The sequence below is a fragment of the Dermacoccus sp. GAS27A genome, assembly GCF_044909235.1.
Classification (GTDB): Bacteria; Actinomycetota; Actinomycetes; order Actinomycetales; family Dermatophilaceae; genus Dermacoccus; species Dermacoccus nishinomiyaensis.
Genome location: NZ_JBIYDW010000006.1, coordinates 169,361 through 215,973 on the forward strand (window position 1 = coordinate 169,361; position 46,613 = coordinate 215,973).

Genomic DNA, 46,613 nt, shown 5'->3' on the forward strand with positions numbered 1-46,613 from the left:
CAGGCCACCGCCAGAACCCGCGTCGCTCGCGGCCGCCTCGGGCTTGTCTCCCGCAGCCGCGACGGTCGTGTCACCCGTCGCGGGTGCGCCCTGCGGCGCGACGAGCGGAGCGGCGCCGGAAGCGTCGGCATCCTGCGTCGAGACGAGGGGAGCGCCGTTCGTGTCGGACGGGCTCATCGAGGCAGGAGTAGGCGTCGTGCTGTCGTCGGAGGTCATGGTGCTCCTTTCCGCGGCGCCGGTGGGCGCGGCGTCGTCCTCGTCGGCGGGCGTCATCGTGGGCGCCTCGCCGTGGGTCGCGGACGAGTCGGTGGAGGTGGTGAGGATGCGGCCGACGGCGTCGGCGGGGATGCTCAGCCAGTCGGGGCGGTTGCGGGCCTCGTACGAGCACTCGTAGAGCGCTTTGTCGAGCACGAACAGGTCGAGCAGGTCGCGGTCGACGGCGCCGAGTTCGCTCTCGTAACCGGCGAGGAAGGCGTCCTGAGCGGCGCTGACCCACGCGCGGCGGTCGCCGCCGGCGCCGGCGATCTCGTTCTCGATCGTGCCACCGGCGTAGTCGAACGAACGCAGCATGCCCGCGACGTCGCGCACGGCGACGTCCGGTGCCGAGCGCTCCTCGAGCGGACGCAGTGGCTCGCCCTCGAAGTCGAGCAGGACCCACCCACGCCCGGGCACATCGAGCACCTGGCCGAGGTGGTAGTCGCCGTGGATGCGCTGGAAGCTCGGCCACTGCGCGCTGCGCCCGGCGTCGATGCGGTGGGCGATCTGCGTGGCGCGCTCCGCGAGCTGCGGCGCGTCGTTGAGGGCCGCTGCCGCTCGCTCGTGCATCTCGTCGACGAGGGCATCGACACGGTCGGTGTCGGCCTCGACGCTCGGCAGCACCTCGGCGAGGGTGCGGTGCACCTGCGCCGTCGTACGACCGAGTTCGCGGGCGCCGTCGGTGAAGTCACGGTTCTCGCGAGCCGCGTCGAGGGCCTCACGCCAGGCGTCCCGCACGTCGGGCATGAACTCCTGCGCGAACGCGAGGTCCGCGACGAGCTGCTCGCGAGAGTGACGCCCCTCCGTGTACGAACCACTGAGAGATGCCAGCAGCGCCGGCACGTGCGTGTTGCCCGCGCTCGTCAGGGCCCCCGTCACCTCGATGTCGGGGTTTGCGCCGACGTTGAGCACACGGAACAGCTTGGCGATGAGCTGCTCGCCGTCGTCGAGGGTGTAGATGATCGACGTGTTCGACTGCTCGCCACGCAGCACCGTGGCGCCGCGCATCGTGGCGAGATCGGCGCTCTGCGGACCGGGCCGGCCTGCGACGCTCATCTCGACGACACCGTCGCTGCGCTCGGCCTGCGTGCCGCCCGACGCCATCGTCGCGAGCAGGACGGCGGCGAACACCGGGTCGTGCGGGCCGTCGTAGACGTAGCGCGTGCCGAGCGCGGAGTGCTCGATCGTGCCGATGAAGGCGTGCTCCAGCTCCGGCGCGCGCTCACCACGGTAGGTGACGGGCACCTGGTAGGTGGTCTCGTGCTCGGCGTCGAGATCGCGCAGGAACAACACCTCGAGGCCGACCTCACCTGCCGGGTCCTCGAAGCGGAAGGCACTCACCTTGCGCAGGTGCGGCTCACGGCCCTTGGCCTGGAACCAGCGCTGCGTCGCCACCCACGGCGTGAGCAGTTCGAGCTTGCCGGGTGACAACGTGGCGCCGGAGTGGATCTCGGCGACCATCAGAGGTCCTTTCCCTCAGCGTCCGAGGTGGTGTCGTCCTTGAACTCGTCGAGCACCTCGGAGGCGTTGGCCTCCGGGGTACCGGTCGCGGCGGGCAGCGCGTCGTCGGCGCTGACGTCGGACTCGATCGCCAGCCAGTAGAAGCCGCGCGAACCGAGCATGACGGTGACCGTGCCGTCCTCACCGATCTGACCGAAGCCCTGACCGCCGAAGATGTCGGTGAGCTTCGCGCCGGCGAACTTGGCAGCGACCTGCACCCGGGCGCCCTGCGGGCGCGAGCTCAGGTTGTTGATGCACAGCAGGTGCTTCGTCGTCGTGTTCTCGGCCTTCGCGTCCTCGTCCGACATCGAGCGCGTGAACGCGAGGACGGCGTCGTTGTCGGCCGGGGCGACGACGAAGTCGCCCATGCCGAACGCGGGGTAGCGCGAACGCACCGAGAGCATGCCGCGCGTCCAGTGCAGCAACGACGCGCTCGAGGCCATCTGCGCCTCGACGTTGACGTTGTTGTGGTGGTACACGAGGCTCTGGATGACCGGCAGGTACAACTTGCCCGGGTCGGCCGTCGAAAAACCGGCGTTGCGATCCGGCGTCCACTGCATCGGCGTGCGCACAGCGTCACGGTCGTCGAGCCAGATGTTGTCGCCCATGCCGATCTCGTCGCCGTAGTACAGGCACGGCGAGCCGGGCAGCGACAGCAGCAGGGCGTTGATCAGCTCGATCTCGGCGCGACTGTTGTCGAGCAGCGGCGCGAGGCGACGACGGATACCGACGTTGGCGCGCATGCGCGGATCGGGGGAGTACCAGCCGTACATCGCGGCGCGCTCCTCCGGCGTCACCATCTCGAGCGTCAGCTCGTCGTGGTTGCGCAGGAAGGTGCCCCACTGGGTGCCCTTGGGGATCGGGGGCGTTTCGGCGAGGACGTCGATGATGGGCGTCGCCTTCTCCTCGCGCAGCGAGTAGTAGATGCGCGGCATGACGGGGAAGTGGAAGCACATGTGGCATTCCGGTTCTTCCTCGGTGCCGAAGTAGTCGACGACCTCGTGCGGCATCTGGTTGGCCTCGGCGAGCAGGACGCGGCCGGGGTACTCCTCGTCGACCATCCGGCGCAGTTCGACGAGGAACTCGTGCGTCTTCGGGTGGTTCTCGCCGTTGTGCCCCTCCTCCTCGAACAGGTACGGCACGGCGTCGAGGCGGAAGCCGTCGATGCCCATGTCCATCCAGTACCGAACGATGTCGAACATCTCCTCCTGCACGGCCGGGTTCTCGAAGTTGAGGTCCGGCTGGTGGGAGAAGAAGCGGTGCCAGAAGAACTGACGACGCACCGGGTCGAAGGTCCAGTTCGACTCCTCGGTGTCGACGAAGATGATGCGCGCGTCCTCGTACTTCTCGTCCGTGTCGGACCAGACGTAGTAGTCGCCGTACGGGCCTTCCGGGTCCTCTCGGCTCGCCTGGAACCACGCGTGCTGGTCGCTCGTGTGGTTCATGACGAAGTCGGTGATGACGCGGATGCCGCGCGCATGCGCCTGCGCGACGAGCTCCTGGAACTCGGGCAGCGTGCCGAAATCGGGCAGCACCTGCTTGTAGTCGGCGATGTCGTATCCACCGTCGCGCAGCGGCGAGGCGTAGAACGGCGGCAGCCACAGGCAGTCGACGCCAAGCCACTGCAGGTAGTCGAGTCGGGCCATGAGGCCCGAGAAGTCGCCGGATCCGTTGCCCGTCGAGTCGCTGAAACCGCGCACGAGGACTTCGTAGAACACGGCCTTACGGAACCACTGCGGGTCGTGCTTCAGACCCGGCTGGTGCAGACCAAGACCTTGCATGCTCAGAACTTCCTCACGTGGATGATGTGGACGTTTTCGGCGTCCGGCCCGAGCCGGACGAAGTTGTGCTCGCCCCAGTGCCAGGTGGCGTCGCTCAGCAGGTCGTGCGCGACGAACCCTTCGTCCCCGCGTAGTCCGAGCGCGCCCATGTCGAGGTGCACCCAGGTCTCGCGCGTCGCGTGCGGGTCTGTGTTGGCGATGACGATGACCGTGTCCTGGCCGCCGTTGGCGCCGTCACCGATGTCGCGGCTCTTGGAGAAGACGATGAAGTTCTCGTCGTCGACGCCGTGCCAGCGCAGGTTGCGCAGGTGCTCGAGCGCCGGGTGGGCGCGACGGATCTCGTTGAGCCGGCGCAGGTACCAGTCGATCGACTGGCCCTCCTTGGGCCCGCCGGGGGCGTAGTCGGCCCAGCGACGGTCCTTGAACTGGTACTTCTCGTTGTCGTTCTGCTCCTGGGCGCCGGGGCGCGCCACCGACTCCATGAGCTCGTACCCGGCGTAGATGCCGTAGGTCGGCACGAGCGTGGCAGCCAGCGCCGCGCGCAGCTTCCAGGCCGCCGGGCCGCCGTACTGCATGTACGGCGTGAGGATGTCGTGCGTCGTCGGCCAGAAGCTCGGACGCATGTAACTCGCCGTGTCGCCGATGAGTTCGTCGAGGTACTCGCGGATCTCCCACGGCTGGTGGCGCCAGGCGTAGTACGTGTAGCTCTGCTGGAAGCCGATGCGGCCGAGGTTGTGCATCATCGCGGGCTTCGTGAAGGCCTCCGCGAGCCAGATCACCTCGGGGTGGTCCTTCGCGACGTCGGCGATCAGCCACTGCCAGAACTCGACGGGCTTCGTGTGCGGGTTGTCGACGCGGAAGATCGTGATGCCGTGGTCGATCCACACCTGGATGACGCGACGCACCTCGGCGTAGATGCCGGCCGGGTCGTTGTCGAAGTTGAGCGGATAGATGTCCTGGTACTTCTTCGGGGGGTTCTCCGCGTAGGCGATCGTGCCGTCGCTGCGCGTGGTGAACCACTCCGGGTGCGAGGTGACCCAGGGGTGGTCGGGCGCGCACTGCAGCGCGATGTCGAGCGCCACCTCGAGGCCCAGTTCGTTCGCGCGGGCGACGAACGCGTCGAGGTCGTCGAAGTCACCGAGCGACGGCTCGATGGCGTCGTGACCGCCCTCCTTCGACCCGATGGCGTACGGCGAACCAGGATCCTCCGGGCCAGCCGTCAACGTGTTGTTCGGGCCCTTGCGGTTGACCTCGCCGATCGGGTGGATCGGGGTGAGGTAGACGACGTCGAAACCCATGTCGGCGACGGCGGGCAGACGCTCGGCGGCGGTGCGCAGCGTGCCCGAAACCCACTTCTGCGTCTCCTCGTCGAAGTGAGCACCCTCGGAGCGGGGGAAGAACTCGTACCACGCGCCCGTCAGCGCCAGCTTGCGCTCGACGAGCCAGGGGTAGTCGCGGCTGGGGGAGACGAAGTCGCGCAGCGGCAGCCGCTCGAGCACGTCCTTGACCTCGGCAGACGTGCCGGCCGCGAGACGCTCGTCGTCGCCGCGCGAGGTGTCGCGCAGGGTCGTGACGGCGTCGCGCAGGACGCGCTCGTCAGCATCGTCGTAGGTGTTGGTCGCACACGCGCGCTCGAGCACACGGGCGCCCTCTTCGAACATGACCTCGACGTCGACCCCCGCGGCGACCTTGATCGTCGCGTCGTGATCCCACGTCCCGTACGGGTCGCTCCAGCCCTCGACACGGAAGTGCCAGACGCCCTCGTGGTCGGCTTCGGCCTCGCCCGTCCACAGGTCGAGCCCCGGGTTCACGCACGTCATCGGGACGATCCGCTCGACGCCGTGCGGCGACGTCATGACGAGGGAGGCGTTGACGGCGTCGTGACCCTCGCGGAACACGGTGGCGCGCACCGTGAACGGCTCGTCGACGACCGACTTCGTCGGCAGGTTGCCGCAGTCGACGATCGGCATGACGTCGGTGACGGGGATGCGGCCGATGCCGCGCGGTGCGTCATCCGCGCGCGCGACGGTGGGTGCGTGCGCGTCCGGTTCGGGACGCTTCTCCTCGGTGTCGGGCGTGTAGCGGCCGGTCTCGGGCGAGGAACTCGCCGGGGTGGACGCGGCGGGTGCGCCCAGGTCGTCGTCACTGGCCGACGTGGCAGTGAGATCTGACGTCAGAGGCTCGGAGTCGGGGAACGGGGGCATCTCACCTGGCTGAGAAACTGTCACGTCCGTCACGCTACCCAATGCCACCGACAACCGCCTCCCGGCGGCGATTTCGTGGACAGTGACCCGCGCCGCGAGGTGACGGCGACTGCGTCGTAGGGCTGGTACTCATCGCCGGGACTACGATGTTCGGGTGTTTCTGCCGTTGACCGTCGCGCTGCTCGTGACGACGTGCGTCCTCGCCCTGCTGGCCCTCGTCGCCACCGTCCGCGGACGCCCGATCGACAACCCGATGTTCTACCTGACGATCGCCATCGAGGTTCTTCTCGTCATCCAGTTGATCGTCGGCATCGCGACGTCGGGTTCGGCGGATCCGCACATGAACGTCGGCGTCTTCATCGCCTATCTCGTCGGTCTGATCTTCGTGCTGCCCGTCGCCGGGTTCTGGGCCATCGCCGAACGCGAATCGCGCTGGGGTACAGCGGTGCTCCTCGTCGGCGCCGTCGGCCTCGCCGTCATGATCGGCCGTCTCATGCAACTGTGGAACGGACATGCCTGATGCCTGAACTCTCCTCGACGCCCACCGAATCGCGCGAGCAGGCCTCGCAGCCGGGGCGTTCCGACGCCTCGACGGTCGAAGGCGGCCAGGCCTCGCCGACCGGGCGCGTCAACACCGGGCCGGGGCGCATGCTCGTCGCCGTCTACGGGTTGTTCGCGCTCGCCGCGACGGGGCGCTCGATCATGCAGATCGCGCAGTCGTTCGACAAGGCGCCCGTGCCGTACCTGCTGTCGGCGCTCGCCGCCATAATCTACATCGTCGCGACGGTGGCGCTCGCGCGCGGCAACCACGCGTCCGTGCGCCTCGCACGGGCGACGATCACCTTCGAGCTCGCCGGAGTTCTCATCGTCGGACTGTGGAGTGTGCTGCAGCCCAGCGCCTTCCACGACAAGACGGTGTGGTCGCACTTCGGCCAGGGCTACGGCTTCGTCCCGCTCATCCTGCCGATCGTCGGCCTGTGGTGGCTGCGCCGCAACGCCACCCGCTGAACCTGCGCCATACCGGTCACGCTGCGTCCGCAGCCGCGTTCCGTGACGGACGAGCGCCCGCAGCCGAATCACTTGTTGCTCGTTGCGTCGTGCAGCGGCTGTGGCTGGCGTCGTCGTGACGACAGATAGGGGTTGTGGAGATTCGCGCTTCTGGGAGCGCGTTTCTCCTCGACCCTTTCCGGGAGCTCTGCCGCGACGGCGTGAGCACGAGCATCGACGGGCCGTCGACGGCGCACGTGTCACCGCTCGCGACGAACCGGCCCTCTGGCGGCGGCGACGGCTGCGCCGAATCCCACACGACGCTCCAGCCGCCCCCGTGCGGTGATGGTGGCAGCGTCACCGTCGCAGCGTCGAGCGCCCCGTGCAGGACGAGCAGCACCGACTCGTCGTCCGTGTCACCACCGTCGAACAACGCCTGCAGCGTGCGCGTCGAGGGGGACGTCCACTCGGCGTCACTCAGCCCGACCCCGGCCGCGGAGAACCAGCGCACGTCAGGCTCACCCACCGCGGCGCGGGAGCCGGGATAGAAATCGGGATGGCGCAGCACGCCGAAGCGGTGCCGCAGGGCGAGCAGGTGCCGCGTCGTCGCGAGCAGATCACGCTGGGCGGGGGAGTGATTCCAGTCAACCCAGCCGATCGGCGAATCCTGGCAATAGGCGTTGTTGTTGCCATGCTGCGTTCGAGCGAACTCGTCGCCTGCGGTCAGCATCGGCACGCCGGCCGACAGCAGCAACGTGCCGAGCATGTTGCGCATCGAGTGCAGTCGTCGGGCTGCAAGATCCGCTGCCACATCGCCCGCGCCACCCGAACCGCTCCCGGCAGCGGCGTCTGACGTCGGCTCACCACCCGACTCGTCGACCGCGTCACCCGGCCAACCCTCGACACCGTGATTCCACGACCGGTTGTCGCTCGTGCCGTCGCGGTTGTCTTCCCCGTTGGCCTCGTTGTGCTTCGTCTCATAGGCTGTCAGGTCGGCGAGCGTGAAACCGTCGTGCGCCGTGACGTAGTTGATCGACGCCTGCGGCCGGCGCAGCGGGCCGCCGAACAGATCCTGCGACCCGGTCAAACGCGTCGCGAGATCCGCCACCCCGCCGCCGGGGTGCTGCCCGCCGCCACCGTCGCCGCGTGATGCCGCCGCAAGGTCGGCGAGCCAGAAGTCACGCACCGTGTTGCGGAACCGGTCGTTCCACTCGGCGAAGCCGGCGGGAAACTGCCCTGTTCGCCACCCGTGGAGGCCGATGTCCCACGGCTCGGCGATCAGCGTCACCTGCGACAGCACCGGGTCTGCCTGCATCGCCATGAGCAGCGCCGCCCGCGGGTCGAAGTCATCACCGGGCGCCCGCCCGAGCGCGACGGCGAGGTCGAAGCGAAAACCGTCGACGTGATACTCGCTCACCCAGTGCCGCAGGGAATCGAGCACGAGGCGCATGACGGCGGGTTCGCGCACGTCGAGGGTGTTGCCGCAGCCGGTGATGTCGATGTCCTCGCCGTGCTCGCCGAGACGGTAGGCGGTCGCATTGTCGAGTCCGCGCAGCGACAACGTCGGGCCCTCGTGGCCGCCCTGCTCGCACGTGTGGTTGTAGACGACGTCGAGGATGACCTCGAGCCCCGCCGCGTGCAGCGACCTCACCATCGACTTGACCTCGTCGACGACCCCCTGCGCGTCGCTCGCATGGGCATACGCCGCGTGCGGCGCGAAGAAGCCGAGCGTGTTGTAACCCCAGTAGTTGTTCAGCCCGAGCTGGACGAGGTGCGGTTCGTCGACGAACGCATGCACCGGCAGCAGTTCGACGCTCGTCACGCCGAGATCGCGCAGGTACGTCGTCATCGACGCGTGCGCGAGCCCCGCGTAGGTGCCGCGCAGTTCTTCGGGGATGTCGGGATGCTGCGCCGTCAGACCCTTGACGTGCGCCTCGTAGAGAACGCGGTCGGCGTCACGCACCTGGGGGCGGGCGTCGCCGCCCCAGTCGAAATCGTGGCTGACGACGACGCCGCGCGGCACGAACGGCGCGGAATCGCGGTCATCCCGCACTCGGGCGTCGCCCGCGAACGCGTCGTCGACGACGTGCCCAAACACTTCGGGCCGCCACGTCATCTCGGCGCTGACGAAGCCCGCATAGGGGTCGAGCAGCAGCTTCGCGGGGTTGTGACGCAGGCCCGCCGCGGGCGCCCACGCTCCGTGCGCGCGGTACCCGTACGTCGTCCCGGGGCCGGCCGCCGGAACGATCGCCGCCCAATGGCCGCCGTCGAGGCGCATCATCGAAACGCGCGACTCGCCCGCCGGGGCATCCTGCGTGCCGAACAGGCACAGTTCGACTGCGCTCGCGTGGGCCGCGACGACGCAGAAGATCGCGCCGTCCCGCTCGAGCGTGACGCCCGGACGAGGGGTGCGGACGAAGACTCGTTGCGGGTCGGCCATGCGAACCAGGATAAGAGTCGGTAGGTTGGCCACATGACTGATCCCACAGCTCTGCCCAACTTCGGCCAGCCCGCTCCGGCGCCCGGCACGGGCGCCGGCGACACCTCCGGCGCGGCCTCCCTCACGGACAAGATCGTCGGCATCCTCGGCGGTTTCGGTTTCAACCCGCAGATCGACTCCGACGGCGACATCATGTACTCCGTCGAGGACCAGAACCTCTTCGTGCGCGTCATGGAGGGTGAGATCGCTCTGATTCGGCTGTTCGGTCAGTGGCAGATCACGGACGACATAACGTCCGACCTGACCAAGCGCCTCAACGCGGCCAACGACGTCACCCTCAGCCTCAACATCGTCAAGGTCGGCATCGCGCGCGACATGGTCGTCGTCTCCGGCGAACACCTCGTGACGCCGGATCTCGACCTCGAGATGGTGCTGCCGTCGACGACGCAGATGATCCTGCAGGCGACGCAGTTGTGGCACCAGAGCGCCAGCTCCGACGGCCCGCACGCGGCCGAGGGCGGCGTCCCCGCGTTCGCGCAGCCCGGCGAGGGTGACGCGCCCGCCGGCGGGCAGGCCTGAGCCATGGCTGAGCAGGTCGCCTACGGCCAGTGGGTCAAGCTGGATGTGACGGACGGTGTCGCCACCATCCGCATCGATCGACCCAAGATGAACCCGCTCGACGCGGAGATCCAGGATTCGCTCGCGCGTGTCGCGGCCGACCTGCTCGACGACGCCGACGTGCGCGCCGCCATCATCACCGGTGGAGACAAGGTGTTCGCGGCTGGCGCCGACATCAAGGAGATGCAGCAGCTCGACTACGTCGACATGGTCGAACGTGGCACGAAGCTGCAGAACGCGTTCCGCGCGCTCGCCGAGCTGCCGTTCCCGACGGTCGCCGCCATCGAGGGGTACGCCCTCGGCGGCGGCTGCGAACTCGCCATGACGGCGGACTTCCGCATCGCCGCGAACGACGCGACGCTCGGCCAGCCCGAGATTCTGCTCGGCGTCATCCCGGGTGCGGGCGGCACGCAGCGGCTCGCTCGTCTCGTCGGGCCGTCGAAGGCGAAGGACATCGTCTTCTCCGGTCGCTTCGTCAAGGCTGACGAGGCGCTGGAGATCGGTCTCGTCGACGAACTCGTCGAGCCCGGCACGACGTACGAGGCGGCGCTCGCGAAGGTCAAGCCGTTCGTCAACGGCCCGCCTGTCGCCCTGCGCGCCGCGAAGGAGGCCATCAACCGTGGCCTCGACGGCGACCTCGCGACGGGGCTCGCCATCGAGTCGCAGCTGTTCACCGGCCTGTTCGCCACGAAGGACCGCGAGATCGGCATGCGTTCGTTCGTCGAGCAGGGGCCGGGCAAGGCGCAGTTCGAAGGCCGCTGAGCATGATCAAGCAGTGGAAGGTCGAACCCGATTGGCAGGAGCCGTTCCTCGCGGCTCTCGCCGATCGGGGCGCGACCCCCGCGCAGCGTGACGACGCCCTCGGCGACGTCGACGACGCCTGCATCCGCCAGAACAAGACGGCACGCGAGATCTTCGGAGATCCCGTCGCCTACGGAAAGGACTACCCCGTGTCATCGCCCTTGACCGCCCGCGAGGCGGGCCAGGCGCGCACGCGCGCCATCGTGCTGGCCCTGGCCGGGCTCGTCGGCATGTTCTTCGCCCTGCTGGGCTGGACCGGCATGGTGCGCGACGTCGACAAGGTGTGGGGCGCGAACCCCACGATCTGGTTCGTCGTCGGCCTCGTCATCGCGATCGCGGCCGCGATCGTCGACACGCTCCTCGGCCGCAAGGCCGACTTCACACAGGGGGAGACGGGTGCCGCCTCGACTCTCGTCAACCGTCTGCTGCCCTGGATCATCGTCGCGCTGACGTTGATCGGTCTGCTCGTCGTCAAGCTGACGCACGGCTGATTCACTTCCTCACATCCACGATCCGTGCGAGGGCTCGACGCCGACGTTACCGACGGGTAACGTAATCTCGGACGGACAAGCTCCTACGAAAAGGACGGTAGACGCATGAACATCGTCGTCTGTGTCAAGCACGTGCCCGACGCCCAGGGCGAGCGCGGCTTCTCCGAGGACAACACCACCGACCGCGAGAACGTCGACGGCCTCCTGTCGGAGCTCGACGAGTACGCGGTCGAAGAAGCACTCAAGATCGTCGAGTCCGAAGGCGGCGAGGTGACGGCGCTGACCGTCGGCCCCGCCGACGCAGCCGAAGCAGTCAAGAAGGCGCTGCAGATGGGCGCCGACAAGGGCATCCACATCAGCGACGACGCCATCGCCGGCTCCGACGCCCTCGCGACGTCGCTCGTCATCGCCGAGGCCGTCAAGAAGGTCGGCCAGCCCGACATCGTGATGTTCGGTCTCGCCTCGACCGACGGCGGCATGAGTGTCATCCCGGCCATGGTCGCCGAGCGCCTCGGCCTGCCGCAGCTCACGCAGGTCTCGACCCTCGAGGTCTCCGGCGCTCAGGCGACGGGTCGTCGTGACTCCGACGTCGCGTCCGAGACGGTCGTCGCGTCGCTGCCGGCCGTCGTGTCGGTGACCGACCAGATCAACGAGCCGCGCTACCCGTCCTTCAAGGGCATCATGGCGGCCAAGAAGAAGCCGGTCGAGGAGATGAGCCTCGCCGACCTCGGTGTCGACGCCGGCCAGGTCGGTCTCGACGCCGCGGCCACCAAGGTGCTCGACACGACGAAGCGCCCCCCGCGCGAGCAGGGCCAGATCGTCACCGACGAGGGCGACGGCGGCACGAAGCTCGTCGAGTTCCTCTCCGGCGCCAAGCTCATCTGATCGCCACCGACACTTTCTGACTGAGGAGAAACACACCATGGCTGAAGTTCTCGTCCTGGTCGACCACGTCGATGGCCAGGTCCGCAAGGTCACCGCTGAGTTGCTGACGCTCGCGCGCAGCCTCGGCACGCCGTCCGCCGTCTTCGTCGGTTCGAACGTCGACGCCGCACGCCCGCGTCTCGCGCAGTTCGGCGCCGAGAAGGTCTACGTCATCGACTCCGCCGAGGTCGACGGTCACCCGGCCCCGCTCGCCGAGGCGCTCGCCGCCGTCGTCGAGCAGGCCTCGCCGGCCGCCGTTCTGCTGCCCTCGTCGGGCACGAACAACGAGGCCGCGGCGCGCCTCGCCGTCAAGACCAACTCGGGTCTGACGACGGACGCCGTCAACGTCGAGGCCGGCGACGGTGGTGCGCCGGTGACGACGCAGTCCGTGTTCGCCGGTTCCTGGACGCTCAAGGCACAGGCCACGACGCCGATGTCGATCATCACGGTGAAGCCGAACTCGGCGACGCCGCAGGCGTCGCAGTCGCAGGCTGCTCCGGTCGCCGTCACCGTGTCTGTCTCGGACGCGGCGAAGAGCGCCCAGATCACCGACCGCAAGGAGAAGCAGAAGTCGGGTCGTCCCGAGCTCAGCGAGGCGCGCATCGTCGTCTCCGGTGGTCGCGGCACGAACGGTGACTTCTCGCCCGTCGAGGCGTTCGCCGACTCGCTCGGTGCGGCTGTCGGTGCCTCGCGCGCCGCCGTCGACGCTGGCTGGTACCCGCACACCAACCAGGTCGGCCAGACGGGCAAGCAGGTCTCGCCGCAGCTGTACGTCGCCGCCGGCATCTCCGGTGCCATCCAGCACCGCGCCGGTATGCAGACGTCCAAGACGATCGTCGCCGTCAACAAGGACGAGGAGGCGCCGATCTTCGAGCTCGTCGACTTCGGCGTCGTCGGCGACCTGTTTAACGTGCTGCCGCAGGCCACCGAGGCCGTCGCGAAGGCCAAGAACTGACCTGACGCACCTCTCACGCCTCGAAGGCGCCCGGCTTCCCATCAGGGAGGCCGGGCGCCTTCGTCATACCAACCGTTGCCCGCGAGCCGTTTGGTCCGTCCTGGGCCGCCGGTGCGGCATCATCCGGTGGGTTGCTGATCGCTGTTGGGACATGATCCACCTTCGTCGCCGAAGGAGTACTCGCTGGTCGTCGCTGCATCTTCCAGAACGCGAGGCGCCTGATCGTCGACACGTGCGACCACGGGGGGTGTCCCTATGGTCTTCGTCAAGCGGCGATCGGTGTGACGGGGCGGCCTGGTTGGTAGGTCGTGCCGTCGCGCAGCATGGCGTACAAGACGTCGCAGCGGCGACGCGCGAGGCAGATCAGGGCGGCGTTGTGGCGTTTACCTTCAGCTCGTTTGCGGTCGTAGTACGCGCGTGAGGCGGGGTCTTTGAGCGCTGCGAACGCGGCGAGGAAGAACGCTCGTTTGAGGTTCTTGTTGACCGACCTACTGGGATGCTCACCGCGGATCGAGGTGCCCGAGCGGCGCGTGACGGGCGCAAGCCCGGCGTAGGCCGCCAAGTGCCCTGGTGTGGCGAAAGAGGAGGCGTCGCCGACTTCGAGCAGGATGCGCGCACCGGTCCTGACACCCACGCCGGGCATGGACGTCAGGACCTGGGCAAGAGGGTGCGCATCGAGCATTTCCTCCACCTGCGTCGCTGCCTCCGCGCGCTGCGCGAGCAGGCGGGCGAGTTGATCGGCGAGTTTCGGTAGGACGAGGTCAGCAGCCCGCGTGCCCGGCACCGTGACTGTTTGCTCGTCCAAGGCAGTCATGATCGCGTCGACGAACGCTTCGTGCTTGCGGGGCGCGCGGGGCTTCGCGACCGCGAGCAGGCGTCGGCGTCCGGCGGTGCGCAAGCCACTGGGCCCACCGAAGCGGGACAGCAACTCAAGGACCGCCGGGTGGTGCAGGCTCCCGCCGATCGCGCGTTCCAGGGCGGGGTGGATCTGGGTCAGCAGGCCGTGGACGCGGTTGGTGACGCGAGTGGTTTCGGCAGCGAGGTCGTCGTCGAACCCGACGATCACTTCGAGGTCGGCCAGCGCGTCGTCACCGACGTCGACACGGCGTAGCGCGTGGGGCAGGGTGCGTGCGGCATCAGCGATGACGTACGCGTCGCGGGCGTCAGTTTTCGCGTTGCCGGGGTGTAGGTCGGCGATTCGGCGCATCGCAAGGCCGGGCAGGTAGGCGACCTGAATATTCATCGAACGGGCGACGGCCACGGGGCGCGCACCGATCGAGGCGGGCTGGTCGACGACGACGAGGACGTCACCGTGCACACTGAGGTCAGTGAGTAGGTCACGGATGCGTTGCTCGTCTTGCGGCAGCGTCTTGTCGTGCAGTCGTTTTCCTGCTGGATCGAGGGCGCAGGCGTGGTGGTGTTCTTTGCCGACGTCGAGGCCGAGGTAGACCGCGTAGGTGCGCTCGGGTAGCCCGTCCATCAGGGCCCTCCTTCGAGGAGGTGCACGGTGTTCAACCCGTGCTGGCCGCGTGGCGGGCGAGGGGTGCCGGCAGCCACGTTACGAAGAGACCTTCATGCTTGAGGCCGTGTCCCTATGACCGGTCATCCGACGCCACCAGCGCCCTGCCGGCTTCACCCCCCCCGGATCATGCGTGCGACAGGGGCAGTCAGTCATACCGGGCCTAGCGGCCAGCATCCCCATCATCGGGGACACGAAGAAGGTAACGGGGCGTCGAGCGTTGCCTCATCCTTGCCGGGGTCTGCCTCGCGCGGCGGGGGTCCGACGACCAGCGATCCGTGCTTGGCTGCCGGCCGCGAGAACTGGCTAACTCATAGAGCCAACTCTGTAGAGTTGTACGTGTAGGCTCAAGGATGTCAACTCGCCAGAGTTGACATCCTTGTAAACCCTGGGAGAGCATCATGCAACTCATTGAAATGCAGTCCATCGAGTCCGCGTCGACCGTCGAGGCGCTAAAGGGCCCCCCGAGCAAGACCTGTTTCTCGCTGATCAGTTCGTTTCTGATCGAGACCGAGTCGGATCACTGATTCGTAGCGCCCCGCCGCTCAGGCATCGGCTGCCGGAGCGGCGGGGCTCGCGTCGCGGGGTGGGGTATCATGTGGAACTACTGGGGCAGTTCCGAGGGGCTGCCGGCTTCGGGTTGGAAGATACATGTTTCGTTGCAACCGCAGGAGCTGATGAATGGGCTCGAAGCGGTCAAGATGGTTGCGCGAAACCATGGGACGCCGTGTAAGACTCTGAAATCCGTCGCTCACTTCTACGGGCAGAACGGTCAGCATGCTCCACGTCTTGGGGGGGGGGAAGTGTGCCGCGGTCTACCCGCGTGACCTTGAAACCTTCGATGCTATCGTCGATAACCTTCAAAGGGCGCTTTCCCCCTATGCGTCGGGCGCGCGAATTTTGACGGATTTCCGTCTTGGAAATTCCCCGATCCACTGTCGCTATGGAGCTTTTAGGTCCTTATTTCGAGTGGATCCCGGAACGTGGCGACTCGAGCCGTACATGACACGTCCGGATGGCGCTGAGATTCGTGATGTCCGAACCTTCGGTGGCGGTTTCGTCCCCAGCGGAGACCGGCCATCGTGGGTGCCCGGTCTGGAACCGTCGTACGACCTCCCCTACGCGGTAGAGGGGGCTATTCAGCATTCTCTCGCTGGGGGTGTTTATGTTGTGCGTTCCACGGACGGACAGCGCCTTGTTTTGAAGGAGGGGCGCCGCTGGGCTGGCTTTGATGATCTGGGGCGCGACGGCTACGAGCGCTTGCGTGCGGAAAGAGACGCGCTCAATGTGGTGGAGGGGTTAGGTATTTTTCCTCGCGTGGTCTCCTACCACGACTACCTGGATCATGCCTTCCTGGCCATGGAGTATGTTGAAGGTGAACTTCTCAACGACCTCATAGGGTGGGGGCTTGACGACTTCTGGAACGGAGCGGGGGCAACGTACGCCGACTGGGCAGATCAGGTGTGTGGCCAGGTCGCAAATTCCTTGAAGTTACTTGACTCTAGGGGTTTCTCCTATCTGGATGTCCATCCGAGAAACATCATCATCAGCCCCTCGGGCCTACGCTTCGTTGATGCGGGGTCTCTCTGTCCGATGAGTGCAGAGCCAAGCCTAACGCTGGGGATAGGCCTGGCTTCCGACTTTAGATCTTCTGAAGGGTGTCATCCGTCTACCTGGAGGGTTGTCTCGGTCGATCGCTTGCGCAGATTTTTGCTGGCGCCGGCGACCGCTCGATTCCCTCTGGGCCCTAACGTGGACGCCTACCTCAGGGAGTTATCGTGTACGCCCGAGGTGTCCTCCCGGCTCGATCGTTTCAAGATTGGATCGCCAGATAGTTCGGTAGAAGCTGACAAGCAGGGTCGGTCGGGTGGTTTGCTGATGATTGAGTCAGAGTTAAAGCGTGACCTTTCGGGCGTCGATTCGTTATCGCATGTCGGGTTGCGCTTGATTCACTCATGGTTGGCGTGCGATCCCTGGGAGCCGGTTGCTGGCACAGACTGTCACAGTCACGAGGCGGGCCCAGGTCTGGATGGAGGTTGGTCCTCTTTCCTGCTTGAGGCGCTGCTTGCCCGAAACGTGTGCAGCGTCAATCTGGCATTGCGCTCAATAGAGGAGTTTCTATCGCCGAATCGTCGCTTGGTGACCAATTTCGCGGAAGGCGTGACGGGAATTATCTTCTCCCTTAACTTGGTGCGCGATAGTATATCTGACGAAATTTCCCTTCGGACGGTTGATCGCTTGTTGTCGCGGTGTGCTTTTCTGCTAAGCGACAACTGGGTCGATCTGATCGAGGCTCAGGGTGAAGAGAAGATTGTCTGCTCTCTACTTCCGGCAATCCCACCGATCGTTGGCCGGCTCGAGGATGATGTTTTGGACGCCTGTACGCGCCACGTCTCGCGTCGCTTGACTATGTTGAATGTGAGTCAAGACTCACTCCCATCTATCGCTCAGGCAGATGCGCGCAGTCCTCATCTCGTCGAGGGAGCTGCTGGCCTCCTTCTTGCCGCCAAAGCTCTTGAGGTGGGCGGGCGCCGCGTGAGTCACGGTCTGGATATGTTCCGAAATCGTCTTTCTCGACCCGTTTACAGTCACAGTCTCGGGTGGCACGCCGGCTTGGCGGGTTTGCTGAGAACTCTCGATGCGTCGAGCGCGCAGGCGTGGCTCGCCGCCAACCGCGCGCAGCTGGGCCGCCGCTTGGATTTGGGAACGTCCTCCCCTGCGCATACGGCTCGCGGAGTATGGGGGGCTGAGCATGGGCTTGGCGCCCTCGACCTGTCGCTGAGAAGACTGTCGATCGATGTCTGCAAAAGTGTCCTCGGGGAAGCTGTTCTATGACGATTACCAAAGGTCGGTCTGCTTTTTCCCTGTGGTTCGCGGGCGAGACCGTGTCGCAGCTGGGCACGTCTTTGGCGATGCTTGGCTGGACGCTCCTCGCCTACTCCGTGACGCACGACGTCAGGGCCGCGGCGCTGGTGGGTGCATTGCGCACCGCCACTCAGATCGTCACCGTGCTACCGGGCGGGCTGATCTCGGATCGCCTTGACCGTCGCAGCCTGCTCCTCCTCGACGCCGGGGTAGAGGTGCTCCTCTACGGCGTGCTCGCTGCCTTCATCGTCACCGACGTGCTGAGTCTCGGGCTGCTCGCAGCGCTGGCCGTCATCCAAGGCGCGTGCAGTGGGGCACTGGGCTCGGTGCGCCACACCGTTCTGCCTGACCTCGTCGAGGAGGATGAATTAGGAGAGGCCGTCGCGCGCATGCAGACGAGGGACGCGGTGATCGCCACCCTCGGCCCGCCCCTCGGTGGTGTGCTCTACGGCATCGCGCCGGTAGTGCCGTTCATGTCCAACGTGGTGCTCTCGGCAATGGAGTGGGCATTCACGACGCGCTTGCCGCGCCGCCTCGGCACACTCGACCGCGAGCGGCCCACCGAGCCTCTGCATGCCGCGCTGTTCGCAGGGTTCGGGTGGCTGCGTCGTTCGCGCGCGGCCCAGACGCTCCTGCTACTCGGGCTCATCGGGAACTGCGCGGTCATCTCACTCGCCATCGGGCTCAACCTGCACCTGCAGGCAACGGGGCAGGGCGCCTGGCGTGTGGGTGTGGTGGACGGCGTCGCAGGAATTGGCCTCGTGCTCGGCGGAATGCTCGCCCAGCGGGTCATCGGCCGGTGGTCGGCTCGTGCGCTCATCACGGCCGCGATGCTCACGATGGCGGTGCTCGTCGCCGTCCTCGCCGTCGCGCACAGCTTTGCGTGGATGGTGGGCCTCACCCTCCTGCTCTTCGTGCCCGTACCCACCGTCGCGGTGGCGGGGCAGCCCTACCTGCTCGGTCTCATCCCCGACGAACTGCGTGGACGCGTGCTGACGGCGGCAGGCCTCGCCTCCCTCGTGTTCAGCGCGGGCGCACAGGCCTTGGCCGGTCTCGTGCTCGGCTCGGCCGGTTTCGCGGCGCTCGCCTGGGGCGTGGCCGTCCTGCTACTGCTCGCGGCCGCCGTGGGGGCGTTCTCGGCGGAGGTGCGCGCCATCCCGGGACCCGGTGCCGAGAGCGCGGAGTGATGACGGCGCGGCGTCACCACCCGGGCCAGCCTGCGGGCGTGACCCACAGGTGAGCGCCGACGATCTCCCGACCGACGCCGAGGGCATTGCGCAGCGAGGGTTGGTTGTCGGGGTGGATCGTGCCCCACAAGACGTCGCCGTCGGCGGCCGGCAGCATCTCGAAGAGGTGCTGCATCGCAGCGGGGGCGAGCTTTTGGCCGCGGTGCGGCGCGTCGATGACGTTCTCGGCGACGGTGAATCCCGTCATGCCATGGGCGTTCCAGCGAAAGGCGGCGATGATCCCGACGAGTCGGCCGGCGAGGTGGATGCCGAAGAGCGTTCCCGCCGCGGCGTGTTCGTCGAATTCCTCCGGGGTCTGGGGCGTGGACCACAGACGCGTCTCGGGGTTCTGTTCCGCCAGATCGTCGTGGACCCGCTCCGCGAGCCGCGACGCCGCCGATGCCGAGATGGGCGCGAGGGTCACGTCGTCGAACCTCGTGCTCCGAGGACGCTCTCGCAACTCGCGAATGAGACCGGCCACGAGGTAGGTGTCCACCTCTGTCTGAAACCCGAAGGCTTCAAGGGAAACGCGCGCCGAGTCCGGCGACGACGTGAAGACCTGGAGCCTCCCGGGCGCGAACGGGGCGTAGGCCCGCGCGATCTCGTCGGCCATGGCGTGCCAGTGATCGCCCGACGACGCGTCGCCGGCGTCGTGCGCCGCGATCTCCACGAACGGCTTGGTGAGGTCGCGACCTCGAAACCGGATCCCGGTGACGGCCCAGCCACCGCAGGGCAGGGTGAGGAGGCGATTGGCCCAGTCGACGGCACCGGGCACGTCGATGTCGGCGACGCCGTCGCGGTAGGCGGCACCGAACTCCTCGTCGCCGACCCACTCGGCACCTTCGGCGAGGTGGGACCGCATGTTCGTGGCCAGCGTCGGTTCGTCGTACCAGTCGCGCAATCGGGGGTGGACGTCGCGCAGGGCAGCGGTCGTGATGGCGTCGTGGAGGCCGACTGAGGATTCAGGTGAGGTGGTCATCGCCGTCAGTGTGACCCGTGAGGTCCGCCGCATGCATCCGAATTTCCAGGGACCACACCGGGCCTGCGCGCCAGGCGTTCACCAGGCTCATCGGGCGCGACATGGCGCTGTCGGCGGGCGGGACTAAGCTTGGCGGGTGCCGAATCGCGTGTATCTCGACCATGCTGCCACCTCGCCGATCCACCCCGAGGTGATCGACGCGATGGCGAAACAGATGGCAATCGTGGGCAATGCGTCCAGCCTGCACACCAGTGGCCGCAATGCGCGCGGCGTCGTCGAGGAGTCGCGCGAGCGGATCGCAGCGGCTCTGGGGGCGCGTCCGTCGGAGGTCATCTTCACCTCCGGCGGCACCGAGAGCGACAACATGGCCATCAAGGGCACCTACCGCGCGACGCGCCGCATCGATGACGCGCGGCGCCGGCTCGTCGTCAGTGGCATCGAGCACCACGCCGTCCTCGACGCCGTCGAGGCGCTCGTCGCGCACGAGGGTGCGGCCGTCACCTGGGTCGAACCCACGAGCGACGGTGTCATCACGGCAGCAGCCGTCCGTGCCGCGATCGAGGCTGACGGTGGGCCGCGGACCGTCGCGCTCGTCAGCGTCATGTGGGCGAACAACGAGGTCGGCACCGTGCAGCCCATCGCCGAGATCGGTGCCGTCTGCGCGGAGTTCGCGATCCCGTTCCACACCGACGCGGTGCAGGCGATCGGCCACGTCGACGTCGACTTCGCCGCATCGAACACGACGATGCTCGCGCTCACCGGCCACAAGCTCGGCGGGCCGCAAGGCGTCGGAGCGCTGCTGCTCGCCCGCGACGCGAAGCTCGACCCGCTGACCCACGGCGGCGGCCAGGAGCGTCAGGTGCGCAGCGGAACGCTCGACGTCGCCGGCATCCGGGGCTTGGCCGTCGCCGTCGAACTCGCCTGTGCCGCACGCGAAGATGAGGCCGTGCGTCTCGTCGGCCTGCGTGACGCCCTCATCGACGGCGCCCTCGCGCTCGACCTCGGTATCGAGATCAGCGGCGCCTGGACGCGCGGCGACAGCACGTCACGGCTCCCCGGCAACGCCCACCTGCGTGTTCCCGGTTGTGACGGCGACTCGATGCTCTACCTGCTCGACGCCGCGGGCGTCGAGTGCTCGACGGGCTCGGCGTGCCAGGCCGGCGTGCCGCGTCCCAGCCACGTCCTGCTCGCCATGGGCATCCCCGAGGAACGAGCGCGCGGCGCATTGCGCCTCACCCTCGGGCATACCTCGACGCAGGCCGACGTTGACGCCTTCCTGGAGGCGCTGCCGGCCGTCGCCGAACGCGCCCGCAGAGCCCAGGAAGCTACCAGGAAGGTGTCGTGATGCGCGTCGTCGCCGCGATGAGCGGTGGAGTCGATTCCGCCGTGGCCGCCTCGCGCATGCTCGAGGCGGGCCACGACGTCGTCGGGGTCCACCTCGCGTTGTCCCAGTCCGCTGCCACGCTGCGCGAGAGCGCTCGCGGCTGCTGCACGATCGAGGACGCCGGTGACGCGCGCCGCGTCGCTGATCGCCTCGGCATCCCGTTCTACGTGTGGGACATGGCCGAGCGGTTCAAGGCCGATGTCGTCGAGGATTTCGTCGCCGAGTACGAAGCCGGACGTACCCCCAACCCGTGTCTGCGCTGCAACGAGAAGATCAAGTTCGCGGCGCTGCTCGACAAGGCGCTCGCGCTCGGTTTCGACGCCGTCGCGACCGGTCACTATGCGCAGATCGTCGAGGGCCCGAACGGCAAGGAGCTGCATCGGGCCGTCGACATGGCGAAGGACCAGTCGTACGTCCTCGGGGTGCTCGACGCCGAGCAGCTCGCGCACTCGTTCTTCCCGCTCGGCGACACGACGAAGCCGCAGATTCGTGAGGAGGCCGCGGCCAAGGGCTTCTACGTGGCGAACAAGCCCGACAGCCACGACATCTGCTTCATCGCCGACGGCGACACCAAGGCGTGGCTGACGAAGCGGCTCGGTGAGAAGCCCGGCGACATCGTCGACACCGACGGTGAGGTCGTCGGCCGGCACGAGGGCGCGTACGCGTACACCGTCGGTCAGCGTCGCGGGCTCGGACTCAAGGTGCCGCGCGACGACCACGCGAAGCGGTACGTCGTCGACGTCCAGCCGAAGACGAACACCGTCGTCGTCGGAACGGCCGATCTGCTCGGCGTCGACGTCATCGAAGGCTCGCACGCCCGCTGGCCCGGCCCGCCGCCCGTCGGTGAGGTGCGGCTCGGCGCGCAGCTTCGGGCGCACGGCGAGGAGTTTCCTGCGACCGTGACCGCTGACGATGACCGCGTCGTCGTGCGGCTCGACGCGCGCACACGCGGCGTGGCGCCGGGGCAGTCGGTCGTGCTGTACGAGGGCACGCGCGTCGTCGGGTCGGCGACGATCACCGCTACGTCACGTGCGCCGCGTCAGTCGAGTTCTGTTGTTACGGTGGGAGATTCGACGACAAGCTCTGACGGTTCCCCGAGCGTCGGGGGCGAGTGAGTAGGCCGTGGCAGATCTTCTCGGGCCTCGCACGAGCGGCGTCGGTTCGCTGCCCGACGTCGGGTCGCGCGACGCCGTGCGGCAGGTGCGCGACCTGCTCGTCGGGGATGTTCCCGACGGCTTCGGCATCCCGTACGTTCCCGAGCAACCGGCGCGTGGGCCGGGCGCCGACATGATCGGCCGAGCTGCCGACCTGCTCGTCGAGATGCCGGTCGACCTGCAGCCTAGTGGCTGGCGCCTCACGCCCCCGGGCTCGGCTCGCGGGCGCGACCTGCGCCGCGCTCAAGGGTTCTTGCAACAGGATCTCGACGAGGTCGCCGAGGCCTACGACGGCTATGTCGGACCGCTCAAGACGCAGGTGTGCGGTCCGTGGACGCTGGCCGCGTCGCTGTGGTTGCCCCGCGGGGAACGCGTCGTCAGCGACGCCGGGGCGTCGCGAGATCTGGCACAGTCGCTGGCCGCGGGCGCCGTCGGCCACGTCGAGCACCTGCGACGTCTCGTGCCCGGCGCCGACGTCGTCGTCCAGCTCGACGAACCGAGCCTGCCCGCCGTGCTCGCCGGCTCGATTCGCTCGCTGTCCGGCATGCGCCGGCTGCATCCCGTCGACGAGGGGCGGGCCGGTGAGGTTCTGCGCGACGTCGTCGACGCGGTCAGGGCGAGCGGGGCGAGCGTGACGGCGCACTGCTGCGCGCCCGACGCGCCGATCGCGCTCCTGCGTCGCGCGGGCCTCGACGGTGTCGCGCTCGACACGTCGCTCGTCGCCGAGCCCCAGTTCGACGCCCTGGGTGAGGCGATCGACGGCGGGATGACGCTGTGGGCCGGGCTCGTGCCAACCACGTCGACCGAGCGTCACCCGCGCGCCCACGTCGAACGGTTCCTCGCGATGTGGAACCGCATCGGATTCGGGGCTGCGGAGTTCGACCGCCTCGTCGTCACCCCCGCGTGTGGTCTGGCGACGCTGCCGCCCAAGGACGCCCTTCGCATTCAGCGCCTCGCGATCGAAGCGGCCACGATGCTGCGAGAAAGCGTCGGCTGACGTCGTCGACGCATCTGGTGCCATAGCTCGTCCTGCCGACGAGAGCGTCGAACCTGACGCAAGCAGCACACCGGCCTCGCGTGGCCTCAGCCGCGGAATTCCGGGGTTGTCGTGCCGGTGGTGCAGGATGGAGCACGTGAGCGAGACGACGCCCAGGAAGGGCCGCCAGGCGAAGGCGGACACGCTGCGCACCGACGTACCCGACGCGGTGCGCCACCGCGCTGCGGAACTGACCGAGCAGATCGACGGCCACCAGTTCGCGTACTACGTGAAGGATGCGCCCACGATCAGCGATGGCGAGTACGACGAGTTGTTGCGCGAACTGCAGGGCGTCGAGGAGAGCTACCCCGAGCTGCGTTCGCCGGAGTCGCCGACGCAGCGAGTGGGGGGCACGTACTCGACGGAGTTCACGGCCGTCGACCACGTCGAGCGCATGCTGAGCCTCGACAACGCGTTCAGCCCGGAGGAACTCGCGGAATGGGGCGACCGCGTCGTGCGCGAGGCCAACACGAGCTTCCACTACCTGTGCGAGCTGAAGATCGACGGGCTCGCCATCAACCTGCTCTACGAGAACGGCAAGCTCGTGCGCGGCGTGACGCGCGGCGACGGGCGCACGGGCGAGGACGTCACGCTCAACGTCCGCACGATCCAGGGCATCCCGCTCGAACTGCACGGCGACGACCTACCTCAGCTCGTCGAGATCCGCGGTGAGGTGTTCTTCCCGGTCAAGGAGTTCGAGGCGCTCAACGCCTCACTCGTCGAAGAAGGCAAGTCGCCGTTCGCCAACCCGCGCAACGCGGCGGCGGGCTCGCTGCGACAGAAGGACCCGGCGAAGACGGCCAAGCGGCCGCTGCGGATGCTGGTCCACGGCATCGGTGCGCGCACCGGGTTCGACATCACCCGCCAGAGCGAGGCCTATGAACTGCTCGCCGACTGGGGGCTGCCGACGTCGCCCTACGCCAAGGTCCTCGACACGATGGACGAGGTGCAGAAGTTCGTCGCCCACTACGGGGAGCACCGGCACTCCGTCACGCACGAGATCGACGGTGTCGTCGTCAAGGTCGACGAGATCGCGGTGCAGCGCGCCCTCGGCGCGACGTCACGCGCGCCCCGCTGGGCCATCGCCTACAAGTACCCGCCCGAAGAGGTCAACACGAAGCTGCTCGACATCGAGGTCAACGTCGGACGCACCGGCCGCGTCACCCCGTTCGGCATGATGCAGCCCGTCAAGGTCGCCGGCTCGACGGTGTCGATGGCGACGCTGCACAACGCGTTCGAGGTCAAGCGCAAGGGCGTGCTGATCGGCGACACCGTGGTGCTGCGCAAGGCGGGCGACGTCATCCCAGAGATCGTCGGGCCCGTCGTCGAGGCGCGCACGGGCGACGAGCGGGAGTTCGTCATGCCGACGCACTGCCCGGCCTGCGGCACTGAGCTCGCCTACGAACGTGAGGGCAACAAGGACATCCGCTGCCCGAACGGCCGCACCTGTCCCTCCCAGTTGCGTGAACGCCTGTTCTCCCTCGCGAGCCGTGGCGCCTTCGACATCGAGGCCCTCGGCTGGGAGGGCGCCATCTCGCTGCTCGAATCGGGGGTGCTGACGGACGAATCCACCCTGTTCGACCTCACCTACGACGACCTCGCCCGGGTGCCCCTCTACACGCGCGTCGCGAAGAAGAGCGACCCGGAGGCCAAGGTGCGCGACGGACGTATCGTCTCGGCGACGGGGGAGAAACTGCTCGCCAACCTCGAAGTCGCCAAGACGCAACCGTTGTGGCGCGTCATCGTCGCCCTGTCGATCCGACACGTCGGCCCGACGGCGGCGCGCGCGCTCGCGACCCAGTTCGGTTCGATCGACGCAATCCGTGACGCCGACGAGGCGACGCTCGCCGCGACCGACGGCGTCGGCGCCGTCATCGCCCACTCGATCAAGGAGTGGTTCGCCGTCGACTGGCACGAGAACATCGTCGCCGGGTGGGCCGCGAGCGGCGTGCGCATGGAGGACGAACGAGACGAGTCGATCGAGCAGACCCTCGCCGGTCTGACGATCGTCGCGACCGGTTCGCTCGAGAACTTCACGCGTGACGGCGTCAAGGAGGCGATCATCGCGCGCGGCGGCAAGGCATCCGGCAGCGTGAGCAAGAAGACCGACTACGTCGTGCTCGGCGAGAACGCGGGGTCGAAGGCGACGAAGGCGGAGGAGCTGGGTCTGCGCATCCTCGACGAGGCCCAGTTCACGCGCCTGCTCGAGGGCGGCGCGGCCGCTCTCGGTGACGGAGTGGGCGACGACGAAGGCGCAGCGGGTGACGAAGTGTCCGAGCTTGCCGTCGACGACGCGCTCGCAGAAGCTCACGCTCCGGTCGATCCGGAGCCCGCCGCCACGGACGATGAAACCACGGACGGTGACACCGCACCGGCCGACACCACGACGAAGGAACCTGACGATGAGTGATGTGACGATCTACTGGCGGCCGGGTTGCCCGTTCTGCACCCGCCTCGAGCGCGCGCTGGGCGCCGACGGCACGCGCGCGACGTGGCGCAACATCTGGGAGGACGAGGAGGCTCGCGAGTTCGTCGCGATGGTCAACGACGGCAACGAGGTCGTGCCCACCGTCGTCATCGACGGCCGTCCCCACACCAACCCCGACCCGGCCCTGGTCAAGAAGGCGCTCGTGGGCTGAGTGCCCACCCGAGCACGCCGATCCACACACCACATAGGATGACGCCCATGTCTTCTCTCTCCCGCGATGAGGTGGCGCACGTCGCCGGCCTGGCCCGCATCCAGCTCTCGGACGATGAACTGGAGACGTTCGCCGGCCAGCTCGACTCGATCGTCGGCTTCGTGGCCAGCGTCAGCGAGGTTGCGGCCGATGACATCCCGCCGATGTCGCACCCGCTGCCCCTGACGAACGTGACGCGTGCTGACGAGGTGCGAGCGTCGTTGAGCGCCGAGGAGGCGCTCGCGATGGCCCCGGCGAGCGAGCAGCAGCGCTTCGCGGTGCCGCGCATCCTCAGCGAGGACTGATCCATGAGTGCTGACACGACCGACGAGACGAGCAAGGGTTCGACCGTGACCGACATCATCCGCCTCAGCGCCGCCGAGATGGCGAGCAAGCTCGCCGACGGCAGCCTCACCTCCGTCGAGCTGACGCAGGCCCACCTCGACCGCATCGCGGCGGTCGACGGTGACGTCCACGCCTTCCTCCACGTCAACGCCGAGGAGGCGCTCGCCACGGCCGCGCAGGTCGACGCCGACCGCGCCGTCGGCAAGACGCTGCACCCCCTCGCCGGCGTCCCCGTCGCCGTCAAGGACGTCGTGACGACGAAGGGCCAGCCGACGACGGCCGGTTCGAAGATGCTGGAGGGCTGGATCCCGCCGTACGACGCGACGATCGTCACGAAGCTGCGCGCTGCCGGCATGCCGATCCTCGGCAAGACGAACATGGACGAGTTCGCGATGGGTTCCTCGACCGAGCACAGCGCCTACGGTCCGACGCACAACCCGTGGGATCTCGAGCGCATCCCGGGCGGCTCCGGTGGCGGTTCGGCCGCCGCCGTCGCGGCTTTCGAGGCGCCCCTTGCGGTCGGCACCGACACGGGCGGCTCGATCCGTCAGCCCGCGTCCGTCACCGGCACCGTCGGCACGAAGCCGACGTACGGCGGCATCAGCCGTTACGGCCTCATCGCCATGGCGAGCTCGCTCGACCAGGCGGGCCCGTGCACCCGTTCCGTCCTCGACGCCGCGCTGCTGCATGACGTCATGGGCGGGCACGACGGGATGGACTCGACGTCGATCGACGCCCCCGTCCCGCCCGTCGTCGAGGCGGCGAAGCGGGGTGACGTCTCCGGCATGAAGATCGGCATCATCGAGCAGCTCGACGGCGAGGGCTACCAGAGCGGCGTCAAGGCGCGCTTCGACGAGGCAGTCGCGGCCCTCGTCGACGCCGGCGCCGAGGTCGTGACCGTCTCGTGCCCGAGCTTCGAGCAGGCGCTCGCCGCCTACTACCTCGTCATGCCGTCGGAGGTCAGCTCCAACCTCGCCAAGTTCGACGCCATGCGCTACGGCCTGCGCGTCTCGCCCGAGGGCGTCGAGGCTCCGTCGGCCGAGCAGGTCATGGCCGCCAGCCGTGACGCGGGCTTCGGCAGCGAGGTGAAACGACGCATCATCCTCGGTACCTATGCCCTCTCGAGCGGTTACTACGACGCCTACTACGGCCAGGCGCAGAAGGTGCGCACGCTCATCGCACGCGACTTCGCCAAGGCGTTCGAGACGGCCGACGTCCTCGTCAGTCCGACGTGCCCGACGACGGCGTTCAAGCTCGGCGAGAAGCTCGAGGACCCGATGGCGATGTACCTCAACGACGTCGCGACGATCCCCGCCAACCTCGCCGGTCTGCCCGGCATGTCGCTGCCCGCCGGTCTGTCGGACGACGGGCTTCCCGTCGGCTTCCAGATCCTCGCACCCGCGACGAAGGACGAGCGCATGTACGAGGTCGGGGCCGCGCTGGAGAAGGCACTCGAGAAGACCTGGGGCGGGCCGCTGCTCGCGAAGGCTCCGGCACTGAAGGAGAACAACTGATGGACGCCGTCCTCGACTACGACGAGGCCCTCGCGACGTACGACCCCGTCATGGGGTTCGAGGTGCACGTCGAGCTGAACACGAACACGAAGATGTTCTGCGGCTGCGCCACCGAGTTCGGCGCCGAGCCCAACACGCAGACGTGCCCCGTCTGCCTCGGTCTGCCGGGCGCGCTGCCTGTCGTGAACGCCAAGGGCGTCGAGTCGGCCATCCGCATCGGTCTCGCGCTCAACTGCGAGATCGCCGAGTGGTGCCGCTTCGCCCGGAAGAACTACTTCTACCCGGACATGCCGAAGAACTTCCAGACGTCGCAGTACGACGAGCCGATCGCGTTCGACGGCTACCTCGACGTGGAGCTCGAGGACGGCACCCCGTGGCGCGTCGAGATCGAGCGCGCGCACATGGAGGAGGACACGGGCAAGTCGCTGCACGTCGGTGGTGCGACCGGTCGCATCCAGGGCGCCGACCACTCGCTGCTCGACTACAACCGCGCGGGCATCCCGCTCATCGAGATCGTGACGAAGCCGCTCGTCGGAGCGGGGGAGCGCGCGCCCGAGATCGCGAAGGCGTACGTCGCCGCGATCCGTGAGCTGATGCGCGCCCTCGATGTCTCGGACGCCCGCATGGAGCAGGGATCGATGCGGTGCGACGCCAATGTCTCGCTCATGCGCAAGGGCGCCGACGCGTTCGGCACCCGCACGGAGACGAAGAACGTCAACTCGTTGCGTTCCGTCGAGCGCGCGGTGCGCTACGAGATCACGCGCCAGGCCGCCATCCTCGACGACGGTGGCTCCATCCTGCAGGAGACGCGCCACTGGCACGAGGACACGGGCGTCACGACCTCCGGGCGCCCGAAGTCGGACGCCGACGACTACCGCTACTTCCCCGAGCCCGACCTCGTCCCCGTCGCGCCGAGCCGCGAATGGGTCGAGGAGCTGCGCGCGACGCTGCCCGAACCGCCCGCGGAGCGCCGCAAGCGTCTGCAGGGCGAGTGGGGTTTCTCGGACCTCGAGATGCGCGACGTCTACAACGCCGGCGCCGTCGAGACGATCGAGGAGACGATCGCTGCCGGCGCGACGCCGGCCGGTGCCCGCAAGTGGTGGACGGGCGAGATCGCCCGCCTGGCGAACAAGGCCGGCCAGCCGTTCGTCGAGTTCGCCGCTGAGCGCAACGTGACGCCGGCGACGATCGCCGAGCTCGACGGACTCGTGACGTCGGGGCGCCTGAACGACTCGATGGCCCGTCAGACGCTCGAAGGCGTGCTCGTCGGCGAGGGCCAGCCGACCCAGGTGGCCGATGCCCGCGGCCTCGAACTCGTGCAGGACGATGGCGCGCTCGAGGCCGCGGTCGCCAAGGTCATCGACGCCAACCCAGACGTCGCGCAGAAGGTGCGTGACGGCAAGGTGCAGGCCGCCGGCGCGCTCATCGGCCAGGTGATGAAGGAGATGAAGGGCCAGGCCGACGCGGCCAAGGCCCGTACGATCATCCTGACCCAGCTCGGACAGGCCTGAGCGCGAGCGGGCATGTGACGGACGAAGGGACGCCCATGGATCGTCGAGGATTTCTGACGGTAGCCGGCGCCGCGCTGTTCGGCGCCACGGCGTGCTCATCGGGTGGCTCGGGCGGCTCGTCGTCGGACCACACCGCTTCAGTGCCCACGACGTCCGTGGCGCCGACCGCGAAGGCGTCGAAGGGCGGCGGCAGCGTGCCGGTGAAGCTGACGATCCCGTCGATTGATTTCGACCGCAAGCTCACGGGCATGGGTCTCACGGACGACGGCGAGATCTCGCCGCCCCCCGGCGTGACGCAGTGGTACAACGCCACCGTCAGCCCGGGCCAGAACGGCATCTCGGTCATCGCCGGGCACGTCACCTATGACGGCCCCGACGTGTTCGCCAACCTCGAGAAGGTTTTGGTCGGCGATCAGCTCAGCGTCGGGTTCGCCGATGGTTCGTCGAAGAAGTTCGTCGTGGTGCGGGAGAAGTCGGTCGACAAGCAGGCCCTACGCACCGATCAGAGCGTGTGGGGCTCCTCGAGCACACCCAGCCTCGTGCTCATCACGTGCGACGCCGAATCCAAGCTCGTCGGCCAGCACCACCTCAACAACTTCGTCGTGTGGACGAAACCCGTTTCCGGATGATTCACCTACATTACTGCGCAGTACCACTGACAATCCTCCCAGCCTGTGCTTAGCTGAATCACAGGCGGGGAGGGGTCAGCGTTCACCGCGATCCCTGCGGGGGCCGCGCAGAGCATGACGCACCGCCGAGTCCAACGGAAATCTCGAAAGGTGCCATCATGAAGAAGTTTGCTGGTCTCGCAGCGGTCGGCGTCGGCGCGCTCGCCTTCACAGGTGCAGGCGCATCGCAGGCGGCTGAGACGCACATCAGCGGTAACCTGCAGTACACGTCGATGACCTACTGGTGCGACAAGGGCAAGCCGAACTTCGCATTCGGCTACCGCACGCTGAACAAGACGGAGTCGCAGGTCACGTTCACGGCTTCGGGCTTCAAGCCGCTCGTGACGAAGAACGTCTCGCCCTACACGGCGAGCCGTACCGTCTACGCCGTCGGGGGTTACGCAGGCAAGCCGATCACGGTGACGGCACACGCTGCCTCGACCGGTTCCTCCTTCAGCGTCTCGGGTCGCGTTCCGTCGAGCTGTGCCGGCCTGCCCACTGTCCTTCCGTTCACGGACTGGTCCGCCGCAGGCAAGCCCACCGCGCAGCCGGTGCCGACGAAGCCGGCCCCGACGAAGCCGGCCCCGACGAAGCCGGCTCCGACCAAGCCCGCGCCGACGAAGCCGGCTCCGACCAAGCCCGCGCCGACGAAGCCGGCTCCCACCACGTCGGCCCCGACCACCACGGGTCAGGGCCCGAAGGTCGAGACGGACCGCGTCGTCACCAACCAGAACGGTACGACCGCTGCGGCTGCTGGCCTGGGCGCTCTCGCCCTCGCGGGTGGCGGGCTCGTCGTGGCGCGTCGCGCACGCCGCTGACGAGCGTCTCGCGATGCACGGTGACGCCGGGGTCCTCCACGGATCCCGGCGTCACCGCGTCCAGGGCGACCTAGACTGACGTCATGAAGATCACCTTGGGGAAGTGTGTCGGCGCGGTCTCGGTCGCGCTCTGTCTGAGTGCGTGTGGTAGCGGTGGGGGAAGCTCAGACAAGTCCGTCTCCGTCTCAGCATCGTCGACATCGCCGTCGCCCGTCTCGGTCACGTCTTCCAGCTCCGCGCCCTCGGGCACGGCAGCGTCGAGCACGTCGGCCGCGTCGTCGTCGGCTGCCCCGGCCCCTCAGACCAGCGGCCCATCGTCAGCCCGGCGCCCCAGCGGCTCGGCCACGCCGCGTGCAAGCGCATCGAGCGGCGTCTCCAAACCCGGCGGAGGAAGCGGTGGGGCGAGCGTCGCGGTTCCGAAGTCCGCCGCGGTCAACATCTCGATCCCGAGCATCGGGCTCGATCACAGCATCGTGCCCGGCGGGCTCAACGGGGGCGTGCTGAACCCGCCGAGCGGCGTCATCCAGCAGTTCACCGGATACGGGCGCGTGACCCCGGGCAAGCCGGGCATCAGTGTGCTCGCGGGCCACGTCACCTACAACGGGCCCGACGTGTTCTACAAGCTGTCGAGCGCCCCGGTCGGTGGCCGGGTCACGATCTCCTACGCCGACGGCACGCACAAGGACTTCGTCATCACCTCGAAGGCCAGCGTCGACAAGAACGCGCTGCAGAACGACTCGCGCGTGTGGGGCGCGAGCGCCGCCCCGGTCCTCGCACTCGTCACCTGCGACTCCTCGAGCGGCTGGGCCAACGCGCAGCACCACACCAACAACTTCGTCGTCTGGGCGAGCCCCGCCTGAGATCGGTCCGGCACGGACCTCCGACCGAAGGCCGAACGGCCGACGCCGATGCGATCGTCGATGGCCACGCCGAGCGACGATGGCGGCCAGAGCGTCGAGGCCTCATGCGGGCCGCGTGGCCGCGTTTGGCGTGAGGCATACGCGACGACGAAGATGAGCAGGTGAGTGAAACCACCCGACGTCTCGTACTCCTTCGTCACGCCACCGCCGAACCGGCCGGCCCTGACGGTGACGAAGCGCGCCACCTCAGTGACGATGGCGTGAGCGAGGCCCGCGCCGTCGGCCGGTGGCTCAAGAACGAGGGGCTGCTCGGCGATGTCGTCGTGTGCTCGCCGGCGCTACGCACCCGCGAGACGTGGGCCGCCATCCAGGACGAGACGGGCCATGGCGTCATCATCACGATGGAGCCCGCCGTCTACGAAGCCGACACGCAGGCGCTGCTGGCCGTCGTCCACGAACTCGACGCGACGGCGCCCGAGGCGACGAGCGCGATCGTCGTCGGCCACGCGCCGGGTTTGCCGCAGCTTGCCCATGACCTGTGTGCCGGTGAGGGCGCGGACATCGATGTCGTCACGCGCGGATTCGTGCCGGCCTCGGCTGCCGTGCTCGAGACCACCGGAGCGTGGACCTCGTTCCTGCCCGGCGGCGCGAGCCTCACCACCGCTCGCCCTGGGACGGCGGGCTGACGCCGCCATCGAACGCCACCCTCCGCTGACCGCATCGTGAGATGCGCGTCTCACGATGTTGACCCATGAGTAACCCCGCGACAAAACTATGTGACATGGCACAGGTTCTCGTACTCACGCAGCGTGCGTTCTGATCGGTTCGACCGACACGACGCACGCTGATCCCTCATCGCCGCACAGGCTGGGGGATTTTTTGATGCCAGACCCTCGTGCACGACCTCCAGGTGAAAGTGGTGAGTACTGATGAGCGATACGGCGACGACCGATCGCACACCCACCCCGGGTGACGTCGCGGCGAAGCGCGCAGGCGAGCAGGTGAGCGTCACCGGCGCGCAGAGCCTCGTCCTCGCGCTCGAGGCGCAGGGCGTCGAGACCGTCTTCGGCCTGCCCGGCGGTGCGATCCTGCCGGCCTACGACCCGCTGCTCGACTCGGTCTCCGTCCGCCACATCCTCGTCCGCCACGAGCAGGGCGCCGGTCACGCGGCGCAGGGTTATGCCGCCGCCACCGGCAAGGTCGGCGTCTGCATGGCGACCTCCGGCCCCGGCGCGACGAACCTCGTCACGCCCCTGGCCGACGCGTACATGGACTCCGTGCCGATCGTCGCCATCACCGGCCAGGTCAGCTCCAAGACCATCGGTACGGACGCGTTCCAGGAAGCGGACATCCGCGGCATCACGATGCCGATCACGAAGCACAACTACCTCGTGACGGACCCGGCCGACATCCCGCGCGCCATCGCCGAGGCGTTCCACGTGGCGCGCAGCGGCCGCCCGGGCCCGGTCCTCGTCGACATCACGAAGGACGCGCTCGTGTCGAAGACGACATTCTCGTGGCCGCCCCGCTTCGAACTGCCCGGTTACCGCCCCGTCACGACGCCGCACGCAAAGCAGATCAAGGCGGCCGCCGAGATGATCCGCGCAGCGGAGCGCCCGGTGCTCTACATCGGCGGCGGCGTCATCCGCGCCGAGGCGAGCGAGGAGCTGAAGGCGCTCGCCGAGCAGACGCAGATCCCCGTCGTGACGACGCTCATGGCGCGCGGCGCCTTCCCCGACAGCCACGAGCTGCATCTCGGCATGCCGGGCATGCACGGCAGCGTCCCCGCCGTGACGGCGCTGCAGCGCGCCGACCTGCTCATCACGATCGGCGCCCGCTTCGACGACCGCGTCACCGGTGCGCTCGACAGCTTCGCGCCCGAGGCCAAGGTCATCCACGCCGACATCGACCCGGCCGAGATCAGCAAGAACCGCTACGCCGACGTCCCGATCGTGGGCGACGCGCGCGAGGTGCTGCTCGAGCTGGCGCGTGCGCTCGACGACGTCGACACCTCGCGCTACGCGACGTGGCGTGAGACGACGGCGTCGTGGAAGGAGCAGTTCCCGCTCGGCTACGCGACGCCGGAGGACGACAAGCTCGCGCCGCAGTACGTCATCGAACGCATCTCGGCGCTCACCGGGCCCGAGGGCACGTACGTCGCCGGCGTCGGCCAGCACCAGATGTGGGCGGCCCAGTTCGTCACGTACGACCGTCCGAACGCGTGGATCAACTCCGGCGGCCTCGGCACGATGGGTTACTCGGTGCCCGCCGCGATGGGTGCGAAGGCCGCCGAGCCGGAGCGCACCGTCTGGGCGATCGACGGCGACGGCTGCTTCCAGATGACGAACCAGGAACTCGCGACCTGCGTCATCAACGACATCCCGATCAAGGTCGCCGTCATCAACAACTCGAGCCTCGGCATGGTGCGCCAGTGGCAGACGCTGTTCTACAACGAGCGCTACTCGAACACCGACCTGCACACCTCGCACGGCGGCAGTCGCATCCCCGACTTCGTCAAGCTCGCCGACGCCTACGGCTGCGTCGGCCTGCGCTGCGAGCGGCCGGAGGACGTCGACGCGACGATCAAGCAGGCGCTCGAGATCAACGACCGTCCCGTCGTCATCGACTTCGTCGTCGAGCGCGACGCGATGGTGTGGCCGATGGTGCCCGCCGGCGTGAGCAACGACCTCATCACGATGGCGCGCGACATCACGCCCGTCTGGGATCGCGACGAGGACGACGCCGACGACGTCAACATCCCGGACGAGGACGAGGCGGTCGAAGCGGCCCGCGAGGATGGCGCTGCCACAGCCGACGCCGCGCAGACGAAGGAGCAGCAGCGATGACGACGAACCGCCACATCCTGTCCGTGCTCGTCGAGAACAAGTCGGGTGTGCTCGCGCGCATCTCCGGGCTGATCTCGCGACGCGGGTTCAACATCCACTCCCTCGCCGTGGGGGAGACGGAGGATCCGCACGTCTCGCGCATGACGGTCACGGTCGACGCCGACGACGTCGCGCTCGAGCAGGTCGTCAAGCAGCTCAACAAGCTCGTCGAGGTGCTCAAGGTCGTCGAACTCGACCACGCGAGCGCCATCGAACGTCAGCTCGTGCTGTTCAAGGTGAAGGCTGACGCCGCGACGCGCTCGCAGATCATCGATCTCGTGACGATGTTCCGCGCCAACATCATCGACGTGACCAACGAGTCGGTCGTCATCGAGGCGACGGGCACGCTCGCGAAGCTCGAGGCGCTGCTCACGACGCTCGAGCCGTTCGGGATCCGCGAGCTCGTGCAGTCCGGCGTCGTCGGTCTGGGTCGCGGCTCCAAGGCCATCTCGGCGCGCGACAAGAAGAAGAACTGAACTTTCCGCCCGAGTGAGTGCTCGGGCAGAATCGAACCGAACAGGCCGCCGCTTCGATGCGGCGGACGTGATGAAGAGGAGTTTCTCCCGTGGCTGACATGTTCTACGACGACGACGCCGACCTGTCGATCATCCAGGGCAAGAAGGTTGCCGTCATCGGCTATGGCTCGCAGGGCCACGCCCACGCGCTCAACCTGCGCGACTCGGGCGTCGACGTGCGCATCGGCCTCGCCGAGGGCAGCAAGTCGAAGCAGAAGGCCGAGAACGAGGGCCTCACGGTTCTCTCGGTCGCCGACGCGGTGAAGGAAGCCGACGTGGTCGTCATCCTCACGCCCGACCAGGTGCAGCGCACGGTCTACGCGAACGACATCAAGCCCAACCTCAAGCCCGGCACGACGCTGCTGTTCGGCCACGGCTTCAACATCCGCTTCGGCTACATCACGCCCGAGTCGGACGCCGACGTCGTCATGGTCGCGCCGAAGGGCCCCGGCCATCTCGTGCGTCGTGAGTACGTCGACGGTCGCGGCGTGCCCGTCATCGTCGCCGTCGAGCAGGACGCCTCGGGTTCGGCCTGGGATCTCGCGAAGGCGTACGCGAAGGCCATCGGCGGCCTGCGTGCCGGCGGCATCAAGACGACGTTCACCGAGGAGACCGAGACGGACCTGTTCGGTGAGCAGGCCGTCCTGTGCGGTGGCGCGAGCCAGCTCGTCATGTACGGCTTCGAGACGCTGACGGAGGCCGGCTACCAGCCGGAGGTCGCGTACTTCGAGTGCCTGCACGAACTGAAGCTCATCGTCGACCTCATGGTCGAAGGTGGCCTCGCGAAGCAGCGTTGGTCGATCTCCGACACGGCCGAGTTCGGCGACTACGTCTCGGGCCCGCGTGTCATCGACGAGCGCGTCAAGGAGAACATGAAGGCCGTTCTCACCGACATCCAGAACGGCAACTTCGCCAAGCGCTTCATCGACGACCAGGACGCCGGCGCGCCGGAGTTCAAGAAGCTGCGCGAGAAGGGCGCCTCGCACCCGATCGAGAAGACGGGCAAGGAACTGCGTGGCCTCATGTCGTGGCTGAAGGACTCGGACACGGATTCGGACTATGTCGAGGGTTCGGCTGGCCGCTGAGGATCGAGCGAGCGGCGGTAGGACCGGAACGTAGTGAGGATCCTGCCGGAGCGAGCGTTGACGAAGCGGCCGAAAGAAGATGGCCGTTGATCCTGAAGCCTTAGCCGCTGCTGAGCCGGGCCCGGACACCCTTCGAGGTGGCCGGGTTCGGTCATTCTCTGAACGCCTCTCGCACCGCTTGCTCGAAATTGGGAGACTGAACGCATGCCTGAACTTCGCTCACGCACGACGACTCACGGACGCAACATGGCGGGTGCGCGTGCCCTGTGGCGCGCGACCGGCATGGGGGAGGGCGACTTCGGTAAACCGATCGTCGCGATCGCGAACAGCTTCACGCAGTTCGTGCCGGGTCACGTCCACCTCAAGGACATGGGTCAGCTCGTCGCTGGCGCCATCGAGGAGGCCGGCGGCGTCGGGCGTGAGTTCAACACGATCGCCGTCGACGACGGCATCGCGATGGGTCACTCGGGCATGCTGTACTCGCTGCCGAGCCGCGAGGTGATCGCCGACTCCGTCGAGTACATGGTCAACGCGCATCAGGCCGACGCGCTCGTCTGCATCAGCAACTGCGACAAGATCACGCCGGGCATGCTGCTTGCCGCGCTGCGTCTCAACATCCCGACGGTGTTCGTCTCCGGCGGGCCGATGGAGGCCGGCAAGGCCGTCATCGGGGAGGACGGCACGGCTGAGACGCGTCTCGACCTCATCGACGCGATGATCAAGTCGGTCGACGACACGGTCTCCGACGAGGAGATCACGAAGATCGAGCAGAGCGCATGCCCGACGTGCGGCTCGTGCTCGGGCATGTTCACGGCGAACTCGATGAACTGCCTGACGGAGGCGCTCGGTCTGTCGCTGCCGGGCAACGGATCGACGCTGGCGACGGCCGCCGCGCGCAAGGAACTCTTCCTCGACGCGGGCCGACTCGTCGTCGACCTGTGCCGCACCTACTACGACGGCGACGACGACTCGGTGCTTCCGCGCGCGATCGCCGCGAAGCCGGCGTTCGAGAACGCCATGCGTCTCGACATCGCGATGGGTGGTTCGACGAACACGATCCTGCACCTGCTGGCCGCGGCGCAGGAGGCGGGTGTCGACTTCGACCAGGAGGACATCGACGAGCTCTCGCGCGTCACGCCGTGCCTCGTCAAGGTCGCGCCGAACAGCAACCAGTTCTACATGGAGGACGTGCATCGCGCCGGTGGCATCCCCGCCATCCTCGGTGAGCTGGATCGTGGTGGCATGCTCAACCGCGACGTCCGTTCGGTGCACAGCCCATCGCTCGAGCAGTGGCTCGCGGACTGGGACATCCGCTCGGGTTCAGCCACCGAGAAGGCCACCGAACTGTTCCACGCCGCGCCGGGCGGGGTGCGCACGACGGAGGCGTTCAGCTCGACGAACCGCTGGAAGAGCCTCGACACCGACCCGGAGAACGGCTGCATCCACTCCGTCGAGCACGCCTACACGAGCGAGGGTGGGCTCGCGGTGCTCAGCGGCAACCTCGCCCCCGACGGGTGCATCGTCAAGACGGCCGGCGTGCCCGAGCACCAGTGGAACTTCTCCGGCCCGGCCAAGGTGGCCGAGAGCCAGGAGCAGGCCGTCGAGATGATCCTCAAGGGCGAGATCGACGCCGGCGACGTCGTCGTCGTGCGCTACGAGGGCCCCAAGGGCGGCCCCGGCATGCAGGAGATGCTGTACCCGACGAGCTACCTCAAGGGCGTCGGGCTCGGCCCGAAGTGCGCCCTCATCACCGACGGTCGTTTCTCCGGGGGCTCCTCGGGTCTGTCCGTCGGGCACGTGTCGCCGGAGGCTGCGGCCGGTGGCGCCATCGGTCTCGTGAAGAACGGTGACGTCATCGAGTTCGACATCCCCAACCGTCGCGTCAACCTGCTCGTCGACGACGCCGAACTCGTGCGCCGTCGCGCCGAGCAGGACGAGCGCGGCTGGGAGCCCGTCGACCGTCACCGCCCCGTCTCGGCGGCACTCAAGATCTTCGCGCGCTTCGCGCAGAGCGCCGACAAGGGCGCCGCGCGCAAGGTGGACTGACCACTTCCCTCCCCGGCGACGCCCGCCGCGCCGAACCGATCGGTTCGCCCCGGCGGGCGCCTTCGTCGGCTCCTCGCATGTCCGCTCCGGCGCGGACCTGCGTGATGGCAAGGACTTCATGAGCGCTACGAGCCTCGCTCTCGTGCTGACCGCAGCACTCCTGCACGCCGTGTGGAACATCGCCGCGCCACCACGGGAGAGCAGCATCGTCGTCGGTGCGCTGCTCGGGGCGTGGATGTTCAAGGAGCGCGGGGTGGCGCGCAAGCCCGTCGGCGGGCTTGTCGTGCTCGCAGGGATCGCCTTGGTGGCGAGCGCCTGACGGCTGCGCCCTGCCGCGCGGTTCGTATCGCGAGACCAGCGTTTCGCATGGCAAGACGAGCAGCTAATCTGCGGGGCATGAGCAACATCGATCTCGCAGTCATCGCAGGCGACGGAATCGGCCCCGAGGTCGTCACCGAAGGCCTCAAGGTTCTCGACGCCGTGACCGACGGCGGGGTGAGCACGACGCAGTACGACCTCGGCGCCAAGCGTTGGCAAGCGACGGGGGAGACGCTGCCCGACTCAGTGCTCGAGGAGATCCGCGGCCACGAGGCGATCCTGCTCGGGGCGATCGGTGACCCCAGCGCGCCGAGCGGCCTGCTGGAGCGCGAGCTGCTGCTGCGCATCCGGTTCGAGCTCGACCACTACATCAACCTGCGCCCCAGCAAGCTGATGCCGGGTGTCTCGACGCCGCTTCGTGAGGACATTGCGCGCGGTGGCATCGACTTCGTCGTCGTCCGTGAAGGCACCGAGGGCCCGTACACCGGCAACGGTGGTGCGCTGCGCGTCGGCACGCCGCACGAGATGGCGACCGAGGTGAGCGTCAACAGCCGCTTCGGCATCGAGCGCACCGTCCGCGACGCGTTCGAGCGCGCGAACACGCGTGAGCGCAAGAAGCTGACGCTGCTGCACAAGCACAACGTGCTCTCGTACGCGGGCCACCTGTGGCGCCGCACCGTCGAGGAGGTCGGTGCCGAGTACCCCGACGTCACGCGCGACTACGCGCACATCGACGCGGCCATGATCTACCTCGTCTCCGATCCCTCGCGCTTCGACGTCATCGTCACCGACAACCTGTTCGGCGACGTCGTCACCGACCTTGCCGCGGCCGTGACCGGCGGCATCGGGCTCGCCGCATCAGGCAACATCAACCCCGAAGGAAATGCGCCGAGCATGTTCGAGCCCGTGCACGGCTCGGCCCCCGACATCGCCGGCCAGGGCAAGGCCGACCCGACCGCGACGATCCTGTCGACGGCGCTGCTGCTCGAACACCTCGGGCGCGGCGACGAGGCACGCCGTGTCGAACAGGCCGTCGCCGAGGATCTCGCGTCGCGCGGTGACGCCACCCGCTCGACGTCGCAGATCGGTGACGCGGTCGCCGCCCGCCTCTGACATCTTCCCGATGCTGGCCGGGTTTCGCGGCGAGGGCGCCGCGAAACCCGGGCAACATCGTCGACGCTCCGCGCTCGCCCCGGACCCGATGACGCCCGCCGTGCTGCTTCGGCGTTAACCTGGGGCCACACAGTGACGCATCCCACTTTTTGCCAACTTGGAGAAGACCATGGCCCTGACGTTCCCGATGACGCCGAACCCCGCCCCGCGCGCTGACGCGGAGCGCGCCGAGATCCTGAGCAACCCCGGTTTCGGGCAGAAGTTCAGCGACCACATGGTCGTCTCGATCTGGCGCGAGGGCTCCGGGTGGGGTGACGGCGAGGTCAAGGCGTACGGCCCGTTCCAGCTCGACCCGGCGGCGGCCGTCCTGCACTACGCGCAGGAGATCTTCGAGGGCATGAAGGCCTACCGTCACGAGGACGGCTCGGTCTGGACGTTCCGCCCCGAGAAGAACGCGGCGCGCTTCAACCGTTCGGCGAACCGTCTCGCGCTGCCGGAGATCGACGAGAACGACTTCGTCGAGTCGCTGAAGGCGCTCGTCAAGGCTGACGAGTCGTGGGTGCCCGCGTTCGACGCCGGCGAGGCGAGCCTCTACCTGCGCCCGTTCATGTTCGCGTCCGAGGCGTTCCTCGGGGTGCGTCCGAGCCGCGAGGTGACCTACTGCGTCATCGCCTCGCCCGCGGGTGCGTACTTCAAGGGCGGCGTGAAGCCGGTGTCGCTGTGGCTGTCGCGCGACTACTCGCGTGCCGGCGTCGGTGGCACGGGCGCCGCCAAGTGCGGCGGCAACTACGCGAGCTCGCTCGCCGCACAGATCGAGGCGAACGAGCGCGGCTGCGACCAGAGCGTCTTCCTCGACTCGGTCGAGGGCAAGTACGTCGAGGAGCTCGGCGGCATGAACGTCTTCTTCGTGACCAAGGACGGCGAGCTCGTCACGCCGCAGCTCACCGGCACGATCCTCGAGGGCGTCACGCGCGACTCGATCCTCGAACTCGCGAAGGACCTTGGCCTCACGCCCGTCGAACGTCGCGTGACGATCGAGGAGTGGATCGAGGGCTGCAACGACGGCACGATCAGCGAGATCTTCGCGTGTGGCACGGCCGCCGTCGTCACGCCCGTGGGGCGTCTCGTGTGGACGGACGGTGAGGTGACGTCCGGACCCGAGGGCGAGGCCGGCCCGTACGCGACGAAGATCCGCGAGGCACTCCTCGCGATCCAGAAGGGCACCGCGGAGGACACGCGCGGCTGGATGACGCGCCTCGTCTGACGACGGGCCGCGCCCCATGACGACTGCTCGGCGTGACGGCCCGGCATCCCGCGCGACGGGTGCCGGGCCGATCCCGCGTCTCGTCGCGAGTGACCTCGACGGCACCCTGCTCGACACCGACGGGCGCGTCAGCGATCACACCCGCACGGTGTGGTCGGGGCTCGGTGCGCGCGGCATCGAGACGATCGTCGTCACCGCGCGTCCACCGCGCTGGCTCGATCACCTCGCGGAACTCGTGGGTGCTGCCGGATCGCCGGAGTCGACAGCCGACGATGTCGGCGCCCACACCCTGGCGATCTGCGCGAACGGGGCGTTCGTCTACGACCTCGCGACACGGCGCGTCATCGAGGCCGATGGATTCACCGCGGATGAGGCACTCGCCGTCGTCGAGCACCTGCGGCGACGCTTCCCGGATGCGGGAGCGGCCGTCGAGACCGAGCGTGGCATGTTCCGAAGCGCCGCCTACCCGGACGCCCACGCCGGCATGCCGGCGCACGACGCCGCCGTCCGTGACTGTGAGCTGACCGCGCTGCCGCCCGACGTCGTCGTCGGCAAGATTCTGCTACGCGACGAGGCATGGCGCGGCGATGCGTTCGTCGAGGCGTTGACGGAGTGCCTCGGTGGGCGTGGAGTGCTGGCCTACTCAGGAGCGGCAGGGCTTGCGGAGATCAGCGCCCCGGGCGTGACGAAAGCGGCCCGCCTCGAGGCCTGGTGCGCGGAGCGGGGCGTCGACGCGAACCACGTGTGGGCCTTCGGCGACATGCCCAACGACATCCCGATGCTGACATGGGCCGGGCGCGGCGTCGCCGTCGAGAACGCCCACGACGAGGTGCTCGCGATCGCCGACGACACCTGTGGCCCCCACGATGCCGACGGCGTCGCCCGCTACCTCGAACGCCACCTCACCCTCGATTGCCACCCCTGATCCTCAGCGGCTGATCCTGTTCACGTCGGCGAATCTCGTCCCCCTCTGCGACGTTCGTCCATATCCGCGATTCATCGACCAGGTTGAGAACGGTTCCAGAAGTGGACGTCAGTCGCAGATGTGTCAGGGCGCGGGGCGGCACGGTCCAGCACGTCGAGCAGGCGTCGTCGCAGGTCCTGCGACCGCTCGGCGAACTCTCGCTGACGACGGACGTAGTCAGCGCGCCCGCGCGGCGTCTCGACGGGGACGACGCCGTAGCCGAGACCGCGCACGTCGTAGGGGCTGGCCTCCATGTCGAGGGTGCGGATCTCCTTGGCGAGTTCGAACGCGTCGAGCACGAGGTCACCCGGGACGAGAGGCGCGAGTTTGTGCGCCCACTTGTAGACATCCATCCCTGCGTGCAGGCACGCAGGCTGTTCGAACTCGACCTGACGCTCGCGCGTCGGGCGCTCGCGATTCAGTTCGACGGCGTCGGGCGTGAAGAAGCGGTAGGCGTCGAAATGCGTGCAGCGGATGTCGGCGGCCTCGACGACGTCGTCCGTCGCGGCCTGGCTCAGGCGCAGCGGCAACTGCTCGTGGCGCTGCTCGCCCGGCGCGAGCTTGTAGACCATCGCCCACTCGTGCATCCCGAAGCACCCCAGGTTCGGGGCGCGATCGAGCGTCGCGGTGAGCAGCGACCTGACGAACGCGATGGTGCGGTCGCGTGCGTCGACGAACTCGTCGACGTCAAGGACATCGGCATCCCCTTCGGCCGTCGTGATGCGGCGGGTGAACCGGTCGTCGGTGATGGGCGTGCGACCGCGCTCGTCGACGAGCAACGCGACGCCTGCGCCCGGGTGCCAGCGCCGCAGCTTGCCGGGGGAGTAGGAGTAGTAGACGAAGAGGAAATCCTCGACGGGATGCTTGCGGTGCTCCTTGCGACGACCGAGATGCGGTTCGACGTGCGGGGCCACGCGTGCCTCGTGGGCGGCGACCCCCTCGCGCCACTGCGCCGGCGTCATCACCGCGACCTGCTCCATCACCCGTCGATCCTAGAACTCGACCCACGGCGCTGCGATCCACAGCCTGCTGCCGCACCGCCCCGTCAGCGGGCCGGCGACGACGAAATAGGATGGGCACATGCGTATCGCGAGGTTCACGACGGGTGATGACCCGATGTTCGGTCTGGTCGACGGGGCGGGCGAGAAGATCGCCGAGATCACGGGCGACCCGCTCTACACGAAGATCGAGCTGACGGGTGCCGTCCACCAGGTCGACGACGTGCGTCTGCTCGCGCCCGTCATCCCGCGCTCCAAGATCGTCGCCATCGGCAAGAACTACGCCGAACACGCGCGCGAGATGGGCGGCGAGGCGCCGAAGGAACCGCTCATGTTCCTCATCCCGAACACCGCCGTCGTCGGCCCGAACGACCCCGTCGTCATGCCGTCGATCAGCGAACGCGTCGACTTCGAGGGCGAACTCGCCGTCGTCATCGGGCGCATGTGCAAGAAGGTGAGCGTCGAGGAGGCGATGAAGGTCGTCTTCGGCTACACGATCGCGAACGACGTCACCGCCCGCGACCTTCAGAAGAGTGACGGCCAGTGGTCGCGCGCCAAGGGCTTCGACACGTTCTGCCCGCTCGGGCCGTGGATCGAGACCGAGCTCGACCCGTCCGCCACACGCGTGACGACACGCGTCGACGGCGAGGTGAAGCAGGACGGGCCGACGTCCGACATGATCCACGACGTCGCGCAGCTCATCTCGCACGCGTCGCAGGCGTTCACGCTGCTGCCGGGTGACGTCATCCTCACCGGCACCCCCGAGGGCGTCGGCCAGGTGCGGGCCGGGCAGCGCGTCGAGGTCGAGATCCCCGAGATCGGCGTGCTCGCCAACACCTACGTCGCTGACGAGGACGACGCCTGACGGCGCCCATTCCGGGCGGCCGAAGCGATGCGATATGGGCAGCCTCACACCTCGTCAGGTCGCAACCGGTGAGTAGCACTACACGTCACGACTTACCCTGAAAAGCGTGACTGACGCACCGATCGGCATCTTCGACTCCGGCTACGGCGGTTTGACCGTGGCGCGCGCCGTGCTCGACCAGCTGCCGCACGAGAAGATCATCTACCTCGGCGACACCGCCCGCGCGCCCTACGGCCCGCGACCCATCGCCGAGGTGCGGCAGTACGCCATCGAATGCCTGGATTCGCTCGTCGAGCAGGGGGTCAAGGCCCTCGTCATCGCGTGCAACTCGGCGTCCGCAGCCGTCCTGCACGATGCGCGCGAGCGCTACGACGTGCCCGTCGTCGAGGTCATCCGCCCGGCGACGCGCCGCGCCGCCGCGGCGACGCGCAACAACCGCGTCGGCGTCATCTCGACGGAGGCGACGCACCAGAGTGGTGCCTACACCGACAGCTTCGCCGCCGCGCCGCAGGTCAAGATCTCGAGCGTCCCGTGCCCGCGGTTCGTGGAGTTCGTCGAGGCCGGCATCACCTCCGGCCCGGAGCTGCTGACGGTCGCGCACAAGTACCTCGACGGCCTCGTCGACGAAGGCGTCGACACGCTCATCCTCGGCTGCACGCACTACCCGCTGCTGACCGGCGTCATCAGCTACGTCGTGGGCTCGACGGTGACACTCGTGTCGTCGGCGGAGGAGACGGCGAAGGACGTCTACCGCGTGCTCGCCGACATCGGTCAGCTGCGCGATCCCGAGCTCGGCGCGACGCAGCACCAGTGGATGACGACGGGCGACCCGGCCGCGTTCGAGACCCTCGCGCGGCGCTTCCTCGGCCCCGAGGTGACCGCGGTGACGCGTGAGGCGGCGCTGTGAAACTGACCATCATCGGTTGCTCAGGCTCCTACCCGGGCCCTGAATCGCCCGCCTCCTGCTACCTCGTCGAGGCGGAGGCCGACGGCAGGCGCACCTCGGTGCTGCTCGACTTCGGCAACGGCTCGCTCGGCGCGCTGCAGCGCTACCGCGAGGTCGACGAGATCGACGCCGTCGTCATCAGCCACCTGCATCCGGACCACTGCCTCGATCTGTGCAGCTATTACGTCGTGCGCAACTACGACCCGCTCGGTCGTTTCGACGCCAAGTTGCCGGTGCACGCACCCGCGGGCGCACGCGAGCGCCTGACGCGCGCCTACGCAGTCGACAGGCCCGAAGACCTGGGCACAGCCTTTGACTTCGTCGACCTCGTCGACCGTCAGACGTTCGAGATCGGCCCGCTGCGCATCACGCCGCACCTCGTCAACCACCCCGTCGAGGCGTACGGGCTCCGCGTCGAGGCCGATGGCGCCGTGCTCGCGTACACGGGTGACACGGACGCCTGCCCGGGACTCGTCGAGCTCGAGCGGGACGCCGACCTCGTCCTCACCGACTCGGCCTTCGTCGACGGTCGCGACGACGAGATGCGCGGCGTCCACCTAAGCGGCTCGCGCGCCGCGCAGACGGCCAAGGACGCGGGGGCGAAGCGGCTCATGCTCACCCACATCCCGACGTGGACGCCCGTCGAGGACTGCCTGCGGGATGCTCGCGCCGTGTGGGAGGGCGACGTCGAGGTCGCCGTCGCGGGGGAGACCTACGAGCTCTGACGGGCGTCGCGCGCCGTCGACGGACGGCGTGCCGTCGCGCCAGGATGGCGGATGACTCACAGGTAGGGGTTTGCTGCATGCCTACCTGTGAGTTACGCGCCATCCTCGGGTGGCGCAGTGTCGCGCCGGCAGAACGACACCGGCTGACGGGGGCGCGCACCGGGGGCGGAGCAAATTCGCGTGCGCTTGCTCACGGTCGAATGCCAGGATGACGGCATGTCGACCGAGATTCGCTACCCCCGCCCGCTGCGTCCCGGTGACACGGTTGCGGTGACTGCCCCGTCGGCGCCGGTTCGACCCGAACACGAGGCACGGCTGACTTTCGTCACTGACTGGCTGCGTGGCCGCGGTTTCGAGGTGGTCCTCGGCGAGTGCCTGATCGGTGACGGCATCACGAGCGGCTCCGCGCGTGCACGGGCCGATGAGTTCAACGCGTTCGTCCGCGACCAGGCGGTGCGCGCCGTCGTCCCCCCGTGGGGCGGGGAGCTGGCCATCGACCTCGTCGACCTGCTCGACCATGACGCGCTGCGCGCGGACCCTACCTGGGTCGTCGGGTGGAGCGACATCTCGACGCTGCTGCTCCCGCTGACGCTGCGCTCCGGCGTCGCGACGATGCATGGCCAGAACCTCATGGACGCGCCGTACGGGCTGCCGCAGGGCACCGCGCACTGGCTCGACGCCGCCACGGTGCCGGCCAGGGCGTCCTTCGTCCAGGAGGACCCGCGCGTGCGTCGGCGCGGTGGGTTCGACGACTGGGAGCGTCACCCCTGCGCCGACCGCATGGATCTGAGCGAGCCGGCGTCGTGGCGTGTGCTCGCGGGGGAGCCGCGCGTCGACGTCTCCGGACGGCTCATCGGCGGGTGCCTCGACGTCGTGTGCCATCTCGCGGGCACCCCGTACGGCGACGTGCGCCACTTCGCTCGCGACCACGAGGATGACGGCGTCATCGTCTACCTCGAGAACTGCGAGGCACCCTCGCTCGATGCTGCGCGCATGCTCCACGGGCTGCGCCTCGCCGGGTGGTTCGAGGGGGCATCAGCGGTGCTCATCGGCCGGACCGGTGCGCCGGAACGAGCAGGTCTGACGCAGGACGACGCGATTCTCGATGCGCTGTGGAGCCTCCACGTGCCGATCGTCGCCGACGTCGACTTCGGTCACGTGCCACCCGGCAACGTCCTCGTCAACGGATCCCTCGCGCACGTCGTCGTCGACGGGGCACGCCACGAGATTCGTCAGACCTTCGTGTGATGCCCGGCGAGCCCGGTGCAGGCACTCACTAGCTGTGATGACCAGCCAGGTTGTCCAACCGGGTGATGGGCGCGACTCTGCCGATGGCTGAGTGGGGCCGGTGGTGGTTGTACTGGTGGATCCATGGT

41 protein-coding genes and 1 pseudogene (1 of these 42 cut by a window edge) are annotated in these 46,613 nt (G+C 68.3%); 33 read left to right on the plus strand and 9 right to left on the minus strand.

Annotated features, from left to right (window positions below):
* The 3 genes in view from glgB to ABH936_RS08320 are tightly spaced (at most 2 nt apart) and all read right to left on the minus strand, a layout consistent with a single transcriptional unit that may run on beyond the window.
* On the minus strand, positions 1–1,716 hold the beginning of the coding sequence (glgB, locus tag ABH936_RS08310) for a 1,4-alpha-glucan branching protein GlgB (RefSeq protein ID WP_404603002.1). The gene continues 2,793 nt to the left of window position 1, outside the view; the window shows 1,716 of its 4,509 coding nt (coding positions 1–1,716); the start codon lies at positions 1,714–1,716; its stop codon lies off the left edge, out of view.
* Positions 1,716–3,536 carry a maltose alpha-D-glucosyltransferase gene (gene treS / locus ABH936_RS08315; protein ID WP_006945942.1) on the minus strand — a complete coding sequence of 607 codons (1,821 nt, stop codon included), beginning with the start codon at positions 3,534–3,536 and terminating at the stop codon, positions 1,716–1,718. Before treS ends, glgB begins: the two co-directional genes overlap by 1 nt.
* Positions 3,537–3,538: 2 nt before the next feature.
* The gene (locus ABH936_RS08320; RefSeq protein ID WP_404603021.1) at positions 3,539–5,740 is read right to left on the minus strand and encodes an alpha-1,4-glucan--maltose-1-phosphate maltosyltransferase; all 2,202 of its coding nucleotides are present in this window, start codon (positions 5,738–5,740) and stop codon (positions 3,539–3,541) included.
* Positions 5,741–5,894: 154 nt separating this feature from the next.
* Here ABH936_RS08320 and ABH936_RS08325 point away from each other — a divergent pair, with 154 nt between their 5' ends.
* Complete coding sequence (locus ABH936_RS08325; RefSeq protein ID WP_051805733.1) at positions 5,895–6,260, plus strand: hypothetical protein; 366 nt, start codon at positions 5,895–5,897, stop codon at positions 6,258–6,260.
* Positions 6,260–6,748, plus strand: a complete 489-nt coding sequence (locus ABH936_RS08330; RefSeq protein ID WP_038567424.1) for a hypothetical protein — start codon at positions 6,260–6,262, stop codon at positions 6,746–6,748. Before ABH936_RS08325 ends, ABH936_RS08330 begins: the two co-directional genes overlap by 1 nt.
* Before the next feature lie 16 nt (positions 6,749–6,764).
* On the opposite strand, the gene glgX is transcribed toward ABH936_RS08330, so the two are convergent.
* Complete coding sequence (gene glgX / locus ABH936_RS08335) at positions 6,765–9,167, minus strand: glycogen debranching protein GlgX (protein WP_404603003.1); 2,403 nt, start codon at positions 9,165–9,167, stop codon at positions 6,765–6,767.
* A gap of 33 nt (positions 9,168–9,200) precedes the next feature.
* Here glgX and ABH936_RS08340 point away from each other — a divergent pair, with 33 nt between their 5' ends.
* The 5 genes from ABH936_RS08340 to ABH936_RS08360 all read left to right on the plus strand — a co-directional run bounded on the left by ABH936_RS08340 (position 9,201) and on the right by ABH936_RS08360 (position 12,956).
* The gene (locus tag ABH936_RS08340) at positions 9,201–9,746 is read left to right on the plus strand and encodes a T3SS (YopN, CesT) and YbjN peptide-binding chaperone 1 (protein ID WP_006945928.1); all 546 of its coding nucleotides are present in this window, start codon (positions 9,201–9,203) and stop codon (positions 9,744–9,746) included.
* Positions 9,747–9,749: 3 nt separating this feature from the next.
* Positions 9,750–10,547, plus strand: coding sequence for an enoyl-CoA hydratase/isomerase family protein (locus ABH936_RS08345; RefSeq protein WP_404603004.1), 798 nt, complete (start codon positions 9,750–9,752; stop codon positions 10,545–10,547).
* A gap of 2 nt (positions 10,548–10,549) precedes the next feature.
* Positions 10,550–11,077, plus strand: coding sequence for a hypothetical protein (locus ABH936_RS08350; RefSeq protein ID WP_006945992.1), 528 nt, complete (start codon positions 10,550–10,552; stop codon positions 11,075–11,077).
* A gap of 105 nt (positions 11,078–11,182) precedes the next feature.
* Positions 11,183–11,962: an electron transfer flavoprotein subunit beta/FixA family protein gene (locus ABH936_RS08355; RefSeq protein ID WP_006945995.1), complete on the plus strand. Its 780-nt coding sequence runs from the start codon at positions 11,183–11,185 to the stop codon at positions 11,960–11,962.
* A gap of 37 nt (positions 11,963–11,999) precedes the next feature.
* On the plus strand, positions 12,000–12,956 hold the full coding sequence (locus ABH936_RS08360) for an electron transfer flavoprotein subunit alpha/FixB family protein (RefSeq protein WP_074040761.1): 957 nt from the start codon (positions 12,000–12,002) through the stop codon (positions 12,954–12,956).
* Between the two features lie 265 nt (positions 12,957–13,221).
* Here ABH936_RS08360 and ABH936_RS08365 read toward each other — a convergent pair whose 3' ends face one another.
* On the minus strand, positions 13,222–14,436 hold the full coding sequence (locus tag ABH936_RS08365) for an IS110 family transposase (protein WP_404603005.1): 1,215 nt from the start codon (positions 14,434–14,436) through the stop codon (positions 13,222–13,224).
* A 1,041-nt stretch (positions 14,437–15,477) separates the two neighbouring features.
* Here ABH936_RS08365 and ABH936_RS08370 point away from each other — a divergent pair.
* On the plus strand, positions 15,478–17,310 hold the full coding sequence (locus ABH936_RS08370; protein WP_404603006.1) for a hypothetical protein: 1,833 nt from the start codon (positions 15,478–15,480) through the stop codon (positions 17,308–17,310).
* Positions 17,307–18,527: an MFS transporter gene (locus ABH936_RS08375; RefSeq protein ID WP_038567438.1), complete on the plus strand. Its 1,221-nt coding sequence runs from the start codon at positions 17,307–17,309 to the stop codon at positions 18,525–18,527. Before ABH936_RS08370 ends, ABH936_RS08375 begins: the two co-directional genes overlap by 4 nt.
* 13 nt (positions 18,528–18,540) lie before the next feature.
* On the opposite strand, the gene ABH936_RS08380 is transcribed toward ABH936_RS08375, so the two are convergent.
* A complete protein-coding gene (locus ABH936_RS08380; RefSeq protein ID WP_404603007.1) occupies positions 18,541–19,341 on the minus strand; it encodes a GNAT family N-acetyltransferase in 801 nt (266 codons plus the stop codon).
* Positions 19,342–19,681: 340 nt separating this feature from the next.
* Here ABH936_RS08380 and ABH936_RS08385 point away from each other — a divergent pair, with 340 nt between their 5' ends.
* From ABH936_RS08385 to ABH936_RS08430, 10 genes are all read left to right on the plus strand, one after another.
* Positions 19,682–20,890, plus strand: a complete 1,209-nt coding sequence (locus ABH936_RS08385; RefSeq protein WP_404603008.1) for a cysteine desulfurase family protein — start codon at positions 19,682–19,684, stop codon at positions 20,888–20,890.
* Positions 20,890–22,044, plus strand: a complete 1,155-nt coding sequence (gene mnmA, locus ABH936_RS08390; RefSeq protein WP_074046202.1) for a tRNA 2-thiouridine(34) synthase MnmA — start codon at positions 20,890–20,892, stop codon at positions 22,042–22,044. Before ABH936_RS08385 ends, mnmA begins: the two co-directional genes overlap by 1 nt.
* 7 nt (positions 22,045–22,051) lie before the next feature.
* Entirely contained in the window at positions 22,052–23,080 is a 1,029-nt protein-coding gene (locus tag ABH936_RS08395; protein ID WP_313490039.1) for a methionine synthase, read from the plus strand.
* Between the two features lie 127 nt (positions 23,081–23,207).
* Positions 23,208–25,529 carry an NAD-dependent DNA ligase LigA gene (gene ligA, locus ABH936_RS08400; RefSeq protein ID WP_404603009.1) on the plus strand — a complete coding sequence of 774 codons (2,322 nt, stop codon included), beginning with the start codon at positions 23,208–23,210 and terminating at the stop codon, positions 25,527–25,529.
* Positions 25,522–25,758: a glutaredoxin domain-containing protein gene (locus tag ABH936_RS08405; protein ID WP_006945997.1), complete on the plus strand. Its 237-nt coding sequence runs from the start codon at positions 25,522–25,524 to the stop codon at positions 25,756–25,758. Before ligA ends, ABH936_RS08405 begins: the two co-directional genes overlap by 8 nt.
* A 47-nt stretch (positions 25,759–25,805) precedes the next feature.
* Positions 25,806–26,102 carry an Asp-tRNA(Asn)/Glu-tRNA(Gln) amidotransferase subunit GatC gene (gene gatC / locus ABH936_RS08410; protein ID WP_006946031.1) on the plus strand — a complete coding sequence of 99 codons (297 nt, stop codon included), beginning with the start codon at positions 25,806–25,808 and terminating at the stop codon, positions 26,100–26,102.
* A 3-nt stretch (positions 26,103–26,105) separates the two neighbouring features.
* Positions 26,106–27,656 (plus strand): Asp-tRNA(Asn)/Glu-tRNA(Gln) amidotransferase subunit GatA, encoded by a 1,551-nt coding sequence (gene gatA, locus ABH936_RS08415; RefSeq protein WP_404603011.1) that lies wholly within the window; start codon positions 26,106–26,108, stop codon positions 27,654–27,656.
* Positions 27,656–29,167, plus strand: a complete 1,512-nt coding sequence (gene gatB / locus ABH936_RS08420; protein WP_404603012.1) for an Asp-tRNA(Asn)/Glu-tRNA(Gln) amidotransferase subunit GatB — start codon at positions 27,656–27,658, stop codon at positions 29,165–29,167. Before gatA ends, gatB begins: the two co-directional genes overlap by 1 nt.
* Positions 29,168–29,202: 35 nt before the next feature.
* The gene (locus ABH936_RS08425) at positions 29,203–29,796 is read left to right on the plus strand and encodes a class F sortase (protein ID WP_313490045.1); all 594 of its coding nucleotides are present in this window, start codon (positions 29,203–29,205) and stop codon (positions 29,794–29,796) included.
* Between the two features lie 158 nt (positions 29,797–29,954).
* Positions 29,955–30,653, plus strand: coding sequence for a hypothetical protein (locus ABH936_RS08430; protein ID WP_404603013.1), 699 nt, complete (start codon positions 29,955–29,957; stop codon positions 30,651–30,653).
* Positions 30,654–30,723: 70 nt separating this feature from the next.
* Here the strand turns inward: ABH936_RS08430 and ABH936_RS08435 are convergent, their stop codons facing one another.
* Positions 30,724–30,918: a hypothetical protein gene (locus ABH936_RS08435; protein WP_051805737.1), complete on the minus strand. Its 195-nt coding sequence runs from the start codon at positions 30,916–30,918 to the stop codon at positions 30,724–30,726.
* A gap of 178 nt (positions 30,919–31,096) precedes the next feature.
* Between ABH936_RS08435 and ABH936_RS08440 the strand changes: the two genes are divergently transcribed.
* The 10 genes from ABH936_RS08440 (at position 31,097) to ABH936_RS08485 (ending at position 41,664) form a co-directional block, all read left to right on the plus strand.
* Positions 31,097–31,513, plus strand: coding sequence for a class F sortase (locus ABH936_RS08440; RefSeq protein ID WP_255569627.1), 417 nt, complete (start codon positions 31,097–31,099; stop codon positions 31,511–31,513).
* Between the two features lie 161 nt (positions 31,514–31,674).
* Positions 31,675–32,199: a SixA phosphatase family protein gene (locus tag ABH936_RS08445; protein ID WP_404603014.1), complete on the plus strand. Its 525-nt coding sequence runs from the start codon at positions 31,675–31,677 to the stop codon at positions 32,197–32,199.
* A gap of 243 nt (positions 32,200–32,442) precedes the next feature.
* Positions 32,443–34,359 carry an acetolactate synthase large subunit gene (locus ABH936_RS08450; protein ID WP_074040770.1) on the plus strand — a complete coding sequence of 639 codons (1,917 nt, stop codon included), beginning with the start codon at positions 32,443–32,445 and terminating at the stop codon, positions 34,357–34,359.
* The gene (gene ilvN / locus ABH936_RS08455; RefSeq protein ID WP_038567469.1) at positions 34,356–34,874 is read left to right on the plus strand and encodes an acetolactate synthase small subunit; all 519 of its coding nucleotides are present in this window, start codon (positions 34,356–34,358) and stop codon (positions 34,872–34,874) included. Before ABH936_RS08450 ends, ilvN begins: the two co-directional genes overlap by 4 nt.
* Positions 34,875–34,963: 89 nt before the next feature.
* Complete coding sequence (gene ilvC / locus ABH936_RS08460; protein WP_006945953.1) at positions 34,964–35,998, plus strand: ketol-acid reductoisomerase; 1,035 nt, start codon at positions 34,964–34,966, stop codon at positions 35,996–35,998.
* Between the two features lie 204 nt (positions 35,999–36,202).
* Entirely contained in the window at positions 36,203–38,044 is a 1,842-nt protein-coding gene (gene ilvD / locus ABH936_RS08465) for a dihydroxy-acid dehydratase (RefSeq protein WP_006945871.1), read from the plus strand.
* A 118-nt stretch (positions 38,045–38,162) separates the two neighbouring features.
* Entirely contained in the window at positions 38,163–38,363 is a 201-nt protein-coding gene (locus ABH936_RS08470) for a hypothetical protein (protein ID WP_404603015.1), read from the plus strand.
* A 77-nt stretch (positions 38,364–38,440) separates the two neighbouring features.
* A complete protein-coding gene (locus ABH936_RS08475) occupies positions 38,441–39,475 on the plus strand; it encodes a 3-isopropylmalate dehydrogenase (RefSeq protein WP_288756580.1) in 1,035 nt (344 codons plus the stop codon).
* 169 nt (positions 39,476–39,644) lie between these two features.
* The gene (locus ABH936_RS08480; RefSeq protein ID WP_006945941.1) at positions 39,645–40,739 is read left to right on the plus strand and encodes a branched-chain amino acid aminotransferase; all 1,095 of its coding nucleotides are present in this window, start codon (positions 39,645–39,647) and stop codon (positions 40,737–40,739) included.
* A gap of 16 nt (positions 40,740–40,755) precedes the next feature.
* Entirely contained in the window at positions 40,756–41,664 is a 909-nt protein-coding gene (locus ABH936_RS08485) for an HAD family hydrolase (RefSeq protein ID WP_404603016.1), read from the plus strand.
* A gap of 71 nt (positions 41,665–41,735) precedes the next feature.
* On the opposite strand, the gene ABH936_RS08490 is transcribed toward ABH936_RS08485, so the two are convergent.
* A complete protein-coding gene (locus tag ABH936_RS08490; RefSeq protein WP_404603024.1) occupies positions 41,736–42,683 on the minus strand; it encodes a 3-methyladenine DNA glycosylase in 948 nt (315 codons plus the stop codon).
* Between the two features lie 100 nt (positions 42,684–42,783).
* Between ABH936_RS08490 and ABH936_RS08495 the strand changes: the two genes are divergently transcribed.
* From ABH936_RS08495 to ABH936_RS08510, 4 genes are all read left to right on the plus strand, one after another.
* On the plus strand, positions 42,784–43,566 hold the full coding sequence (locus tag ABH936_RS08495; protein WP_038567485.1) for a fumarylacetoacetate hydrolase family protein: 783 nt from the start codon (positions 42,784–42,786) through the stop codon (positions 43,564–43,566).
* A gap of 106 nt (positions 43,567–43,672) precedes the next feature.
* Complete coding sequence (gene murI, locus ABH936_RS08500) at positions 43,673–44,473, plus strand: glutamate racemase (protein ID WP_062257691.1); 801 nt, start codon at positions 43,673–43,675, stop codon at positions 44,471–44,473.
* A complete protein-coding gene (locus ABH936_RS08505) occupies positions 44,470–45,237 on the plus strand; it encodes an MBL fold metallo-hydrolase (protein WP_404603017.1) in 768 nt (255 codons plus the stop codon). Before murI ends, ABH936_RS08505 begins: the two co-directional genes overlap by 4 nt.
* 216 nt (positions 45,238–45,453) lie before the next feature.
* Positions 45,454–46,485 carry a S66 peptidase family protein gene (locus tag ABH936_RS08510; protein ID WP_404603018.1) on the plus strand — a complete coding sequence of 344 codons (1,032 nt, stop codon included), beginning with the start codon at positions 45,454–45,456 and terminating at the stop codon, positions 46,483–46,485.
* A 28-nt stretch (positions 46,486–46,513) separates the two neighbouring features.
* Here the strand turns inward: ABH936_RS08510 and ABH936_RS08515 are convergent.
* Positions 46,514–46,613: pseudogene (locus ABH936_RS08515) on the minus strand (IS481 family transposase); the annotation flags it as partial.

What these genes read in the sequence shown, in the direction of transcription:
- ligA (WP_404603009.1), top strand. Translation starts at nt 23,208, where the DNA reads ATGGAGCACGTGAGCGAGACGACGCCCAGGAAGGGCCGCCAGGCGAAG.
- ABH936_RS08475 (WP_288756580.1), top strand. Translation starts at nt 38,441, where the DNA reads ATGAGCAACATCGATCTCGCAGTCATCGCAGGCGACGGAATCGGCCCC.
- ABH936_RS08340 (WP_006945928.1), top strand. Translation starts at nt 9,201, where the DNA reads ATGACTGATCCCACAGCTCTGCCCAACTTCGGCCAGCCCGCTCCGGCG.
- treS (WP_006945942.1), bottom strand. Translation starts at nt 3,536, where the DNA reads ATGCAAGGTCTTGGTCTGCACCAGCCGGGTCTGAAGCACGACCCGCAG.
- ABH936_RS08320 (WP_404603021.1), bottom strand. Translation starts at nt 5,740, where the DNA reads ATGCCCCCGTTCCCCGACTCCGAGCCTCTGACGTCAGATCTCACTGCC.
- gatC (WP_006946031.1), top strand. Translation starts at nt 25,806, where the DNA reads ATGTCTTCTCTCTCCCGCGATGAGGTGGCGCACGTCGCCGGCCTGGCC.
- gatB (WP_404603012.1), top strand. Translation starts at nt 27,656, where the DNA reads ATGGACGCCGTCCTCGACTACGACGAGGCCCTCGCGACGTACGACCCC.
- ABH936_RS08370 (WP_404603006.1), top strand. Translation starts at nt 15,478, where the DNA reads ATGACACGTCCGGATGGCGCTGAGATTCGTGATGTCCGAACCTTCGGT.
- gatA (WP_404603011.1), top strand. Translation starts at nt 26,106, where the DNA reads ATGAGTGCTGACACGACCGACGAGACGAGCAAGGGTTCGACCGTGACC.
- ABH936_RS08405 (WP_006945997.1), top strand. Translation starts at nt 25,522, where the DNA reads ATGAGTGATGTGACGATCTACTGGCGGCCGGGTTGCCCGTTCTGCACC.
- ABH936_RS08345 (WP_404603004.1), top strand. Translation starts at nt 9,750, where the DNA reads ATGGCTGAGCAGGTCGCCTACGGCCAGTGGGTCAAGCTGGATGTGACG.
- ABH936_RS08485 (WP_404603016.1), top strand. Translation starts at nt 40,756, where the DNA reads ATGACGACTGCTCGGCGTGACGGCCCGGCATCCCGCGCGACGGGTGCC.
- ABH936_RS08430 (WP_404603013.1), top strand. Translation starts at nt 29,955, where the DNA reads ATGAAGAAGTTTGCTGGTCTCGCAGCGGTCGGCGTCGGCGCGCTCGCC.
- ABH936_RS08490 (WP_404603024.1), bottom strand. Translation starts at nt 42,683, where the DNA reads ATGGAGCAGGTCGCGGTGATGACGCCGGCGCAGTGGCGCGAGGGGGTC.
- ABH936_RS08330 (WP_038567424.1), top strand. Translation starts at nt 6,260, where the DNA reads ATGCCTGAACTCTCCTCGACGCCCACCGAATCGCGCGAGCAGGCCTCG.
- ABH936_RS08360 (WP_074040761.1), top strand. Translation starts at nt 12,000, where the DNA reads ATGGCTGAAGTTCTCGTCCTGGTCGACCACGTCGATGGCCAGGTCCGC.
- mnmA (WP_074046202.1), top strand. Translation starts at nt 20,890, where the DNA reads ATGCGCGTCGTCGCCGCGATGAGCGGTGGAGTCGATTCCGCCGTGGCC.
- ABH936_RS08480 (WP_006945941.1), top strand. Translation starts at nt 39,645, where the DNA reads ATGGCCCTGACGTTCCCGATGACGCCGAACCCCGCCCCGCGCGCTGAC.
- ABH936_RS08470 (WP_404603015.1), top strand. Translation starts at nt 38,163, where the DNA reads ATGAGCGCTACGAGCCTCGCTCTCGTGCTGACCGCAGCACTCCTGCAC.
- ABH936_RS08450 (WP_074040770.1), top strand. Translation starts at nt 32,443, where the DNA reads ATGAGCGATACGGCGACGACCGATCGCACACCCACCCCGGGTGACGTC.
- ilvN (WP_038567469.1), top strand. Translation starts at nt 34,356, where the DNA reads ATGACGACGAACCGCCACATCCTGTCCGTGCTCGTCGAGAACAAGTCG.
- ABH936_RS08365 (WP_404603005.1), bottom strand. Translation starts at nt 14,436, where the DNA reads ATGGACGGGCTACCCGAGCGCACCTACGCGGTCTACCTCGGCCTCGAC.
- glgX (WP_404603003.1), bottom strand. Translation starts at nt 9,167, where the DNA reads ATGGCCGACCCGCAACGAGTCTTCGTCCGCACCCCTCGTCCGGGCGTC.
- ABH936_RS08355 (WP_006945995.1), top strand. Translation starts at nt 11,183, where the DNA reads ATGAACATCGTCGTCTGTGTCAAGCACGTGCCCGACGCCCAGGGCGAG.
- ABH936_RS08495 (WP_038567485.1), top strand. Translation starts at nt 42,784, where the DNA reads ATGCGTATCGCGAGGTTCACGACGGGTGATGACCCGATGTTCGGTCTG.
- ilvD (WP_006945871.1), top strand. Translation starts at nt 36,203, where the DNA reads ATGCCTGAACTTCGCTCACGCACGACGACTCACGGACGCAACATGGCG.
- ABH936_RS08350 (WP_006945992.1), top strand. Translation starts at nt 10,550, where the DNA reads ATGATCAAGCAGTGGAAGGTCGAACCCGATTGGCAGGAGCCGTTCCTC.
- ABH936_RS08425 (WP_313490045.1), top strand. Translation starts at nt 29,203, where the DNA reads ATGGATCGTCGAGGATTTCTGACGGTAGCCGGCGCCGCGCTGTTCGGC.
- ABH936_RS08375 (WP_038567438.1), top strand. Translation starts at nt 17,307, where the DNA reads ATGACGATTACCAAAGGTCGGTCTGCTTTTTCCCTGTGGTTCGCGGGC.
- ABH936_RS08510 (WP_404603018.1), top strand. Translation starts at nt 45,454, where the DNA reads ATGTCGACCGAGATTCGCTACCCCCGCCCGCTGCGTCCCGGTGACACG.